Origin of the sequence: Paenibacillus sp. Soil766 (assembly GCF_001428105.1) — a bacterium.
GTDB lineage: Bacteria > Bacillota > Bacilli > Paenibacillales > NBRC-103111 > Paenibacillus_E.
The window spans coordinates 115343-173013 of the sequence record NZ_LMSJ01000003.1 but is presented as its reverse complement, the minus strand read 5'-3'; the positions used below and the strand labels follow the sequence as shown (position 1 = coordinate 173013).

47 protein-coding genes (2 of these 47 running past the window's edge) are annotated in these 57671 nt (G+C 45.7%); 36 read left to right on the top strand and 11 right to left on the bottom strand.

What is annotated here, in order from left to right; genetic code table 11:
- The 12 genes from ASG89_RS03600 to ASG89_RS03545 form a co-directional block, all read left to right on the top strand.
- On the top strand, nt 1–2514 hold the 3' portion of the coding sequence (locus ASG89_RS03600; protein ID WP_057308934.1) for a glycosyl hydrolase-related protein. Its footprint begins 63 nt before the window's first position; only the last 2514 of its 2577 coding nucleotides appear in the window; its start codon lies beyond the left edge, outside the window; its stop codon occupies nt 2512–2514.
- Nucleotides 2515–2702: 188 nt separating this feature from the next.
- Complete coding sequence (locus ASG89_RS03595; RefSeq protein WP_057308933.1) at nt 2703–4157, top strand: LamG domain-containing protein; 1455 nt, start codon at nt 2703–2705, stop codon at nt 4155–4157.
- 292 nt (nt 4158–4449) lie between these two features.
- On the top strand, nt 4450–6768 hold the full coding sequence (locus ASG89_RS03590; protein WP_057308932.1) for a glycosyl hydrolase family 95 catalytic domain-containing protein: 2319 nt from the start codon (nt 4450–4452) through the stop codon (nt 6766–6768).
- 126 nt (nt 6769–6894) lie between these two features.
- Nucleotides 6895–9198, top strand: coding sequence for a helix-turn-helix domain-containing protein (locus ASG89_RS03585; protein WP_057308931.1), 2304 nt, complete (start codon nt 6895–6897; stop codon nt 9196–9198).
- 735 nt (nt 9199–9933) lie between these two features.
- Complete coding sequence (locus ASG89_RS03580; RefSeq protein WP_082592708.1) at nt 9934–10839, top strand: ABC transporter permease; 906 nt, start codon at nt 9934–9936, stop codon at nt 10837–10839.
- A gap of 14 nt (nt 10840–10853) precedes the next feature.
- Entirely contained in the window at nt 10854–11750 is an 897-nt protein-coding gene (locus tag ASG89_RS03575) for a carbohydrate ABC transporter permease (protein WP_057308930.1), read from the top strand.
- 122 nt (nt 11751–11872) lie between these two features.
- Entirely contained in the window at nt 11873–13528 is a 1656-nt protein-coding gene (locus ASG89_RS03570) for an ABC transporter substrate-binding protein (protein WP_414813239.1), read from the top strand.
- A 74-nt stretch (nt 13529–13602) separates the two neighbouring features.
- Nucleotides 13603–14754: an SGNH/GDSL hydrolase family protein gene (locus ASG89_RS03565; RefSeq protein WP_057308929.1), complete on the top strand. Its 1152-nt coding sequence runs from the start codon at nt 13603–13605 to the stop codon at nt 14752–14754.
- 99 nt (nt 14755–14853) lie between these two features.
- A complete protein-coding gene (locus ASG89_RS03560) occupies nt 14854–15132 on the top strand; it encodes a hypothetical protein (protein WP_057308928.1) in 279 nt (92 codons plus the stop codon).
- Nucleotides 15133–15237: 105 nt separating this feature from the next.
- Complete coding sequence (locus ASG89_RS03555) at nt 15238–16497, top strand: MFS transporter (RefSeq protein ID WP_057308927.1); 1260 nt, start codon at nt 15238–15240, stop codon at nt 16495–16497.
- Nucleotides 16498–16622: 125 nt separating this feature from the next.
- Nucleotides 16623–16877, top strand: a complete 255-nt coding sequence (locus tag ASG89_RS03550; RefSeq protein ID WP_082592691.1) for a helix-turn-helix transcriptional regulator — start codon at nt 16623–16625, stop codon at nt 16875–16877.
- Nucleotides 16878–16909: 32 nt separating this feature from the next.
- Entirely contained in the window at nt 16910–17710 is an 801-nt protein-coding gene (locus ASG89_RS03545; protein WP_057308925.1) for a serine/threonine protein kinase, read from the top strand.
- 281 nt (nt 17711–17991) lie between these two features.
- On the opposite strand, the gene ASG89_RS03540 is transcribed toward ASG89_RS03545, so the two are convergent.
- On the bottom strand, nt 17992–18852 hold the full coding sequence (locus ASG89_RS03540; RefSeq protein WP_057308924.1) for an EcsC family protein: 861 nt from the start codon (nt 18850–18852) through the stop codon (nt 17992–17994).
- A gap of 169 nt (nt 18853–19021) precedes the next feature.
- Between ASG89_RS03540 and ASG89_RS03535 the strand changes: the two genes are divergently transcribed.
- From ASG89_RS03535 to ASG89_RS03525, 3 genes are all read left to right on the top strand, one after another.
- Entirely contained in the window at nt 19022–19831 is an 810-nt protein-coding gene (locus tag ASG89_RS03535) for a transporter substrate-binding domain-containing protein (RefSeq protein WP_057308923.1), read from the top strand.
- A 169-nt stretch (nt 19832–20000) separates the two neighbouring features.
- Nucleotides 20001–21272, top strand: a complete 1272-nt coding sequence (locus ASG89_RS03530) for an FAD-binding protein (protein ID WP_057308922.1) — start codon at nt 20001–20003, stop codon at nt 21270–21272.
- Nucleotides 21273–21274: 2 nt separating this feature from the next.
- The gene (locus ASG89_RS03525) at nt 21275–21931 is read left to right on the top strand and encodes an aspartate/glutamate racemase family protein (protein WP_057308921.1); all 657 of its coding nucleotides are present in this window, start codon (nt 21275–21277) and stop codon (nt 21929–21931) included.
- Nucleotides 21932–22072: 141 nt separating this feature from the next.
- Here the strand turns inward: ASG89_RS03525 and ASG89_RS03520 are convergent, their stop codons facing one another.
- The gene (locus ASG89_RS03520) at nt 22073–24418 is read right to left on the bottom strand and encodes a beta-propeller domain-containing protein (protein WP_057308920.1); all 2346 of its coding nucleotides are present in this window, start codon (nt 24416–24418) and stop codon (nt 22073–22075) included.
- A 171-nt stretch (nt 24419–24589) separates the two neighbouring features.
- Between ASG89_RS03520 and ASG89_RS03515 the strand changes: the two genes are divergently transcribed.
- Nucleotides 24590–25453 (top strand): metallophosphoesterase, encoded by an 864-nt coding sequence (locus tag ASG89_RS03515; RefSeq protein WP_057308985.1) that lies wholly within the window; start codon nt 24590–24592, stop codon nt 25451–25453.
- Between the two features lie 20 nt (nt 25454–25473).
- Here ASG89_RS03515 and ASG89_RS03510 read toward each other — a convergent pair whose 3' ends face one another.
- Entirely contained in the window at nt 25474–25698 is a 225-nt protein-coding gene (locus ASG89_RS03510; RefSeq protein ID WP_057308919.1) for a hypothetical protein, read from the bottom strand.
- A gap of 68 nt (nt 25699–25766) precedes the next feature.
- On the opposite strand from ASG89_RS03510, the gene ASG89_RS03505 reads away from it, so the two are divergent.
- From ASG89_RS03505 to ASG89_RS03475, 7 genes are all read left to right on the top strand, one after another.
- The gene (locus ASG89_RS03505; protein WP_057308918.1) at nt 25767–26624 is read left to right on the top strand and encodes an SDR family NAD(P)-dependent oxidoreductase; all 858 of its coding nucleotides are present in this window, start codon (nt 25767–25769) and stop codon (nt 26622–26624) included.
- Nucleotides 26611–28167, top strand: coding sequence for an AMP-binding protein (locus tag ASG89_RS03500; RefSeq protein WP_200963418.1), 1557 nt, complete (start codon nt 26611–26613; stop codon nt 28165–28167). The genes ASG89_RS03505 and ASG89_RS03500 overlap by 14 nt, the downstream gene beginning before the upstream one ends.
- A gap of 441 nt (nt 28168–28608) precedes the next feature.
- Nucleotides 28609–29187 (top strand): hypothetical protein, encoded by a 579-nt coding sequence (locus ASG89_RS03495; RefSeq protein WP_057308917.1) that lies wholly within the window; start codon nt 28609–28611, stop codon nt 29185–29187.
- 261 nt (nt 29188–29448) lie between these two features.
- Complete coding sequence (locus ASG89_RS03490) at nt 29449–29898, top strand: MFS transporter (RefSeq protein WP_057308916.1); 450 nt, start codon at nt 29449–29451, stop codon at nt 29896–29898.
- 96 nt (nt 29899–29994) lie between these two features.
- A complete protein-coding gene (locus tag ASG89_RS03485) occupies nt 29995–30267 on the top strand; it encodes a hypothetical protein (protein WP_057308915.1) in 273 nt (90 codons plus the stop codon).
- 280 nt (nt 30268–30547) lie between these two features.
- Nucleotides 30548–32632, top strand: a complete 2085-nt coding sequence (locus ASG89_RS03480; RefSeq protein WP_057308914.1) for a pectate lyase — start codon at nt 30548–30550, stop codon at nt 32630–32632.
- 162 nt (nt 32633–32794) lie between these two features.
- On the top strand, nt 32795–33361 hold the full coding sequence (locus tag ASG89_RS03475; protein WP_082592687.1) for a nucleotidyltransferase family protein: 567 nt from the start codon (nt 32795–32797) through the stop codon (nt 33359–33361).
- Between the two features lie 92 nt (nt 33362–33453).
- On the opposite strand, the gene ASG89_RS03470 is transcribed toward ASG89_RS03475, so the two are convergent.
- The gene (locus ASG89_RS03470) at nt 33454–34719 is read right to left on the bottom strand and encodes a hypothetical protein (protein WP_057308912.1); all 1266 of its coding nucleotides are present in this window, start codon (nt 34717–34719) and stop codon (nt 33454–33456) included.
- Between the two features lie 177 nt (nt 34720–34896).
- Complete coding sequence (locus tag ASG89_RS36965; RefSeq protein WP_162259669.1) at nt 34897–35994, bottom strand: discoidin domain-containing protein; 1098 nt, start codon at nt 35992–35994, stop codon at nt 34897–34899.
- Nucleotides 35995–36256: 262 nt separating this feature from the next.
- Between ASG89_RS36965 and ASG89_RS03460 the strand changes: the two genes are divergently transcribed.
- The 4 genes from ASG89_RS03460 to ASG89_RS03440 all read left to right on the top strand — a co-directional run bounded on the left by ASG89_RS03460 (nt 36257) and on the right by ASG89_RS03440 (nt 40004).
- Nucleotides 36257–37192, top strand: a complete 936-nt coding sequence (locus ASG89_RS03460; RefSeq protein ID WP_057308910.1) for a phosphotransferase family protein — start codon at nt 36257–36259, stop codon at nt 37190–37192.
- 88 nt (nt 37193–37280) lie between these two features.
- The gene (locus ASG89_RS03455) at nt 37281–38327 is read left to right on the top strand and encodes a hypothetical protein (RefSeq protein WP_057308909.1); all 1047 of its coding nucleotides are present in this window, start codon (nt 37281–37283) and stop codon (nt 38325–38327) included.
- A 29-nt stretch (nt 38328–38356) separates the two neighbouring features.
- On the top strand, nt 38357–38881 hold the full coding sequence (locus tag ASG89_RS03450) for a GNAT family N-acetyltransferase (protein WP_235549582.1): 525 nt from the start codon (nt 38357–38359) through the stop codon (nt 38879–38881).
- A 682-nt stretch (nt 38882–39563) separates the two neighbouring features.
- A complete protein-coding gene (locus ASG89_RS03440) occupies nt 39564–40004 on the top strand; it encodes a hypothetical protein (RefSeq protein ID WP_057308906.1) in 441 nt (146 codons plus the stop codon).
- Between the two features lie 151 nt (nt 40005–40155).
- Here the strand turns inward: ASG89_RS03440 and ASG89_RS03435 are convergent, their stop codons facing one another.
- Nucleotides 40156–40602 carry a DUF4395 domain-containing protein gene (locus ASG89_RS03435; RefSeq protein WP_235549581.1) on the bottom strand — a complete coding sequence of 149 codons (447 nt, stop codon included), beginning with the start codon at nt 40600–40602 and terminating at the stop codon, nt 40156–40158.
- 85 nt (nt 40603–40687) lie between these two features.
- Nucleotides 40688–41461: a helix-turn-helix domain-containing protein gene (locus ASG89_RS03430; RefSeq protein ID WP_057308983.1), complete on the bottom strand. Its 774-nt coding sequence runs from the start codon at nt 41459–41461 to the stop codon at nt 40688–40690.
- 158 nt (nt 41462–41619) lie between these two features.
- Between ASG89_RS03430 and ASG89_RS03425 the strand changes: the two genes are divergently transcribed.
- Both ASG89_RS03425 and ASG89_RS03420 read left to right on the top strand, forming a co-directional pair.
- The gene (locus tag ASG89_RS03425) at nt 41620–42429 is read left to right on the top strand and encodes a phytanoyl-CoA dioxygenase family protein (protein WP_057308904.1); all 810 of its coding nucleotides are present in this window, start codon (nt 41620–41622) and stop codon (nt 42427–42429) included.
- A 171-nt stretch (nt 42430–42600) separates the two neighbouring features.
- A complete protein-coding gene (locus ASG89_RS03420; protein WP_057308903.1) occupies nt 42601–43620 on the top strand; it encodes a LacI family DNA-binding transcriptional regulator in 1020 nt (339 codons plus the stop codon).
- 142 nt (nt 43621–43762) lie between these two features.
- Here the strand turns inward: ASG89_RS03420 and ASG89_RS37430 are convergent, their stop codons facing one another.
- Nucleotides 43763–44275, bottom strand: coding sequence for a hypothetical protein (locus ASG89_RS37430; RefSeq protein ID WP_235549580.1), 513 nt, complete (start codon nt 44273–44275; stop codon nt 43763–43765).
- A gap of 311 nt (nt 44276–44586) precedes the next feature.
- Here ASG89_RS37430 and ASG89_RS03415 point away from each other — a divergent pair, with 311 nt between their 5' ends.
- The 6 genes from ASG89_RS03415 to ASG89_RS03390 all read left to right on the top strand — a co-directional run bounded on the left by ASG89_RS03415 (nt 44587) and on the right by ASG89_RS03390 (nt 52665).
- Nucleotides 44587–46188: a hypothetical protein gene (locus ASG89_RS03415; protein WP_057308902.1), complete on the top strand. Its 1602-nt coding sequence runs from the start codon at nt 44587–44589 to the stop codon at nt 46186–46188.
- A gap of 89 nt (nt 46189–46277) precedes the next feature.
- A complete protein-coding gene (locus ASG89_RS03410; RefSeq protein ID WP_057308901.1) occupies nt 46278–47237 on the top strand; it encodes an ABC transporter permease in 960 nt (319 codons plus the stop codon).
- Nucleotides 47238–47273: 36 nt separating this feature from the next.
- Nucleotides 47274–48161 carry a carbohydrate ABC transporter permease gene (locus ASG89_RS03405; protein ID WP_057308900.1) on the top strand — a complete coding sequence of 296 codons (888 nt, stop codon included), beginning with the start codon at nt 47274–47276 and terminating at the stop codon, nt 48159–48161.
- Nucleotides 48162–48179: 18 nt separating this feature from the next.
- The gene (locus ASG89_RS03400; protein ID WP_057308899.1) at nt 48180–49187 is read left to right on the top strand and encodes a zinc-dependent alcohol dehydrogenase; all 1008 of its coding nucleotides are present in this window, start codon (nt 48180–48182) and stop codon (nt 49185–49187) included.
- 74 nt (nt 49188–49261) lie between these two features.
- Complete coding sequence (locus tag ASG89_RS03395) at nt 49262–50998, top strand: sensor histidine kinase (protein ID WP_057308898.1); 1737 nt, start codon at nt 49262–49264, stop codon at nt 50996–50998.
- A gap of 26 nt (nt 50999–51024) precedes the next feature.
- Nucleotides 51025–52665, top strand: a complete 1641-nt coding sequence (locus tag ASG89_RS03390) for a response regulator transcription factor (protein WP_057308897.1) — start codon at nt 51025–51027, stop codon at nt 52663–52665.
- Between the two features lie 763 nt (nt 52666–53428).
- Here the strand turns inward: ASG89_RS03390 and ASG89_RS03385 are convergent.
- Nucleotides 53429–54886, bottom strand: a complete 1458-nt coding sequence (locus ASG89_RS03385; RefSeq protein WP_057308896.1) for an esterase-like activity of phytase family protein — start codon at nt 54884–54886, stop codon at nt 53429–53431.
- 215 nt (nt 54887–55101) lie between these two features.
- Here ASG89_RS03385 and ASG89_RS03380 point away from each other — a divergent pair, with 215 nt between their 5' ends.
- Entirely contained in the window at nt 55102–55872 is a 771-nt protein-coding gene (locus ASG89_RS03380; RefSeq protein WP_057308895.1) for a TetR/AcrR family transcriptional regulator, read from the top strand.
- A gap of 528 nt (nt 55873–56400) precedes the next feature.
- On the opposite strand, the gene ASG89_RS03375 is transcribed toward ASG89_RS03380, so the two are convergent.
- Together ASG89_RS03375 and ASG89_RS03370 are read right to left on the bottom strand one after the other, a co-directional pair.
- Nucleotides 56401–57192, bottom strand: a complete 792-nt coding sequence (locus tag ASG89_RS03375; protein ID WP_057308982.1) for an ABC transporter permease — start codon at nt 57190–57192, stop codon at nt 56401–56403.
- A 50-nt stretch (nt 57193–57242) separates the two neighbouring features.
- Nucleotides 57243–57671, bottom strand: partial view of an ATP-binding cassette domain-containing protein gene (locus ASG89_RS03370; protein WP_057308894.1) — the 3' end only. Its footprint extends 462 nt past the window's final position; 429 of the gene's 891 nt are visible here — the last part of the coding sequence; the start codon falls outside the window, past its right edge; its stop codon occupies nt 57243–57245.

Sequence of the window (57671 nt, the reverse complement as noted above, 5' to 3'; positions counted from 1 at the left end):
TTGGCCAGCAATGTCGTCTCCCAATATAGAGAAGAGATGATGAATGACGTTCTAGCTGTCTGTGAAGACACGAAGAAAGATGGACCGGACCACCATTATGTATGGACACTGCCGGCATGGATGTTGAAAGAATGTTTGGATACACCGGATACAGGCAGAAAAGAAAGAATGGAAGCCTTGATTACGAACGGACAACTGCGCTGGCATGGACTTCCGTTTACGACACATACGGAGTTTTGCGGCACCGAAGAATATATTAGAGGACTCTACATTTCCGAAAAGCTCCGGGATCAATACGGACACACGGTCATTTCTGCCAAAATGACGGATGTTCCCGGTCATACCTGGATGCTGCCCACCTTATTGAAAAACGCAGGAATAGAATTCCTGCATCTGGGCGTAAATGCGTGTTCTTCACCGGTTGATTTGCCGCGGTTATTTCATTGGGAAGGTCCGGATGGAAGCAGGATCCTCACGTATTATTCCAAGGGGGCCTATGGAACGGACCTGACGCCGCCAGAGGACTGGCCATACCCTATTTGGATAGCGCTGCTGCAAACGCAGGACAACTATGGTCCACAGGATGGCTCTGTGGTGCAAGACTTGTTGGATGAGATTGCGAGAAAGTATCCGGATACTGATGTGAAAATTGGGACAATGGACGATTTTGCACGTGATTTTGTGGCCAGAGATTATCAAGATATCCCTGTAATTCGCAAGGATTTAGCGGATACATGGATACATGGGATTGGGACTTATCCAGAAGAAGTGTCCCGTGTACGGAGGATGCGCTCGAGTATTGCAACACGCGAAAGCTTATCAACGCTTGGGCAGCTGCAAGGGGGACGTGGTGATGATTACAAGAATGCCATTGCGAAGGCGTATGAACATACGCTGCTATTCGGCGAACACACGTGGGGAATCGATATTAAATCGAATTTATTGCCTGGCCGCAACAGCCAGCGCGCTTTTGGGAAGGCTGATTTGGAGAAGGACCGCGCCATGTTTCCAGACTCCTATCTCAAGACAGAAGCTTCTTGGGCCGAACAGACCAACTATGTAGATCAAGCTGAGAAAGCGCTAAGTGAGGTTCAACCTTTTACACAAATAGATTCGAACATCATTGGTGTGTATAACCCACTTACTTGGGAGCGGCAGCATGTGAAGATCACACTGAATCATTATAAGCAAGGTATACTTACAGATCGTGAAACGAAGGAATCCTACATCGTTAATGACACGGGAGAAGCCTATATTGGTGAATTGGCTCCGATGGGGTATCGAACCTTTGAGTATGCGGAAAGCACGGTCGACCTTCATTCAGTAGCAATCGCAGTGGGGGACGCAGAGAACGCGATGTTGGAAAACGATGCGATACGCATCGTGGTCAGCACGCAGACAGGGTGTATAACCAGCTTTTATGACAAGCAGAATCAGAAGGAATGGGCCATAAACGGCAGGTTCGCTCAATACGAATACGATGTTTACGGGAAAGAGGAGATTCTGGATTTTGTCAAAGCATACAGCTATGATCTCATGGATTGGTATGTGAACGATTTTGGCAAGCCGGGCTACCCGAGAATCGATCATAAGCGATATGGGCTGCATCTTACCGATGTTAAGATCTCGAATGGTGATGGCTGGGGCAACGTTGATATTGGCTTTACTACGCCAAATGAAAGTTACGAGGAGTTTGGGAATGGTGAAGAGATCCGCGTATCGATTCACTTGGAAGACAGTCAGCCGTATGCCGATATACAAGTGAGAGTTCATCGTAAAGCATCTACTGCGTATGCCGAGAGCGGGCATTTCACATTTGCCCTGAATGCGGATCATCCGAATTATCGGTTTCAGAAACTAGGCAGCGTTGTCAATCCGCTTGAAGATATTGAGCAAGGTGCGAACACACGTCTTCACTGTGCTAGTCAATGGGTTGATGTGCAGGATGAACAAGTGGGAGGACTGGCGATCATTCCCTTCGATACACCGTTATTTTCAATTGGTGAAAAGGGGGTCTACCAGTACTCGAAAGTGTACGTACCCGAAAAGCCAATCCTTCATTTCAACTTATTTAACAATCAATGGGGAACGAACTTTCCGCAATGGATTAGCGGCAATTTTCAATATGCATTCCGGATAATTCCTCATACCGGGGATTGGAAAGCAGGGCGTGTACAGCAGCTAGCCGCCGAAGCCTGTATGCCGCCTCAGGTGACAGCATGTTGGAAGCCTGAAGGACCTACTAGGTATCGATTCCTGAAAGAAGGCGTAGAGGGGATTCATGTGTTATCCTTCAAAAAAGCGGAGCAAGGAGATGCTTACATCCTACGATTCCAAAGTTTGCGTGATATGCGCTTGGCGGTGAGGCTTCCATTTACGGAGTCTATTGCAGATGTGAAGGAATGTGATCTTGTCGAACGTAACAAGGAAACACAAGTGGAGTTTGGTAGAGATCATCTTAGCGTGACCATGAATCCATTCGAAATTAAAACGATGAAGCTTTGGTTTGCTTGAAGAGGTTGAAGTGAGAGACAGCTGGCGTGCAGCTGTCTCTTTCTTGTTAATAAATGAAATCTAGCAGTTGTAGAAAAAATTCTATTCGCTGCCTGCTCCATTTGGTAAAATACTAGTGTCGACATTGTTGAGAACACAGTTATCATAATGAATAAGAGCACCTATCAGACCGGGAGGAAATTGGTCAAATGAAACAGACACGGACAAAACTTGCTAGACTGATACTGGGAGCAGTTCTGCTAGTTTCCAGCGGATACGCTTTGTTGGGTTATGAAGAACATGCTAGTGCTTCTACACCCGCTATTGTAATTTCACCTCAGGAAACGGTTATAACGAACTCTCCAACTGAAGTTGTCATGCAAGCACCAATAGGTTCAATGATTGAGATATTTGAGGGCCAAGAGATGCTTATGGCGAAAAGTGTAGCGGGATATTCGGTTATAAAGATTGCATTGCCACAACTTAGTTATGGTGTACATATGCTTACGGCAAAGGTGCAATTAGGCAATGAAGGGTATGATTTCGCGTTGCCTCCTATCGTTGTTCACCAAAGCGAAGTATTCACAATCGAGGATGTCTCGACAATTGCTTTTGCGTTACCTGAACATCAGGATTGGGATATGAATGGGGATAACGAGTTTGTTCCTAAAGACGAGATTGGCTATTTACTTTCTAAGATTGAGCCGATTGCAGCGGTAAATCCCATCTATGATTTGAGTGTCGTCCAAACGGCTACAACAGCCACTTACGCAACATTAACGTTCAGCCAGCCTGTTGGGGCAGAAAGCGTGAGTTTACTTAGGAAGAGTGGGAGTGACGATGCGTTTATTACGGTAGCATCACTCAGCGTTAATGAAGCTACTTATATTGTAAACGGACTTACACCTAGCACTTCTTATCAATTTAAATTGAAAGTAGTAGGTGGTATGAATGCGGGAGAGTCGAATATTGTGTCTGTTGCGACAGCAGCAGCACCCGTGATTCCACCTGTTCAACCAGTGGCAGAACCGTATCAGGCTTTACATTTTGATGGTAGTGGAGACTATGTAGAAATTCCGCATAATACTGCCTATAATTCATCCTCGTTCACGATTGAAGCGTGGGTGAAACCAGAAGCTTACATATGGAAAGCGGCATTTGTGTCCAAATATCAAGAGCAAAATCAAAGCTCCTTTACACTTCGTTTAAATGACGGCCTTTATGATAAGATTAATTTTCAGGTTAGTGATGGGAATGAGCTGGATTCTAGTGCTGTTCTTAATTTGAATACTTGGTATCATATTGCGGCTTTATACGAGGATACGACTAGAACGATAAAGCTATATATCAATGGGGTACTGAATAAAGTGCAACCAAACGTGGCTTACCAGAAAAATACGTCGCCAATTACCATTGGCGTAGATTTCTTAGATACCGCTAATTCAAATCATGCTGCTCGATACTTCAAAGGACAGATTGGAGAAGTTAGATTCTGGACAGTGGCCAGAACAGAAACTCAAATCCAAACAGATATGTACAACCATGCTGGAACACAAAATCATTCGGATCTTGCCGGATACTGGACATTCAACGTTGGTGCCAATGATGAGTCCGGTAATGGTCGACATGGAACAATTCGCGGTAATCCTGCAACGATTAAATAGACGAAGTAAAAGGCATTCACTCCTGGGGGTGAATGCCTTTTTAACTCGCAAAAAAGGTTGGAATTAAGGAAACAGCTTGTTTTAATGCAGCAGCGCTGTTTCACAATGTTCCTTTGCAATACGAAGGTGGATACGCGCAATGGTGAGGGAAAATTGGATGCCCAAATGAGAGATGTACCACTCAATTGAGGCAATTGTACGTGGGATACCGCAATTGTACCTATCCATGTCGGAGGAGCATCCTCTACAATGGGCATAAAGAAAGCGTAACCATTATGGGGGAATTGCACGTATGAATGAAATGAAGATATGGTTTAATCGTCCAGCTTCGAATTGGTCGCAAGGGTTGCCTATCGGAAATGGAAGATTGGGGGCCATGATCTACGGTGGTGTGGAACATGAAACCTGGAGCCTAACTGAACTGACCTATTGGTCAGGGAAGTCGGAAGCCATTCTAGGACATTCCAATACGAGAACAGATCTAGATCACATGCGGGAGCATTTTTTTGCCGGGGATTATAGGCGGGGAGATGAGCTGGCGAAGCAGTTACTGCAGCCTAAGAAAGGGAATTTCGGCACGAATATGTCGATGTGCGATGTACAACTCACGTTTGCTCATCAAGGCGATGAGTTGGTTCGTGAGCTGGATCTTCAGCGTGCTTGTACGCGGACAACCTACACCTCTGGCGGGCATAGACGAACAAGAGAGGTTTGGGCTTCGCATCCGGACGGAATCGTAGCCTCACGATTAACTTGCGATCAGCCTGGTGGGATTTCACTCACGCTTCGCATTCTCGGAAGAACAGATCGCTTCTCTGCAACATTAATCGATAACAATACGTTTGTTTTTGAGGGGCAAGCAACGGAAAGTATGCATAGTAACGGGGAATGCGGTGTATGCTGCCAAGGCGTGCTGAAAGTCATCGCGAGTGGCGGCAGCGTAACCGCAGATGCAGACGCTGGTCACATTCGGATAGATAACGCAGATGATGTGGTTATCTATGTGGCTGCGAACACGGATTATGGCAGCAATAATGACGAGTGGAAGTCGCAATCGTCACGTCAAATTGAGAACGCCATAGCCAAGGGGTATGAGCGGCTTCGAGCGAGTCACGTGGCGGATTATCGGCAACTGTACGATAGGGTTCATCTAGATCTAGGCGTAACTAGCCAATCTAGTTTACCGACGGATGAACGCATACAGCTATTCTTCAAGGGGCAGGATGATGATCCGCACTTGTTTACCTTATTTTATCAATATGGTCGCTATCTAACGATCGCCGGGTCAAGGGCAGATTCTCCGCTGCCGCTTAATCTCCAAGGAATATGGAACGATGGGGAAGCCAATCGGATGCAGTGGAGCTGCGATTATCATTTGGATATCAACACGCAAATGAATTATTTCCCGACGGAAGGGGGCAATTTGGCGGAATGCCACCTTCCCTTAATGCGATTCATTGCGCAATTAGCGGGGAGTGGAAGAGCGGCAGCGCAGCATTTTTATGGCTGTGAGGGATGGGTTGCTCACGTATTTACTAACGCATGGGGATTCGCGTCACCTGGCTGGGAAACATCGTGGGGGCTGAACGTAACGGGAGGCTTATGGATTGCCACGCATCTTCGCGAGCACTATGAATTCGGACTCGATCAGGCGTTTCTGACAGAGACGGCGTATCCTGTGCTGAAAGAAGCTGCGGCCTTTTTCCTCGACTATATGACGGTTCACCCGAAGTATGGTTGGCTGGTGACAGGCCCGTCGAATTCACCTGAGAATAGCTTCTATGTGGATGATCCGCAGAGAAACGAGTATCAATTGTCCATGGGAGCTACGCTGGACCAAGTGCTGGTTCGCGATTTGTTTATATTTTGCCTAGAAGCGTCAGAGCATTTGATGGTGGATGTCGAGCTGCAATGGAAGCTGAAACAAGCCATCGCTATGTTGCCGCCGTTGATGATTGGACGCAGAGGACAATTGCAGGAGTGGCTGGAAGACTATGAAGAGGCGCAGCCAGACCATCGCCATTTTGCTCATCTATTCAGTTTATACCCCGGCAATCAGGTGACGCCTGGAGGGACGCCAGAATTGAGCGCTGCGGCAAGAGTAACCTTGGTGAATCGCATGGAACGTGAGATGTTAGAGGACGTTGAGTTTACGGCAGCCGCGTATGCGGCGAATTTTGCCAGATTGCACGATGGCGAGAATGCTTACAAGCACCTCTCGCATTTAATCGGTCATTTGTGTTTTAACAATTTACTCACCTACTCCAAGGCAGGGATCGCCGGGGCCGAATCGAATATATTTGTGATCGACGGTAATTTCGGCGGTACGGCGGCTATTGCAGAGATGCTGCTGCAAAGCCACGTAGGAGGCATTCACCTGCTACCTGCACTTCCCGCCAAATGGCACACGGGGATAGTCACGGGCTTACGGGCAAAAGGGAACGCAGAGGTAGATGTGACTTGGGCGAACGGCCATTTGGTTGAGGCGGTCATAAGAGCTTTTTCGCCAAGTCGTTTGCTCCTTCGGTATCAAGACTGCAGGATTGAAATTGCTCTGGAGCTCGGCCGCACGTACCACATTGACAGCACATTGCGCGTGAAACTTATCTGAATATCGAGTAGACCAAGGCAGCTACAGTCAGTATAAAAGTAGTTGCCTTTCCTTTGTTTATCTGCAAAGCGACATGGTATAATAAAACACACTTTAGGTAGCGCTTACAAAAGGGGGATAAGGTTCATGCCGAAGTTCTCACGGTTATTCCGTAAATTTCTAATCTCCTATATCGTAATCTTGGTTATTCCGAGCATTGCCGGATATATGTCATACCGTACAGCGATTGCGGTGACGCAATCTGTTTCCATTGAGAATAACGTGACACAACTTCGGAAGAGTCAGGACATTTTGGAGCGGAGGATCGCTGAGGTCGAGGGTTTCACGAGGCAATTAGCTCTGAATCAAGAGCTGAGCGTTCTTATGAATGAGAAGGGAATGGATGAGAAGGTCAATTTGTATGGCATTTGGAAGGTCAATAATGATATTAAAGCATTTAGCCAGACGAATGATTTCTTACAGCAATTTTACATCTACTTAAATAATTATAATGTGCTCTTAACGCCGGCATCTTCCTATTTCCAACCTGAACGTTATTATCAATCCTTTCACTATAAGGATCTATCCGCAGATGAATGGAAGCGAACACTATTAGAGCAAACGCACAACAGGGAAATCATACCGCTGAAACCCTTTGTCACGAATGGTGTGCAAACCTCTGTGATTACGTATATACAATCGCTCCCGTTAGACAGCTTTAATGGAGCCGCACGCGCTACCGTCGTTGTTCTCATTGACGAGAAAGTCATCTCTAGCGTCTTATCGGATCTCAAGGATCAATACGGCGGTTGGTCTCACATCAGTGATGCCCAAGGGCATACGATAAGCCTGCTTGGTAGGAATGAATCGGACGCTGCCAAGTTAGCCGCAGACGCCAGCTTCAATCAATCGCAGGCGAGTCAATTCTATAACGACGATTTGGTCATTACCATTCGTTCCAAGACCACAGGTTGGGTATACCGAGCGGGAATTCCTAGACATGTCCTCATGGAAAATGCGAATAAAATCAAATATATTACGTGGTCTGTGACAAGCGCGGCTCTTGTGGTAGGGTTGTTGGTGGGATTGTGGCAAGCTTATCGCAATAGTACCCCTATGCATAGATTACTAAATGTGATGAAAGAGCAGTTTGGCAAAGATGCAGCTGTTGGACGCAATGAATATGACTTTCTGCAGGGCAATATCTCGAACATGATTTCTAACAATAAGCGTCTCGAAAATGAATTGAATCGGCAGCTTCCTTTAATTAGAGATGCTTTCTTAAAAAGGCTTATCGCAGGCGAATTCCGCTCGCTGGAAGAGATTTCCGCCGCCGCCGAGCAGGCCAATACAGGGTTACAAGCGGATACGGGTTACACAGGTATTTTGCAAATCAAAGGGTACTCTGGTATGGACAGCGTCGACATTCTCAACGAGTTAAGTGCGGCTCGGTTGATTATGAAGCAGACACTGCATGATCTTGGGTGGTTTGTCCATATGACGGATCTCGGTGCCGATCGGGTTGTGGTCATTTTTGAAGGAATTGCTACGTCTGCTGAAGACACGGAGACCGCGAATAAAGAGGTTGAGCGAATTCTGAATGAGCTTGCCGAATTTTTATTTACGGAATACAAAATTACGATTATCGCAGCGATGGGAAATCCATTTACCACCCTAATGGAGGTCAGCCACACATACGAGCAAGCTACTCAGGCGTTAGAGTATGCCCTGCACATGAATCGCAAAGGGGTCTTGTGGTTCTCCGATGCAAGATTGGAAAGTGACACCTACTATTATCCACTCGACATTGAACTGCGTCTGATCAGTACGATCAGAGCTGGAGATCTAGACGAGGCCAGACGGATTCTGCATGCGATCATGGCACAAAACATCGAAAACCGTGAACTGTCCATCGAGATGAAGCATCAGCTTGTCGGGGAGTTGAAAGGAACGTTTCTAAAATTGCTGTATCAGAAAACATTCCAGGAGTCTGACATTTTCGAAGCGGTAAAAAATCGCGTTGCAGACATCCAGGCCAACGAAGAAATCGATGTGATTCGGCAAGATATTGATGGCATTATGGCATCCTTATGCGGGCTAATTGCCAATAAAAAGAACGATCATCACAATAAAACCGTCGAGCAAGTGATGAAGTTTATCGCTGAGATGTACAGTGATCCTGATCTTAATTTGTACCGCGTGGCAGAAAAGGCGGAGCGTCCAGAGAAATATATCTCCAACCTGTTCAAAGAGGTAACGGGTAAGAATTTATCTGATCATTTGGAGCAGGTAAGAATGGATCAAGCGGCTAATTTGCTAAAAGGGGATACGTACACGGTAGACGAAATCGCTGCCCGTGTCGGATACAATAGTTCGCATTCTTTCCGCAGAGCGTTTAAGCGAGTGCTCGGTGTTTCGCCAAGTTCGTATCGGCAGTCTACGACGGAATGAAGATTAAGGAGCTAAGCGGTTTAATGCGCTTAGCTTTTTTTGGCTTTGGTTGGGTGCGGTGGGGGTGAGGGAGCGGAGCGATCGCTCTCTCTCTCTCGACTCTCAAAAGTGCAAAAATACAACCTTTTTTACTGATTTATGGTTAGTATTGGTAAATACGTGCAAATAGGCAACCTTTTTTAACATTTTCATGATAATCTCCTGAAATCACTCCAAATTGAAGCCTTTTTGCATCAATTTCCAATAACGGAGGGGGGAGCTCATTCGAAAAGTGCTCTTTTGCACTTTTGACAGGAGTAGGGGGCTTGAACGGGAGAGTTCTTAGAGAAATACTCCAGTGACCCGAGCCACACTAGCTACTCTAGGCACCCCAGCCACCCGAGCCACCCGAGCCACCCCAGCCAATTCAGCAACACCAGCGACCCGAGTAGAACACCCATGTGGAGTAAAGAGCGTTATCGCAGACTCTTACTTGGAAATAGATGTCTAATATCTGACTAATGCAGCCACATCGTGCGAACGGGGATGATCACTAGACAGATGTACCCTCCAATTACCGCCAATTGTACGTGGAATAACGCAATTGTACCTTTTAAAGACGGGCGATGAGCCCCTAGAATAAGGCTCAAGAAAGCGCAAACATTTACGAGACAGATGATCTTAGGGGGTTTTGTTTTGGATAAAGGACTAGTCACCAGTCAGAGATCGCTGATCAAAAGCAGTCGACTTGGCTTCATGGAAGCAGCGACGCGAAGCTTCAAGAAGCATTGGCAGCTGTATCTGCTCATCATTCCACCAGCCTTGTATTTCCTCATATTTAAGTATTACCCGATATTAAACGCGGTGCTTGCTTTTAAGGACTACAATGTCACGAAAGGCATTTGGGGGAGTCCCTGGGTAGGGTTTAAGAACTTTCAGATGTTTCTTGAAAATCCGCTGTTCTGGACATTAGTGAAGAATACGATTTTTATCAGTGGCTATCTGCTGATTGTTGGTTTTCCGATTCCTATTTTATTGGCGCTGGCGATTAATGAAGTACGCAATCAGCGCTTCAAGAAGCTTGTTCAGCTGGTTTCTTTTGCACCTTACTTCATATCTACCGTTGTGATGGTGTCCATTATTATGCTCTTTCTGGCGCCTCGTCTCGGCTTTGTGAACGTCGTGATGAACCATTTCGGCATGGATTCGATTAATTTCCTGGGAGAGCCCAGCATGTTTCGCTCGATCTACGTGTGGTCGGACATTTGGCAGACGGCTGGTTATTACTCGGTCATTTTCCTAGCTGCTCTAGCAGGCGTGGATCCTTCGCTCTATGAGGCGGCTAAAGTAGACGGTGCATCGCGATTTCAGAAAATTATACACGTCGATTTGCCTGGTATTTTGCCTACAATTATTGTCGTCCTTATCTTGAATGTGGGGAATGTCATGGCGATTGGCTTCGAAAAGGTTTATTTATTGCAAAATCCACTGAATACAGTGAATTCCGAGATTATCGCGACCTATGTGTACAAAGTGGGACTGCTGAACGCGAATTACAGCTTCGCCACGGCTGTCGGATTGTTCAATTCGGTAATCAATTTGATCTTGCTAATTGTTGTTAATGGCATGGCTAAGAAATTTTCGAATCATAGTATTTGGTAAAAAGGAGTGCAGCTATGTCTACGATCAAAGCAAAGGTGAAAGATTCGCTAGGGGATAAAATTTTCTTAATTGCTGTCTACGTACTTCTGAGCCTATTACTCGTTGTTGTTTTATATCCGCTTATTTACGTGATTAGCAGTTCGTTTAGTAGTCCTGCTGCTGTCACTTCCGGGAAAGTATGGCTGTGGCCCGTTGACTTATCGCTAAAAGGATACAACACCTTAATTCATAACCAGAAAGTTGTGATTGGTTATGCGAATTCACTTTTTTATACAGGTGTAGGAACCATCATTAGTGTCGTGCTTACGATTATGATTGCGTATCCGCTTTCTCGTAAAACGTTCTTCGGCAAAAATGTGCTCATGATGTTAATCACGTTTACAATGCTATTCAGCGGTGGTTTAATTCCGACTTACTTGGTTGTTAAGCAAATGGGACTGATTGATACGAGATGGGCGCTGCTCATCCCTAATGCGATTTGGGTGTGGCAGGTGATCATCACGAGATCTTTTTTTCAAACGGCAATTCCAGATGAATTGTTTGATGCGAGTGAAATTGATGGTTGCAGTGATTTCCGATTTCTAAGAAGTGTAGTCATACCGTTATCGAAACCGATTATCGCTGTACTTGTGCTCATTTATGCTGTCGGCCAATGGAACGCGTACTTCGATGCTTTGATTTATCTTAAATCGGCTAGTTTGTTCCCACTTCAGTTGATTTTACGCAGTATTATCATTCTCAATAACAGCTCGAATGCCACAGATGCCTTGAAGCAAGTAGAGAGACAGCAGTTAGCGGAAGCGCTGAAATATTCCCTCATTGTCGTCACAACATTGCCGGTGTTGATTATTTATCCGTTTGTCCAACGTTTCTTCGTGCAAGGCATGTTGGTGGGTTCTGTAAAAGGGTAGGACGCGGCCCTGCCATGTGAATGGTGGATGCCTTTTAAGGGGGTGATTCATTTTAAGGTAATGCTGGTAGTCGATCTAAGATCGGGGTTATACTAAATGCATGAAAAAAGGGAGCGATACATGTGAAAAAGGGTCTTGTAAGCGCACTAATGGTCATTATGATGTCTAGTTTATTTCTTGCCGCATGCTCGAAGGATGACACAGCATCCGTATCACCAGCAGCAACGGGAGGTACAACGAGTGGTCCTGTCGCAATCAGCATGTTTGCTCAGCAAGATACAGCGATCGACTTGAAGACGAATAAATTCACGAAATTTATGGAAGAAAAGTTTAATGCCAAGTTTAATTTTGAAATCATCCCGTTTGATGGTGCCAAAGAGAAGAGACAGATTTCACTGGCGAGCGGTGATTATCCGGATTCCTATATGTTGACGGCTTGGATCGACCAATTTTCACAAGCGGATATTTTGAAATACGGAAAGCAAGGCATTTTAGTTCCTTTAAATGATTTAATCGATCAGTATGCACCGAATATTAAGGCTGCTATGGCTAAGGACGCTACATTGAAGAGCTTTAGCACTGCGCCAGATGGCAAAATCTATGGACTAGGTTCCTACACGCAATGCTTCCACTGCTCGTATCCGAACAAAATGTGGATCAATACGAAATGGTTATCCAAAATGAATCTCGAGATGCCGAAAACGACGGAGGATTTCAAGAAAGTACTCCAAGCTTTCAAAAAGGGTGACCCCAACGGTAACGGCAAAGCCGATGAAGTTCCGCTAAGTGGATCGACAGAGGATTTTGGTGTGCATATTATTCCGTTTCTTATGAATGGCTTTATATATGATGATGACCGCAATTACCTGACGATGTCGAATGGCAAAGTCGATACAGCAGCGAATAAGACGCAATGGAAAGAAGGCCTCGCGTATATTAAATCGTTGTATGACGAAGGGTTAATTGATCCAGGGGCATTTACGCAAAATGCGGAAGCATTCAAGAAAATTGGTGAGAACGCCGGGACGCAAATTCTTGGTGTAGGTGCCGGCATGCATCCAGCTATTTTCGTGAACATTGATAAAGGAAACAAAAACTCAGCTGACTACAACCCAGTACCTCCACTTACGGGGCCACACGGTTCCCTTGCTACGCATGATGGCGGCGGATTGACGCCAGGCGCGAAATTCGTCATTACGAACAAGGCTACGAAAGAAGAGCAAATCACGTTAATCAAAATGGTTGATTACATGTTTACGTTTGAAGGTCAAACGAATGCTGCATCAGGCATGGAAGGGATCGACTGGAGAAAGCCGAAAGAAGGTGAGGTCGCTCTGGGCAAAGGTGTGAAACCACTGATGGCGTCCATTCCAGCTGTGGAAGGAGAAGCCCCTCATAATGCAGGTTGGAGCGGAATGGGACACTTCTACCAACCAAGCGAATACAGAGACAGTATTGTTCAAGGAACAGACGTGTATGATTCCGCGAACTACGAGCGCAGATTGTACAATGCAACGCTCTTGTACCAAGGTCATGAACCGAAGGAAATCTACCCTGTCTGGGCCGTATGGGTTGATCCAGCACAAACCGATGAAGCGAGTATTCTTCAAACGAATCTCAAAAATTATATCGATCAGAGCGCATTGCAATTCATTACGGGAAATAAAGATTTGACGAAGGATTGGGATGCTTATGTGAAAGGTCTGGATAATTTGAAAGTTGGACGTTACCTGGAAATTTTGCAAAAGGCATATGACAGTTCTGCCTATAAAAAATAGGAACAGTGAGAATCAGGTGCTTTATGTTCATACATAGAGCACTTGATTTTTTTGTAATAAAAGGAGAAGAGAATATGACGGGTACATGGTCCAATCATTGGGTTAATCTGCGTGGAGGGCTGCCTCGCATCAAGGCGAAATTACTTCGCAATGAACCGATCGTCGTCGCTTTTATTGGTGGTTCTATTACCGAAGGTGCGGGGGCGTCGGACGTGAATACCACCAGTTGGCGTGCCTTGACGGAAAGCTACTTAAAGGCACGTTTTTCATTAGAAAAAGTAACGTGTATCAATGCAGGCGTTGGTGGGACGACGTCTACGTTCGGTGCTCACCGGCTGCAGGCGCACGTTTTGTCTCAAGGTGAAATCGACTTGCTTTTCGTAGAGTTCAGTGTGAATGATGGTGAGGATCGTGAGGAATCGATCAGAGGCATGGAAGGGATCATACGCCAATGCCGGCGGCTATCACCTTGTACGGATATCTGTTTGATCTACACAGCAGCTGATAAAAATTTGACCGATCACACGCCACACAACATAGCTGTACATGAAGAAGTCGCTGCCTATTACGCGGTTCCTTCCGTTAACTTCGCAGCCAGGGTATACACCTTGATGCAGAACGACGAAGTACGGTGGGGAGATCTTGCTTCGGATCGGGTACATCCGAATGATGTGGGGCATGCCTTATATGCTGCATTTCTGCGGGAGTATCTGGACGAAGCGCTAGATTTGAAGGAGGCTACGATCGGAGGTAAAGATTTGGGGAGTGTCAACGGACAGGAGATCGTACAACTCCCTCCTCCAATTAATCAGAATAATTACGAAAATGCAGACATGTCAGAGGTGGACTTCGTGGATGGCTTGGGAGGTTTTGAATGGAGGGCATTGTCGTCAGAGCCTCTGATGAACTGGCGATATGACACAAGACATCTGTATACGGATACCCTTAATGCCTGGTTTTCCTTTACTTTGCACGGGCAGAGTGCTGGCATTTTGCTGCTGTGCGGGCCTGACTCGGGGATTTTCGAATTCGCCATAGACGACGAGCCGTTTCAGTCTGTTCATATGTTTGATGATTGGTGTTTAAAAGCATATCGTCCTATTATGGCTATGTTTCCTATTCATGTGGAGCGGCAAAGCAGACGAATTACAATTCGTCATACAGGGAAGAAAGATCAGGGTAGCACGGGCACGAGTCTTCGTATTTTAAAATTGTTAAGTAATTAGAGTAGACGAACTGATGGTAGTGGCTTATGAGCCCCTTCTAATCCGATTACTTAGTGGATGCCTAGAGCATGAGTTCTGAACAATAGAAGAAGGAAATAGATGATGTTTAAACGTGCGGAGGAAGTAGCTAGAGTAGTAGGAGTAGTGAGAGTAATAGAAGTAGAAGTAGAAGTAGAAGTAGAAGTAGAAGTAGAAGTAGAAGTAGAAGTAGTAAGAGTAGCGGGTGTGCTAATTGTAAGCAATAGTGGCAGGAATTCGGTTTGTGCTGCGAGCTGTGAAGTTGTTAGGCCGAGGCGCCGCAATTCTCCTCCTTTCTTCTTGGAGATCCTCCACTTTGTAGGCGATACAAGTGCTGCATGCGTCACTAGGGTAATGTAGGCGCCACTATTTTCCACATGGCTCATTCCTTCAGGAAAATAAATTGCTCCCGATGCCCACGCCATGTAAGATAGAGCACATAACAACAAGAAGAAAGGTGCATCTATGTGGACGTATACCGTAAATTTAGTTCGTGATTTATCGCCTAATGTAAAGCGGTTCATAGCGACAGAAAGCTTGTTTGGCATCGGAGTCGGGATCTCTAGTCTCATCCTTAACTTACATTTATTAGACCTCGGTTTCTCCAAAGGAGATATCGGTAAGATAACATCACTCGGGGCGCTCACAATTGGTTTGGCCAGCTTGCCTGCGGGGTTCATCGTGAAACTTGTTGGGCGCAAAACGATGCTCGTCATCGGTATGCTATTGGCCTTCCTGTCACTCACACTGTTCGGGATCGGAACCAGTATTGGCGCGGTAACCGTCGCGCAGCTTGTGTACTCGCTTGGGATTACAGCGATCGTGAACTCAGAAATTCAGTTGATTTTCCAATATTGCCGCACAAAAAAAGAAGAAACAAGTGCCTACTCGCTCTTGTTCGCGATATTTACACTATTTACCGGTCTAGGCACGTGGCTTGGTGGTTATCTACCCGAATGGATGCCCGGACATACAACGATGTATCAATATGCCTTTTTCATTGCTGGTGGATGCTTAGGGCTTTCGGGCATATTGCGGGGATTGCTGCTGCCGTCTAATCATACCAAGGCACAAATCAACGGCACCGGCGCAGATGAGAAGAATGGCAGCAAAGCAGGGAAGCCTTCGGAGCGACCGAAGAAAAGGCATGCGATGTATTTCCTGCTGCTGCTTTCCCTGCTGATGTTCAACTCGGGCTTTACGTTCGGGCTGCTCAGTCCGTTCTTGAATGTCATCCTGAAATTCCGATTTCAGATGGATGATGGGAATATCTCCGGCGTGCTGGCGTTGTCCGGATTTTTCTTCTTCATCGGCTCGATCGTCATGCCTTATGTCGTAGAAAGATGGGGAAGCCGTAGGACGTTCGTGTTCCTGTTTCTGTACAATATCGTTATCGTAGCGTTGATGGCGCTCGTCATGCCAACCACGGTATTCGCTATTCTGCTGCTGATTCGCGGGACGGGCTTCACGATGCTGAACAACTTAATGGACAGCGAATGCATGTCAGCTGTGGCGGAGGAAGACCGCAACCTGTTCGCAGGCATGCGGACCGTTTCCCGGAGCATCGGGAATACGATTGCCTCCTACTGGGCGGGCTACATATTGGCGGGCAATCATTATTCGATGCCATTCCTGCTTACCGCGGTGGCTTTGCTAGCCGGGTTTGCCATGTATGCTTGGTTCGTCCAGGGCAAGCTGGATCGGAGATTGCAGGGCCAAACTTGAGGCAAAAGCGATAGTGAAGAAGGACCGGTGGATATCCCGTCGGTCCTTCTTCACTATCGCCTAGCGCAATTCCAGTTGCAGCGTTGCACGTGATGCCTCCGCTCGAATGACGTTCTCCGCTAACGGTGAAGGAACTTGCCGATCATGTGGGTAAAACACCTCCCTATCTCATTACATGCTTTTCGCAGGCATTTGGCTGCCCACCGCTACAATTCATGCATAAGCTAAGGCTTGCTAAAGCAGAAGAACTGCTTCTGTCGACGGAACGAAGTATTGAAGAAATCTCGCTAGAACTCGGATACTGCGACTCCACGTATTTCTATAGTGTGTTTCGCAAGCATCATGGTACAGGGCCGCTGGCTTTTCGATTGCAAGTGTAGGAAAACGGAGAGAGAAGGAGGGCGTTAAACCTGTGATCCCCTATTTGAAACGAGTATATGAAGCATGGATCGACTATCCTAGGCGAAGAGGCGAGGTCATTCGAGGTCAATATCAGATTAAACGTTTCCTAGGGATGGGAAGTTATGGGCTGACTTACTTGTGTCTGGACAAGAACACGGGCCAGGAAGTCGCCGTGAAGCAAGCGAAGCCGAGTAAGGGGCAGCTGGGACATGACCTTTTGCACCGTGAGATGGCGATCATGCGCCAATTGGAACATCCTTCCATACCAAGTTGCTATGGGACTTTCGAAGAGTCCAAAAGATTGTATCTGGTAACTGAATTTATCAAAGGTCAGACGGTTGAAGATTTAATTTTTGAACGGGGAGCTCAATTTGCTGAAAAGGACGCTTTAATCCTCATACGCCGCCTGCTGGATATCGTTCTCTTTATACATGAGCATGGGATCGTGCATTTGGATATTCGCATCCCGAATGTCATCATAGACGAGGAACGTATGAGCTTAATCGATTTCGGTTTAGCCGCTCGTCTAGGAGAGTCGCCACGGTTAACGATAGATTCCGACGAAGAGCTGATTCGGAGGAGAATCGTAGACGTCACTTCAGATCTCTACGCCATCGGCCACTTCTTTTTGTTTATGTTGTATTCGACCTTTGAGTCGAGGGAAGAGCAGGAGGAGGCAAGCAGAGGGTGGGAAGAGGAATTGTCGATATCCACGCATACGAAACTTATCATCCGGAAATTATTGCAAATCGACCCGCCATATGCGAACACGCAAGCCTGTATCGAGGAATTGGACATCATATTAGTTTAAAAAGAAAAAGCCACTTTCGCGGCTTCGGATTAACTGGAGCTTCCTCTTCTATTTCTGTAATAACTTTGTCCTTGATAGCGGTGTCCGTGCCCTCCACGGTCACTTGAGGAATAACGTCGCGTAACATGTGCGCGATAATTAGAGCTGCTATGTCGATAATGACGGCCTCGCCTGGAATGGAGAAGAGATCCTAATAATTTACGCAGTAAATATTTGATCACCTTACATTCCTCCTTTCGCGGTTTACTCCTTATTACGGTAAGCGTGTGGGATGGTTTCAGCTAGCCATCCACTTGGGCGTTCAAACGTTCCAGAATGCGCCGCTTGCGATACAACATTTTCGCGGCTTCGCCCACATCCTTCAGCGTGCCGCGGTTGATCCAAGCGCCGAAGAGAATGCCCGCGATCGGGATGAGCTGGAACAGCTTCTTCCACCCCCAATTATCGCGGTATGTGGCGAACACCTCACGCCAGCCCTGAAGCTGCGAGATCATTTGCACTTTCTCCTTATCCGCTGCGGCGTAGTCAGCCAGCTCTTCGAGTATGGCTTTTTTGCCGACGATGTCGGAGGATGAGAATTGCAGCACTTTGATCGTGAAGATCCGCTCTTGCTTATCTTTGGGATCATAGCCATAGCAGATGGCGATCTCCTGAATCGTTTTCAGAGATAATCCGAGGATGGCGGGAATATCAATAGCGAGCGTAAGAATGCCGCCGATGCCCGTTGTTGCGCCTTGCAAGGTGGCGATTTTTGAACGACTTTGGATAATTTCATTAGCGGTCACATCCAATACCTGAAGAGGTAAAATGCCTGCCTTTTCTATCGTAAGCGCCTCAGTGAGCCCATCTGGCTCACCGCTCTCCCGCTCAAACACTTCCTCAATATGCCGCAAAGTTCCCTTTTCCGAAATCAAATACCGCCCGCCTGCTTGCAAATAGTTCCCGAGCTCGTCCAAGGCTTCACCTATTTTCTTATTCAGAAACTTTGGCGTTAATCGGTCCAGCACTTGGAAGGGAAGCCGTCCAAGCTTTTCCCAAAACCAAAGATCTTTCTGTTCCGCTTCCCAGGCTTCTATCTCTTTAAGGGCCGTCTGCAGCTCGTGTCTTGTTTCATGGATTCGTTCTTGTTCAGGGGTAGTCATGTGTAAAGCAGCTCCTTCCTTCTAAGGTAATACGTATAGGATCGGTTTTGGATGCAGGGGATATCCTCAAATCCGAACGCTAGGGCTCGGCTGGTTTCTTGTTTTGCATAACTACAACTACATTGACAAATAATACCTATGTTTACCCAATGAGGAGGGTGTTGAAGCAATGAAGGCAGGCGTTAGAAGTAAACGAGGAATTATCCTCTCGATCACCCTGTTGGCAGCGCTGATTGTTCCAGGCTGCACGCAGAATAAAACGGTTAAAGTCGGCATTGATCCTAATGATCGCCCTTTTACATTTGTGGATGGGGGAGAGAAGAAGGGCTTTGAGGTCGATTTATGGCAGGCGCTCGCTAAAAAATCGAAACTTACGTATGAACTGGTTCCAATTGAAATGGGTGAAATGAGCAAAGCCTTAAAGGATGGCAATATCGATGTGGCCATTGCGGGGAAGACTGTTTTGAATGCGAAGAGCAACGATCTTGAGTATTCAGATCCGTACTTGAAAACCAATCTGGTCATGCTTGCTGCTGCCGAGAACGCGACGATGAAGGGCAAAGAGGACTTAGCGCAAAAAATAGTGGCTACCGAAAACGGATCTACGGGTTTTTACTATGCGAGTGCAATTCCAGGGGTGAAAATCCATAGCTTCTCCAACATTACGGATGCTTACAATGAATTAGTCAGTCATACAGCAGACGCTGTTATTGTAGATGAACGCAATGCGCAGGATTACATCAAGAACGCCGGTCAAGGCAAGGTGAAAATTGTAGGAGATCCGTTCAACAAAGATAATCTTGCGATCGTTGCCAAAAAGAAAAATAAGCACCTTGGGAAGATCAGTGAAGCGCTCCAATCCGTATCCAAGGACGGCACTTATGAAGAATTGTATACGAAGTGGTTCGGTGGCAAACCTACCATGATGCCGAGCAAAATAAAAAAAGAAATGGAATATGACCAACAACACGAAGCGTAATGATAGGACAAGTTGAAGTGGGGACCCTAAACAGACACAACGCTAAATTCAAAGTTAGGATGACTTTTCCTAAAGGGAGAGGTCATCCTTTTACCCATGTAGATTAATGGATTTAGGCTTCGATAGTGCCATATGTTAAAATGGTTGAAGGAAAGGGTGTGCTACATCGATGATGAATAATCGCAACTGGGCTGGCAATTATACGTACAGCGCCTCCAACTATTATGTTCCCGCGAACGTTGAAGAAGTACAAGCATTAGTAGCAAGTAGTCAACAAATCAAAGTGCTTGGCACGCGCCATTCGTTTAATGGGATCGCCGATTGTACGGAAAACTTGATCTCGCTTGAGAAGCTGAACCGAGTGATTGAATTGGACCAAACGAACCATAGGGTAACGGTTGAAGCAGGCATTCGCTATGGTGAGTTAGGTGAATATCTTCATGCGAATGGGTATGCGCTGCACAATCTCGCATCTTTACCTCATATTACTGTTGCAGGCGCATGTGCAACCGCTACACATGGTTCTGGTGATCGCCATGGTAATTTGGCAACAGCCGTGCATGCCATGGAAGTGGTAACTGCAGATGGAAGTATCGCGCTGTTCTCTCGTGATCTTGAAGATGGTCGTCTTGCCGGTGCCGCAGTTGGACTAGGTGGATTAGGCGTAGTCACGAAAATCACCTTGAACGTAGTTCCATCCTTTGAAATGTATCAACATGTGTACGACAACTTGCCCTTGGCGCAGCTTGAAGCTCATTTCAATGACATTTTTTCTAGCGGCTATAGTGTTAGTCTTTTCACAAACTGGCAGGAATCCTCGTTTAATCAACTGTGGAAGAAGCAGGTAATCAAGGATTCATCCTCCACTACTGAGCAGGTGGTAGCTGAATTGTTCGGAGCTAAGCTCGCTGACGCACATCGCCATCCCGTGCCAGGTCACACCTCCGAGAATTGCAGTGAACAAATGGGAATACCAGGACCTTGGCATGAACGGATGCCGCACTTTCGGATGGATTTCACGCCTAGCGCGGGGGAAGAATTGCAGAGCGAATATTACGTGCCCCGTCAACATGCGTATGCGGCACTATGCGCGCTCGACGGTATCAAAGAGCTTATATCGCCACTGCTTTATGTATCTGAGGTACGTACAATTGCTGAAGATGATTTGTGGATGAGTCCCTGCTATAAGCAGGAGATGGTGGCTTTTCATTTTACATGGAAACCGAATTGGGAAGCTGTGAAGCAACTACTGCCTATCATGGAACAGCAACTCGAGCCTTTTGATGCTCGGCCCCACTGGGGCAAGCTGTTTACGATGTCTCCCGATCGAGTGCAGTCCATGTATGAGAAGCTGCCGGACTTTCAGCAATTGCTTCGCCAATGTGATCCAGATGGCAAGTTTCGTAATGCCTTCTTGAGAACGTACATTTTAGGAGACTAACGATGCAAAGAATCGGATGCTTTCATGCCCATTATTCCAATATCGAGCATATTGAAAATGCCCTGCGCAGTTTAGGGGTGGAGCTCATTCATTATGTAGATCCAGGTCTGGATCGGATCAAGAAGGATGCGGATTTCACGACCGAAATGGCTCAAAAGAAAGTGCTCGACACACTGAACTGGATAGCCAAAAGCCACGTAGATGCGATTTTAATAACCTGCACTTTTTTTACAGCAATTTATGATGAAAATGTTCATCGTTTTCCTATTCCGGTCATCAAAATTGATGATCCGCTGTTCGAAGAGATCTGTCAGCTAGATCAGCCCACAATCATTGCTTTCACGAATCCAAGTACTGTACAAGGTACAATGAACCAACTAGCCGCTTACGCCACTACGAAGGGGAAAGTGCTAGACGCAACACCCGCTTTGCTGGAGAATACGTTTGATCTCATCATGCAAGGTAAGAAGAATGAATACATCGAAGCTGTCACGCAGGGTTTGATCGAAGTGATCGAGGCGAATCCAACGAAGCGTGTAATTGCGGCCCAACTCTCGATGGTTCCAGCGGCACAGGCTGCTGAGAAGCAAACGAAGCGCAACGTTGGGAACCAACTCGATTCATTAGCCACGTATATGAAAGATGTTTTGACCTTGTAAATTGATTTGTAGAAATAGGAAGAGCCCCGATCCCTATAGGATTCGGGGCTTTTTGGCTTACTGAAGTAGAAGTCTAAGTCTGCTTTGCTGCGTCAGCAGAGTGAGTTGATCGGATGTGAGTTTATTAATTCTCCTACGTGATTACGGGATGGCTACCGTATTCTTTTCCTGTAGCGTAGTAAGGTCGTTCGCTTTAATGAACCCGTTCGAAACGGTGTATAGGATATCGCCGATATAGAGGACGCGCTGCACCTGTTTGTCACCAGCATAGTAATGCTGCCCCGCTTTACGCAGATCTTCCTGCGAGAGATGGGTGATGCCGCCGCGGAACTGGAAACCTTTTTCTAAATCAAGGTTATAAACGTACGCCCCCTGGAAAGCAAAGCTTCCGTATGCGCTAGCCGGATTCTTCGAATTGGCGGCCGGATCGATTTTCATCACGGTAACAGGGAAGGATAGCAAATTATTCTCTTTAGAAAAGAGCAACGCACGGTGATTGTTCAGCAACTCCGAATCTGTTCCACGATTCCCGATCAGCTCGGTAAATTTCTCCTTCGGATTATTCACATCGGATACATCGAACAATGCCACCTTCATGCCTTGATAATAGGCGATGGATTGTGAGCCTGCTACGTTTTTGTTCGCGACTTCAACGGTATCCTTGCCGAAGCCAATAATATGGTTTTCATCATAAGGATGCAGATAGTTGCTATAGCCTGGAATCTTTAATGCCCCTAACAATTTCGGCTGATCGGGCTGCTTTAAGTCTAGGACGAATAGCGGGTCCGTGTTTTTAAAAGTAACCATATATGCGCGGTCGCCCATGAAGCGGGTAGAATAAATGCGTTCGCCTGGCGCAATGTTTAAGATTTTGCCTTCCTCTTTCAGATTCGTGTCAAGGATATAGACGTGGTTTTTCGATGTGCCCTCATCTGTGCGCCAGACTTCACCTGTGGTTGTAGCAAGACGGAGGTGACCGTTATACTCATCCATCGAGAATTGATTAAGTAGATGACCAGGCACTTTGCCGGTATTTTTATAGATAGCTTTGCCTGTGTTCAGCCCGAATTGATAGAGAATCGTGTCCTGCTGTTGATCTTCATAGGTTGTGGCTGCCACGTATAAGTTCTCTTCTGACGCGTACACATTCTGCCCTGAGCCGAGGTACGAAGTGACATTCATCGTCTGCGTCAGATCGTCCAGGTTAAGACCACCGATGAGCACATAGCCCGGCTCAAGGGCTTTAGGCAAATAGTAGATTTGATCCAACGGAATCGAGGTGAAAGAATCACCTGCCGAGGAATCACGGTAAGCAGGGGCTAGTTCTTTTTTGGCATCATCCGTATTCGCCATTTCCCGGTAGTGATAGTAATTCACATATTTATTGGCGATAAAATAAAGCGATGTCCCGATTTTGCGGGAAGATATATAGTTTCCTTCTAGTTCAACTTCTTTAACTAACTTCAGGTTACTCCGGTCCGCGAGATCGTAAACCATGACCTTCGTCGTTGCCTGTGATCGGATAGGTGAAATCATTCTCTTATCTGCAATGCTAATACTACTACTACCACTGCTGGCAGCCTCATTGTAAGGCACGGGCTTCAGGTTCTGATAAGATTGTCCCAGCACAATGAGATGCGTATCGTCTACGTAGATTTCACTCGGTTGAAACTGTGTATTGGCGGTGTTGGCCGTTGTGGGGAAATCAAGAATACTCAGCACTTTCATCTGATCTGCTGGATACGCTTGTGTGACGATGATCCGCTGCTTATTTACGGTATAAATGTACGTTCCATCTGACTTGACGACATCCGATTCATCCACACCTTGCACTTGCACATTCGTTCCAGAGTACTCGGGTGACGGGGATTTGGCGGAGTCTTGGGCGGTGACACCAGCACTGCTGGAAGCCGTTGGCGCCGAGGATGTCGTGGTAGAATCAGAGATGGCTAATTTTGACTGAAGCGTTACTGAGTGTCGTTGGTTGCTTTCATTCTGCGTTAACAGGGTAACCAAGTGGTCATAGGTACCCACAACCGGCAAGCTGTCAGTTTGCTTGGTGATGTTAACGGAACTGGTTGCTGAATCCCAGCGAACAACATGATTGGCGCTTTCCATAAAGAAACGCAGCGGGACGTAGAGAGAGTCACTTACGATTTGTGTAGTACCATGCATCGTGGTCGCTTGCCCATTGATATTGGCAGAGTCGGAATTTAGGGGCAGCTTCAGCTCGTACCCATCGCGTGTAACAACGGCAGTTCGTTCAGCTTCATTCCAGGTTACTTCCATGCCTAAAGCGGTTACAAGATCGCGAACAGGGGCCATGAGAACGCCATCCATCATGCGAAGCTGATGCGAGAAAGCGATCGGTTGCCCCTCAAACTTGACGACCGTTTCCTGACCAGCATTCGTAGAGACAGGCGTAAAAGCGGATGTTAAGAGGATCGCGGTCGTTAGGAGGCCTGCGGCCATAACCTTTTTCTTCATCGAGCTCATCCTTTGCTTCGTTATTGTAGGTTTCCATTATTTATATCTGTATCCACTAAACGGAGCGAATTGAAGATTTGTTGCATACTTTTGGAAATATTTTTCTGGATTGGGTAAGGGTAGCAGGAGTTGAAATAGCAAGATAGCCCCCATTTGTTATATGATTGTTATATGGAAAATAAAGAGAAAATGAGTCGTCGTTCCTTTTTGAAAAAGGGTTTGCTGCTGGGCGGAAGTCTATTATCAGTCCCGCCGTTAAGTTATGGGTATGCCACGCTGGTGGAGCCCCGTTGGTTGCAAGTGGAGCGTATGTCATTGGCTTTTCCTACTCTGCCGGAGGCATTCAAGGGTTTGCGGGTAGTGCAATTCAGCGATTTGCATTTTGGATTTCATCTGGATATTAAGCAATTAACGGAGGTAGTCGATGTCATTCAGGCGGAAAAGCCAGATATCGTATGCTTTACCGGCGATCTAGTCGATTATGAGATTGGTGGGCAAGGACAAGACATACGGGATGTTCTGAAGAAGATTACAGCACCATACGGCTGTTATGCCGTGCTCGGTAATCACGATTATTATGGTGCTGTTGAAGAAGTGGCGGATGTGTTAGAGGGTGGAGGGTTTCGCTGCCTGCGTAATCGGGGACTACGGATTCAGAAAGACAGCCAATCCATATGGATTGCCGGCGTAGAGGATATGTGGGAAGGCGTTCCTAATCTGAAAGCGGCGATGCAGTCAGCGAAAAAAGAAGAGTGGGTTCTCCTATTATCCCATGCACCGGATTATGCCGATGTTGTTGCGGCTGCTGGAGCCGTCCATTTACAGCTGTCGGGGCATTCCCACGGTGGACAAGTAAGACTCCCAATCATTGGGCCACTGGCTTCCGTGCCTTATGGCGTCAAATATTCTTCAGGACTCTATCATGTAGGGGACAATAAGTCGCTCACTCTCTATACGAATCGAGGTATCGGTGTGTCGGTACAACCGATTCGGTTTATGTGTCGACCTGAGATTACGGTGTTGACGTTGGTTTAACGACCGAAACACCTGTCGTCTCATAGTTCTTCTTTTTTGCAAACGGTCCAGACAACGAAAAATAATGTTTTCGGATATAAGTAAACGACGAAGATACAAATGAGAGTGAAGAAAGTGTAAAGCAGGTATTTCCAGAAGTGGGGAAAGGTTCGTTTGGAAATAAAAAATAAGCTCCCCGCAAGTAGATAAAAAACAAATTCATAGCTTAACGACCACGCTACGATAGCCTCATTTGTATTCTTCATGTTTGTATCCCCTTACCGTCTATTCATCTCATTATAGTACCATAAAAGGTAAGGAAGGTAGTGAATTCATGCCAAGTGCTAACCTACACAGACTTCTCGCATATCTCTTATATCCACCGACGAAATTGAACAAACCGAAGCTAGAGCGCCAGCTAGCAGGTACGACGGTGTTAATAACTGGAGCTAGTTCCGGAATCGGAGAACAACTTGCTTATCTGCTTGCCGATATGCGGGTTCACCTGATCTTGGTAGCCAGACGAGAGGCTAAGCTTGCCACGATGAAACTTGATATCGAAACGAAAGCGGCAGCCCGCGTAAGTGTGTTCCCCGCTGATCTCCGAGACCCGAAAGACATGGAGGGTCTGCTGACCTTTCTCCATCAGCTGCCAGATGGGCTCGATATCGTCATCAGCAATGCGGGGCATTCGATCCATCGTTCTATTCGGGAGTCGCTGGACCGTTATCATGATTTCACCCGTACAATGGCGATTAATTATTTCGCGCCGGTTGGGCTGTTGCTCTCGACCATACCGCTGCTTGAAAAAAAGAAAGGTCATATCATTAACATTTCGACGGTCAATGTGATGTTAGTTCCGATGCCTCATTGGGCGGCCTATCAGGCATCGAAGTCAGCATTGGACACCTGGTTTCGGTCTGCCGCTTCTGAGTTGAACATGATGGGGATCGCCACGACATCGATCTATCTGCCGCTTGTAAGAACGCCCATGATTCTGCCAACTGCTGCTTATCGCAGATTACCGGCCATGTCCCCAGAGCATGTCGCCAAGATGATCGGTAATGCCATCTACACCAGAAGGCAGTCCTTCAAACCGTGGTGGCTAATTTTTGGACAGCTGGCTTCCGTATTTGTCAGAACCATGCCTAGAATATCAAGAAAAAAGGGTATCGGCCATGAGGATATGTAAACTGATCTATGTGTTATACCAAATTAGACTGCTCTCGCTGGTCGCGTTGTTGCGGTTAGCCTCCGCCATCTACGCATCGGGTACCAATCTGATGGCTCTGTTACAGTTTGCAGCTAGAACCTACGGTGATAAAATCGCTTTGGCAGATGAGCAGGAAACCCTAACTTACAGCCAATTGTATGAACAATCCAAACAGCTTTCGGCCCTACTGAAGATGAAATACCAGCTTGTTGCCGGTCAGAGAGTAGGCTTCTTGTGCAAGAACCATGCATCTCTGGTGAAAGCCATCTATGCGGTTTCTTTTACGGGGGCAGATATCTATCTACTGAATGCGGAAATGAGCAAGGATCAATTGCAGGCGATTCTGGAGAGTAAAGATTTTCAGCTGGTTGTTTATGATGAGGAACTAAGCGCTTTGCTTGAGCAAACGACGTACTTGAATGCCAAATTGTTGAGCTATCATCCGACTTATCCTGGAATCAATAACTTATCGGCTACGATGGTATCGAAAAAGCAAAAACAACGCCGAGCGTCCTCAGGGAAGCTCGTACTGCTGACAGGGGGAACCACTGGCAAGGCCAAAGAAGCGGCGCATCAACCATCGCTATTCAATTATTTGGATCCTTTTACGGCGTTTCTGACACGATTGCAGATCTTGAATAAGCATACAGCCTACATTGCGACACCTATTTATCACGGTTATGGGGTGGCCGTGCTGCTGCTTTTCTGCGCTTTGGGCAAAAAAGTAGTGATTCATCGGGGATTTGATGCAGAGAGCGCCTGTCGGTTAATTCGGGAGCATGGGGTTGATATCGTAACAGTCGTTCCTTTAATGGTGCATAAAATGTTAAAAACCAACGCAGACGATCTGAAATCGCTGTCTTGTATAGCTTCAGGCGGTGCCGAGCTTAATCCTAAACTGGTTCGAGAGACGCTAAGTCAATTGGGTGAAGTGTTGTACAATCTATACGGCACGTCGGAAGCGGGATTGAATATCCTTGCTGTTCCACAGGATTTGGCCTACTCCGCACACACGATTGGCAGGAAGATTAAGGGTGTCCATGTAAAAATCATGGATGATCAGAAAGAGGAAGCGCCGATCGGCAGCGTAGGTCAAATTTGTATTCGAAACAAATGGTCGATGAGGAATAAGGCTCGGACATGGATCGAAACCGGTGATTTGGGCTGTCGTGATGAGAAAGGCTATTACTTTTTGCGTGGCAGAGTGGACAGTATGATTGTTTCAGCGGGGGAGAATGTCTACCCATTCGAAGTGGAACAAATATTGCTCACTCACCCATTCATCGAGGATGCTGCTGTCATCGGGATTGCGGATGAGCTTTTCGGACAGCGGTTGAAAGCGTGGATCCAGTTGATACCTGGTACGAAAATGACGAAAGATGAACTCCTAGATTGGCTGCGCACCAGATTGGCACGATTTCAGTTGCCCAAAGAGATCAGCTTTGTTGAGCAATTGCCCTATACACCCTTAGGGAAATTGGATAAAAAGGCGTTGAATACAAATGACCACCACAGTCTTTGATTGTGGTAGTCATTTTTTTATTAGATGAATGGTCTGAACGGAGAACATGGTCTGGATTCCACAAGGAAAATGGCCAAGAGATCAAATAGAACTAATGGGAGGAGAAATGGCAGGAAAGAGATATGTGCTTTCTTTCCAGTGCGTGTTTGTTTCAAATAGACCTTGTGGCCGTCGACTTTCACAATGGTTCCACGGTAAGTGCCGTGTGTCGTATTTATCGTAACTTCTCGATTGAGGTACTTTTTACAAATCAAATAAGATTCTGATCGCGTCAAGGGAATACCCCCTTTCTAGCTTTATTAATCTAGTATATGTTCGTCCCATAGAACAAGTGTGTGTGTTGGAGAAGTATTCTTTATATCGTTTCGTTATCAAGCTTTTTGTTATTAAACAGGCAGGATTGTTAAATGAAATGTTGAAGATATAACAGGGGGTGAAGACTTGAATTCGAAATTCAATCATCAAACATATGTGGTTAGAAAACAAATCCTTTCTCTAGTAGGCGCTAAAATTGATATTTTCGACATGGATGAAAGGGCAATTCTGTTCTCGAAGATGAAAGCCTTCAAACTGAAGGAAGACATCCGAATATACGGGGATGAAACAATGCAAAAAGAGTTGATCAGCATTCAAGCGCGAAGCGTCATTGATTTCTCTTCAATCTTCGACGTAGTTGATGTAGAAACGGGTCACAAGGTAGGTTCTTTGCGACGTAAAGGCATGAAGTCGATCTTCAAGGATGAATGGGCCATTATGAGCCCCAGTGATGAGGAGATCGGATTGATTAAGGAAGATAACGCGCTGCTTGCTCTTTTGCGGAGGTTTCTGACGAATTTGATTCCTCAGCATTACAACGTGGAGATGAATGGGACCAAGGTCGCGGAGTTCAAACAAAATTTCAACCCATTCGTCCAAAAGCTAAATCTTGATTTCTCCGCTGACAACAATGACAAGCTGGATCGCCGCTTGGGTCTAGCTGCCGCGGTGCTGCTGGTCGCCGTCGAAGGCAATCAGGGATAGTAGCATTTTAGTCTTAGAACAACGTCACCAACACTATGTGGTGACGTTGTTCTGTAAGTAGTGGTATTGATGAGTGGCTTCTAGTTCGGGGGGATTATGATGCAAGCGAAAATCGATTTGAAATGACTGGCTGAATAAGCATCGCTCGACATTAACGCAACTCTTTGAGAAATAATTACTTTGATGAATTGTTTTCTCATCATTCACGCTACCCGCTCCTTCCATTATTAGGGATTAATATAGTAAATTGATAAAGGAGGTATGGAATGGAACTTCAGTGGAGAAAAAAACGTTCGCTATCATATTCAGCGGGTAAATTTTTTCAATACTAACGTCCTCGATGGTCAATTTTTCTATTATTTGGAATTTAACAGAAATGACGGGGTCGGCCGCGGTATTAATGATTGCTGGGCTTACTGCTTTTTACCACAAGCGATTTTAGGTCCATTTATAGGCGTCTGGCTTGATCGCTGGAACCGTAAAAAAACGATGATTCTTGCCGATAGTGCAATCGCATTTTTTAGCTTAATTTTAGGCATATATTTCTTTTTTGGTGAACCGAGTTTGGGAGTTGTATATGTGATTTTGATGATACGCTCTACAGCTTCTGCTTTTCATGCTCCAGCCTTCCAAGCGGCCATTCCACTCATAGCTCCTGAAGATCAATTAACGCGAGTGGCGGGTTGGCATCAAATGGTCGACCGATTGTAGATCGATATGGTGATTTTCTTATTCATTGCATTCAAGCGTATGCGTGTGGATCAAGTGCAGAGTGAAAAAGGTGCTTAAAGAATAGGAGTATGGGCGATGACAATGCAACAGGTTTCTGATTATTTGTTTATGGGTTCATTAATTCTTTTGGTAATAACCGTCCTCATATTTTTTGTGGGAAGCGGAGGCATGTCTAGTTATAACAATGTTTCCAACGCCACAGGCGCATTAACAGATATGCAAATGAATCATGATCACAAACAAATGTTGGATACGCAAAACAACCGGTTGATTAGACTTTTTAAATCCTATCTGTTTTGGATTCCTATAGCCGGAATTATTGTTTCTATTGTGTTATCTAAAATGTAGGGGCGAAATCATTTTTGCCGATCTAAAGCTGCCAACCGAGTTGGTAGTTTTTTTGCGTTCACTTCTAAGGATTCCAGTATTTTGAAGATTTGTAGGGAGTATCATATTTCGCGTCGATAATCATTAGCTCAGAAAAATGGAAAATATGAGCAAATGATTGTTTCGGAACCTCTTTCTCAACTGATAAGCTGAGTCTGAGTTTGGATGAAGTGAGGGGGGATGTGTAAACTTGTAAGCGGTTTCTGATGCGTTAGAACAATTATACGTGGGAGGAATTACATTGAAAAAAAATGTTACAAAGGTAACGAGTTACGTTTTATTGTTTGCTTTGGCGCTATCTATTATCGCAAGCGGAGTAGCCAGTAAGGCCGTACATGCTATCGGTGTTTCGATCACGGGCAGTGGAGGCTGGAATGAGACGGCCTTCGTAGAATGGTCACCTGTAAGCAATGCTCAGGGCTATAATGTATATGTGAAACCTGCAAGTGCAGCAGATTCTCAATATAAACAAATGGATACGCAATTAATCCGGCAATACCCTTCCAAATGGAGAGCTGATGCTGTAGGGCTTGCAGCTGGAAATTATGTAATGAAAGTTGAAGCCGTACTGTCCGATGGTTCAAAAGAAAGTAATGTTTCAAGTACGCTAACAGTAAAGGCACATGACAGATCTGGATTTGCTTTTGCAAATCAATCAACATTTGGCACAGGTTCAGGTGCCTATAATGAAGATGGTACACTTAGGAATGGTGCTCAAGTTATTTATGTAACGTCTGCGACTGCTCAAACAGTAACTCTTGATGTGATAACCAGTAGCTCAGGTGCTAAACAAACAGCTGTTGGTTTAGGTGCAATTCTGGCATTAAGACAAAAAGGTTACGATCAAACACCACTTGCAATCCGTTTTATTGGAAAAGTGACAGATTCTAACATGGGTTCATCCATTAATAGCAGTGGATTTCTTCAAGTAAAAGGTGCTTCAGCTTATACGCGAATGAATACGACAATTGAAGGTATCGGAAACGATGCTACTGTTTATGGATGGGGATTTCTACTTAGAAATGTCGGTAATGTAGAAGTAAGAAACCTTGGTATCCTGTTATTCCAAGACGATGCCGTTTCAATGGATACAGGTAATGTGAATATTTGGGTGCATAATAATGATATTACGTATGGAAAAGCAGGCGGAGATGCTGACCAAGCCAAAGGTGATGGTTCAACTGACCTTAAAGGCGCATCAACGTATACGACAATATCATACAATCATTACTGGGATTCCGGAAAAGCTGCTTTAATCGGTTTAAGTGAATCATCTGAATTCTTTGTGACATTCCACCATAACTGGTTTGACCATTCTGACTCACGTCATCCACGTATAAGAAAAGGAACTATTCATATTTATAATAATTTCTTTGATGGCGTCTCCAAATATGGATCTGGTATGACAACAGCAGGCTCGGCCTTTGTAGAATCAAACTATTACAGACATTCTAAAAATCCAATGTTGATTTCCTTACAAGGTACTGATATTGCCGGCGGGGCCGTAGGTACATTCTCTGGTGAGAATGGCGGTATGATTAAAGCCTACAATAATAGTGTCGTAGATCTTGTTGGAGGTCTTATTTATGCAAATTCCAATGCAGGATCAGCTCCGGCTAATGCAACATCATTTGATGCCTATTTAGCTTCGACAAGAAACGAAACAGTTCCAAGTTCATACAAAGCATTAGTAGGTGGAACATCTTATAATAACTTCGATACAACGATCGATACAGGAGTAAATGCAGCGGACATTGATAGTGTTAGCACTGTTGAACAAGTCGTTACGGCAGAGGCTGGACGCCTAGGTAATGGGGACTTTACATGGGCATTCAATGATTCAGTTGATGACACATCATCTGACCTCAATTCAGCATTAATGACTAAAATTCTAAATTACACAACGCAACTTGTCTCTGTTGGAGGTAATTCAACACCACCAACATCTACGCCAGCACCAACAACTTCACCAGCGCCAACAACTACACCAGGGACTTCCATTGTTCATAACTTTACTACAAATGGCAAAACAAGCAGTTTCTTCACAATTGTAGGGAACCTTTCAACTAGTAAGGGAACAGTGGTATATGATGGTTTGACCCTAACGCAATGTTTAAAAATGGAGAGCTCAACCAGTGTTGGGTTTACCACAACAACAGCTAAAACATTAACCTTAGTGTTTAATCCAGCAAACGGGCTAAAAGTTAAGATCGATGGAACAAGTTATGCAATGACGAATGGCATTGTCAGTGTATCACTTGCACCTGGCACACATACCATTGTAAAAGAGGATGTTACTAATCTGTATTACATGAAAGTAGAATAACTGCTTAAAAAAGACTGCCAACAGTAGCGCGAATTTCGCATAGTGTTGGCGGTTCTTTTTTTCATTCAACTAATGAGTAGAGAAATGGGATAACTTTACAATAAATGCTTTGCCTTTTATAATATAGGAATATATGTTCTTGTTGAGGGGGCTTTGGAGTTGATGAAAAGTAAAGAAGATATTATTGGCCTAGTGCATACGGATGAATGGATGATGGACGTCCTTAGGGCTGCTCGATCCTTAAGGCTCTCTGATTGGTGGGTTTGTGCAGGCTTTGTTCGTTCGAAGATTTGGGATACTCTTCATGAATATAACGAACGAACACCACTCTCGGATGTAGATGTCATCTATTATGATGCTGCAAATGTAAGTGAGGATCTCGAGAAACGATTGGAAGAACAGTTAAAACAAATTATTCCAAACGTACCTTGGTCCGTAAAAAACCAGGCAAGAATGCATGTGGTTAATGACAATCCCCCCTATTCGTCTTCTACAGATGCCATGTCCAAGTTCCCTGAGACAGCAACTGCGTTAGGATTGACGCTAGACGATCAGGATCATATACGGTTAGCTACCCCGTGTGGGATTGATGATGTACTCCAAATTATCATTAGGCCAACCCCTTATTTCTCAGAGAATAAGCATCTTGCTGCTATATATGAAAAACGAGTCGTACAAAAGAATTTTCAAGGTAAGTGGCATAAGGTGACCGTGATACACACAACTTAGTGCAAGAAAGCGAGTTTCAATTGCATTTATGATCATAAATCCAATTGAAAAAGATGACTTCCGATTATTCAGAGGTCATCTTATAATGGCGCTTATGAATTAGAGAGTAATCGTAGAGGCATAATTACGAATCCGCTTGCTTTGCGTAATTTAAGAAGTTTAATCAACTGATTTTGCTGAGAGACAGTACAAGTTATCTCTATAATAACTTCGCTTTTGCGGCTTGCAGAAAATTTAATTTTCTTTTTATTGATCACTAGTTCGATCATCAATCCCAAGAAGAAGCCGCCTGTTAAGCCAAGCAATCCCCAAATTATGGGTCCCCAGTATAATACGAATCCATAGATAGCTCCTATAACCGAAAAGAGGGTTGCACTTATCATAGCACCGTCCAGAATACTTCTGCCATCGACCCGATGAATAGAGTCAATGATATGTGTTTCAGATTCAAGGTTCTCTATAGGCAATGCAACGATATTCTGCGCTGGCACCCCTAACTTCTCAATTTCATGAATTGCAATCTCTACAAAAGGGGAATGTTCAAATGTGGCAATGATTTGTACGGTATTGATTTCCGTTGTGGGTTGTTGTGCCAAGTTTTCATCCCTCACTCTAAGGTATCGTATTTGCTCAATATCGAATAAAGTATTTGTTTCACATACGGCTGCATACGCCTGGTAAATTGCAAAACCGTACATAGAAGGGAGAAAAAGAAACCACTGCCAATCTACAATTGCGGAGGCACCGTCAAAATCTCCAAGAAACGAATAGAGCCAAGAACGAATAGCCACGGCCTTATAACAGACAAATATCCACCAGGCCAAAATAAATGTGCCAACAATTGTAGCTCCACCATATAATTGCCCCAAGCCAGGTGATAAAACCGACCAGACCATTCCTACCCAAGGGGTTTTCTTGTCAAGGACGAGAATGTCAAAAGAGCTAACATTTGAAGGTGTAACTGGTGCATCTTCAACTTCGGACAGAATGTGACTTTTAACATGCTCAACTGAACAACGGTAACTGTCCCAGATGCTATATACAAAAACCGCGACATAAAGCAGAGTCCAGTCCTGATAGAGTTGTGCCTTTGCTTCATCGAACCTGCCAAGAAAGGATAAGGCAATACCCATGTTTATATGCGCCTGATTGTTTACTATAAGTTCCCAAATAATAAGTACAAAACCATGCAAATATTTACCTAAAAACATATGCCCAAACCCTGGAAAGGTAACGGACCACATGGCTGTAATCCAAGGGGTGCGCGGATATACCGAATTAATCCCGAATGAGGAAATTTTTCCTTTTGAATATCGAGGTTTAATGGTAGCTGACTCGAACTTTTGATTATGCGGCATAGGATATCTTCTCCCGACAGCTTAATGTCTCATAAGATAACCAATTACTTCCTGCTTTATTCGGGCTGGGCTTGGGCAAAGGAGATATGCGCCAGGTGGATAGACGGATTCTAGAGACTGCTGCCCTATAGTAGAAATATCTACTTATTGGACAGCTTGTAATAACGCTAAACTCAACTAATATCCGTACATATCTACCTCTGTGATACTATTCCATCCATTGCCGGATGAGTTGCCATGCCCAACGATCCTAACATAGCGACCTATCGTGTCGGTGAAATCGTATTGCACTTGTGAGAGTGTCAGCGTACTCACTTTATTGCTCACGACCGTTGACCACACCGAGCCATCGGTGGATACTTGGATATCGAACGTCGTGGTACGCACGTCTCCTTGATGAAAAGCAATGGACAAGTAAGCAACCGTTTTGCTGGAGCCCAAATCGTACCTAATCCATTGTCCATCACCTTGTGAAGACCAACGCGTGCTCAAGCTGTTGTCAATGGTATTTGACGCAACATTCCCATCATTACCACTATCAGTTATTGCGGATACACCCAGTAGGGTAGGACTTGTGCCCCCGCCACCCGAACAGCTTATATAAGTGGTAATGCTGCCCACATACATATTGCCGGAAGGACTGCGAGTGTTTCCACATGCTTTAGCAGAACCGCCATCCACATTAACAACGTAAGGTGTACTCGTATCCATATTGGCTATATTGTTGTAGAAGTCATTGTTAAAGCCCCAGCCTGTCGAACGTTCATGAACCTGAAAAGCATCCACAATGACAGAATTTCCATTCCGATTCACGGTGTTATTCCGAATGATCGAATTGTTTCCTTTGACATCCATAAAACTGTCGGAGTAATTCGCGCCACTGATTCCTGTACCGTTAAACGTACTGTTTTCCACTATGGTCCCCGTCGTACCTTCCTTAATGTCCACAGATTCAGCCCTAACGTTCGGTCCGATGGTCACATTGCTAATTTTGTTATTGTTCGTTGCCGCATTGTACGTTCCCCATTTGCCTACATCAGATCCGACGTATACGCCCTCACCGTAATCAGGGGTAAGTGTGCCCGTATCATGAACATAGGAATTCTGAATTGTATTATTCGAGCTCCCATCACGATAGTGGACGCCTTCTTCGCCGATATTGTAAACTTCAATGCCATCAATCAAACCATTGTTGGCGTTATCTTGCATAATCCCTTTCTTCGCATTTGTTATTATCAAGTCTTTGATTTGAACATAGTCTCCTGGTAGCTGCATAGCTGTGCACTGGAACGATGAGTGCAAGAACGAACATCATAATGAGTACTGCGACTTGTAATTGTGCAGATCTAGTTGGGGGCTTCATGGAATTAGACATAAATGACCTCCTCGTTATGATAACGCTTACACGTTTCAATTCTTATCGTAGAACGTGTTCGGCATAAAAGGTAGTGGCTATCTTTATATCGGATTGTGTAATTTTTGGAAACCGAATAAAATGATCATATTGTGAAATCTTCTCATCCAAAGGAGCATTCCTATGAATCTATCTGATCTTCAGAAGCACCTACCATCCTTGAATAACGTGACCGAGATGACACGGATTACGAAAGGATTCTCCTTCGATAGTAAGTACTTTGTATATGAAAATAGCGAAGCACCTCTCTATGTCTTACGCACGGCCCCTCTGGAGCAAATGAAAAGGAAGGAATCAGAATTCGAAGTTGTCGCTAACGTATTTGATCGTGGGGTAAAAACTTCGAAACCCCTGCAATTCGGTTCGATCGAATCGCTCGATATTTGCTATATGCTGCTGTGTTATATAGAAGGCGAGGATGCCTTTGATGTATTACCTTCCTTATCGGATGATGAACAATACCAAGTTGGTCTAGAAGCTGGACGAGAGCTGCGTATTATGCATGACATACCTGCTCCTCACTCCGAAGACTGGTATGATAACAGATTCTCCAAACATATTCGTCAATATGAGAGCTATCGCAAATGCGGTGTTAAGCTGCCCGAAGAGGGCTCCATCATTTCTTTTATTAATCACAATGCAAAGTACATGCGCAATCGCCCCAATCGCTTTCAGCATGATGATTTTCACACGAGCAATCTGCTCATTCATAATCGCAGCTACGCGGGGGTCATAGATTTTAACCGATACGACTGGGGAGACCCTTACCATGATTTTTTGAAAATTGCTTATTTTAGCCGCGAAATTAGTATCCCTTTCTGTAGGGGGCAAATACTAGGTTACTTTGATGGCAATGTTCCGGAGGAGTTCTGGCGATTGTACGCGCTTTACACGGCTATGATTATTTTTCCGACAGTTACGTGGACGCTGCAGGTGATTCCTGAGCAACTCCAATCCATGTTGGGTAGGATTCGGGTTGTATTAGATGACCATCAAAACTTTGAGAAATGTATGCCTAATTGGTTTATTTCGGAAGCTAGTACGGCCAATCATATTTAACAACACATAGTTCCTGTCGACTGACATATACAAGCTTATCTTACATACAATGGAGATGTACAAGATACTGCTTGACTATGGGGGAGCTATGAAGTCAAAAACGCTCATGATTTTACAAATCGCCGCTACGTATATGGGGACTGTGGTGGGGGCAGGATTTGCCTCGGGGCAGTCCATTATGCATTTCTTCACGATCTACGGAGCGTATGGCGGAGTTGGTATAGGGATTGCAACGGCCTTTTTTATATGGATTGGGACGAAAATGATGATCCTCTCGCATCGACTTAAGGCGTCTTCTTATCAGGAGCTGAACGATTATTTATTTGGTGGTTTTTTTGGAAAAGTCGCGAATACCTTGACGTTTATCATCCTATTCGGCGTGACCGCTGTGATGATGTCGGGTACTGGTTCTATTTTCGAGGAGCAGCTGAGACTGCCATATCAATTTGGAATCATCATTAGCATGTTACTGTGCTACTTGGTTATGAGCAAAGATATGCACGGGATTCTAGCCATTAATTCTCTTGTGATGCCGCTGATGCTGTTCTTCATGGTGCTTGTGATCATCCGTGTTGTTGGGTTAGACGGGATTGGGGGAGCTGCGAATTGGCAAGAGCTGCAAGCAAGTACCCATTTGAAATGGATCATGAGTCCGTTTACGTATGTCGCCTTAAATTTCGCCTTTGCTCAAGCAGTTTTGGTGCCGTTAGGCAGTGAGGTGCAGGATGAGAGCATTTTGAAATGGGGCGGCCTGTGGGGAGGGATTGGGCTTGGTGTTATGCTGATGATCAGTCATTTGGCGATACATTCGCGGATGCCGGAAATTTTGAATTTTGAAATTCCGATGGCTGAGATTATACGTGGGTTTGGACGGTTCTTCCATGTTCTATTCATCCTGGTTATTTACGGGGAAATCGTAACAACGTTAATTGGAAATGTATTCGGAATTACCCGACATATTGGGCGCATACATCCACTGCCACGCAATTGGGTCGTTCTGGGTATTTTGCTGATCTGTTTAGGCATTAGTCAGGTTGGTTTTACTTCGCTTCTTACATATCTATACCCCCTCTTCGGGTACATGGGGATGATCCTTCTAATTTTTCTAGTAGGAAGACCTTTGCCTAGTAAATAATTAACATCATAAATGAAGGAGCTTTGGTTATGTTGGTTCAAAACATTGCTGATATGGGAATCCGTCGTTTAGGCCATATGGATGTTCCAGCTATTCGAGCACTGATGGTTGATGTTGTATCTCGTCTTGCATCACAAGAACTTTTTGCGAAGGACGATGAACAGTACCTGAACGCTCATATCGAGGAAAAAGGTGAAATCTACGGCGCTTTTCATAATGGGAAGCTTGTAGCTTACTCCGCTCTGGCGTTTCCGGGTTCGAGCGAAAGTAATCTGGGCAGGGAGTTTGGGGTGCCTGAGTCAGATTTAGCATACGTAGCGATTCTCGATGCAACGATCGTCCATGAAACCGTTCGTGGCCAGGGATTGCAACGCTACTTCCATGAATTGCGGGAAGGGCGAGCGCGGGAGAATGGCTGCCGATACCTCTATTCCACTGTTCATCCCGACAATGTGGTGAGCAAACACAATCTGGAAGCCGCAGGGTTCGTCCTTCAATTCACCCGGCCAATGTACAATGGTAAGCCAAGGCACTGTTATGCCAAATGGATCTAATCAAAGTATCAGGGAAAAGAAATAATTTTTCCATTGATGTATACTTGGGATCTATTTGGGTAATACTATTCTTTATTGCGTTAACAATGAAATTAGAAGTAAACCTGTTTACCGGATAATGTTCGAATTATAAATGTATCCATATTGGAATGAAAATTGTTGAAGTATTGCCTGCAATATGTTTAATTTCTCCTTTCGGATAAACGCATGAATGAAGAAGCTGTGGTCATAGATCCAGCTTTTTTTGTGCTTTTCACGGACTGAAAGGGAAGAGTCAGACAAAACCTCGGTGTATATGTTAAAATAAGGAAAGTAAATGGGAAGAAACTGACCTCGAACCATTTCGTCAACTTAATGCGGATTCGGATTATATGCGGGTTACGAAGCAGGAGGATTATGTTTTTAAAAATAAGTAAAGTAATTTTAGCGGTAGTTATTATTGGTCTCTCTCTTTATAGCACAGTGACTCAAAACTTTGAACTCATGCCGTATTTAATGTTGTGCCTTTCTGTATTCAGTTTAGTAGTAGGACTAATTGAGCTTCAAAAAGCTCGAAAGGGCTATATAGGATATATTTTTATGATAGCCTCAGTATGTATTATGTTTACCTCCATACAAGGCTTCTTGATCAGTTAACACCTACCCTTATTCTTCATGGTTGAAACAGTTTTGGAGGTGGGCAATGAGTTTGCGTAATATCCTACTATCATTTGTATTTCATGTACTTATCCTAGTGATGACAGGCATATTATTTCGAATGGGTAATCACCCGGTGTTACTGATTGTCGTGATGCTGTTAGTCGTAGTTGGCTATACAGTACTTGGGAACATCTTTCTTCAACCCCTGGGTTCAGTCGCTGGGAATCTTCTATCCGTCTCATTTGTAAGCTTAGTCGGTTTCATAATTGGGTTATATGCATGGATGTTCCCGAGTATGATGGGATGGAATTGGATGCTATTTTTAGGATATTACTTGTATATATTTGGATTGGTAGATGCGCTAAATTCGGATCCTGGACCACATACTACGTTTTGGTTTTTTGTAGTACCTTCCTTGTTTCTATGGATCGGCCTACAGTTAAAAGCATCAGGTCATCCAATTAGCGGTTCTCACAGATCGTGATGGCGTTGACCATCGTAGAGTAGGTGCCACGCCCAGAATTGAAAAATACAATAGAGCATCCTTTATTATCGAATTGAACCACTCGATCGGAAATGCGTGCAAATGTGCAACTATTTCTATCGGTACGTCCCAAGTTGGCAGCTTTGACCGCTTAAGCATTTCTTTTCCGCGCCCAATATTGCTTCCATTGAAAATAGATGAAGCATCCGAAGCAAAATCCGCTTAACGCCAGCACGACAGCAATTGTTAACATACTTAATGTGATGTACGCAAGCGTCGTGATATTTAAAAGCAAAGCCGTCATTGTAACGATGAGAAAAAGGATGGCTAACAAGTTGTTGAAACGCAGCAGCTCGCGGCTTTCCGTTCGTGTGCTAACCGGAAAAAGTGGAGAGAACAGCCGGACAAATAGATTGTATTTGACACCGTAAGTACGACTAATTAGCTGAACAATTAACGGAAGGATAAGAATCCAAAGCTGCTGACTAAGAACACTGGCCAGAATACTAAGCAGAATTCCTAGTTGATTACCCCGCACGTAATGCAAGGGCACCTCATCTACACATTCGTAATCACCACGCCAAAATTGGGTCTTCATCTTCATCCTCCATTCACAATGAATACTGATTAACATCATTATATACTAATTCATAGTATTCTGATAGGAATAAAAGAAAATAATGTTAACGTGGATTTTTCATAAACATACTCGGGGTCATGCCCTGCCATTTACGGAACTGATTCGTGAAATGGTTATAGTTTTGAAAACCAACGTCATAACAAACGTCCGACGCACTGCGTCCCGTATGGGCTAGCATCATAACTGCTTGTTGGATCCGCATGCGATTCAATGTATCGATAATGGAGTAGCCAGTGCTCTCTTTGAAAAGGTGAGATAATCTCGACGGGGAAAGACCGACGGTCTGGGCAAGATCCTCAAGCCGAATCTGTTCGCGCATCTGTTGAGATAGGAGATGAAGCACTTCTTCGATGCGGGGGTCCATTTTGCGTATGCTTTTTTGCGCCATGATCAGCAGGATTTCTCGCAAGGAGCTGCAACAGAGCTCGAACCAATATTCGCCGCGTTCCCGTGAATCTGCCAATATACGGGCAAATGCTGTATAAATCCGTTCCTGTAAGGAATCATTCTCTATAGTAAGGAAGACTTGATCTTCCTGCGGAAGCAAGTTAGTTTCCGTGATGATGGAAGGAAAATGTGCCCAAACGAATTGCCAGGTTTGGCTCTTCATCGTGCCATAATGATGAGGGGTGCCAGGCGCAAGTAAGATGATATCGCCTTTGTTGCAAATACGATCGATGCCGTGTTGTTTGACGAAGCCAGACCCTTCCAACGTGAACATGACTAGCCAATCATTGTGACCATGGGGGCGTTTAACGGCGTACGTATCAGGTTCAATGAAGTGACCGGCAAGCAGTGCATTAACATCCAGTATCATAAAGATAAGTTCCTTCCCTAAGGTGAATAAGATGGTATTAAGTATACCATGCAATAGCAGGATTGTAGGAATGTTTAGCAAGATTATTACTTCTATGTGACCGGTTATTTCGATATGCTAGAGACAAAGAAATAAAGGTTCAATTGGAGGGAATAAGGATGACACAATCACTTATTAAATTAACGAAGGAACAGAAACAGCATTTTGAGACTGAGGGTTACGTGATCGTGAAGGGGCTATTTTCAGGGGATGATTTGGCTAAAATTGATGAAACCTTCGAAGCGATCAGCGATCAGACGGTTCCGGGATATTTTGAACCAGATCTATCGACGGAGGTCGTCGATCCGCTGAAACGCTACCCGCGTGTCATGCACCCGCATCGGTTTAATGAGACTGCGAAAGCCTTCATGCTGCATCAGCCGGTATTAGAGGTCCTAGCAGATTTATATGAGGAAGAAGCACTTGCTGCGCAAAGTATGTTTTATTACAAACCGCCAGGCTCTCGGGGGCAGGCGCTTCATCAGGATAACTTTTATCTGCAGGTGGAGCCAGGCAATTGTATTGCGGCTTGGACAGCTATTGACGCGGCCGATGAGGAAAATGGTGGGTTGCTCGTTGTACCGAAAACGAATGCGCTCGAAATCTCATGCCCCGATATCGCAGATTCGAAGGAATCCTTTACGACTCACTATGTGAAGCCGCCGAAGGACGAGAAGGCGATGCCGGTCATCATGGATCGCGGTGATGTCCTCTTTTTCAATGGCAATCTGATTCATGGTTCTTATCGAAATAAGACCAAGGATCGCTTCCGCCGCGCATTCATTTGCCATTATGCCAATGCCTCTGCGACGCATATTAGCAATCATTACCGACCTTTGTATCGAGCAAATGGGGAAGCTGTTTCCTTGGAGATTAACCCAAGCGGCGGTCCTTGCGGCGATGAATTTGAGACCGTATATCCACATTAATTAGGATTAACGAATGACCGGAATCGTTTCTAAGGCATAGTTTATGGCCTGGGGACGATTCTTTTTTTGCAAAGGAGCGGGATTTCCATAGGATTTCGCTTGACAGCTTAAATGGTTCAATTTAATCTAAAGGTGCTAGTTAAACGTTTAACCGATGGAGTTGAAACATAAATGAGTAGACCTAAACAAGTCACAATTGTAGAAGTGGCAGCAGCAGCTGGTGTATCGATTGCCACAGTCTCCAATGTGCTGAATCGAGGTGGGATTCGTTCGTCTAAGGAGACGATTCGCAAAGTCGAATTGGCGGCAGAGCAATTAGGATATCGACGGAATACCATGGCAGCAGGATTGAGTCGTAACAAAACCTTTGAAATTGGCCTCATTGTTCCTGGGTTGACGAGCTATTATGGACGGTTAGCGGAGGTTCTACAGATGGAAGCCCATCATGCGGGCTATCATTTATCCGTATTTTCTTCAGGCGGATTCGATCCGACCATTGAACGAAGGAACTTAGAAGTGTTACTGCAGCGAAGAGTGGATGGACTCATCTGTCATGGTTTAGCGATGGGGAAGGATTCCACACGCGCCATCGTAAATAGCGGCACACCGCTAGTGCTCATTAATGGCTGGGGTTGGCCTGAGGGTATTGCCGTTGGTGCTGTAAATTTAGGCTTTGCCGAGGCTTGCAGACAATCAACGAAATTGCTCGTGGAGCGTGGCTGCGATGAGCTCATCTACGTGGGCAGCAAGCACTCGAATGTGATTGATGAACAGCGGCGGAATGGATTTCATCTAGGTTTACAACAACTGACCGTGGAGATTCCTCATCGCATCGTCGAAATGAAGGAACTGGACGTGGACGCATTTCTCCATGAGGTGATGGCGGGTCCAACGCAGCGAACGGGGATTATCGCCTTCGATGATCACGTGGCATTAAAGCTGCTTTCAGCTGCCAATAGGCAAAAGATCGACTTCCCAAACCGACTACAAATGATCAGTATTAATAACGACTATATGGCTATGCATAGTTACCCAGGCATCTCCAGTTGGGGCATTCCTTATGAGCTTCAGGCGCAAATGGCCATCCATAAACTGCTTCATAAGTTTGGACATGCCGTAGAAGCAAGCGAGGAGCGAGAATTTGAAGTCCCGCTTATTTTTATCGAACGAGAAACAACTCGGTTAGTTTGAGTAAAGAAATACGTCGCAGTCTCCTTTTGTGGGAGGTTGCGGCGTTTTTTTGCGTGAGCAAAGCAAGGGCATGGGGAGCATGCAAGTCGATTTATTCGACTTGCGTGTGCGAAGCAAGGGCATGGGGAGCATGCAAGTCGATTTATTCGACTTGCGTGTGCGAAGCAAGGGCATGGGAAGTGCGTAAGTCGATTTTTTCGACTTGTGTGAGCGAAGCAAGGGAATTTGAGGTGCGTAAGTCGATTTTTTCGACTTGCGTGAGCGAAGCAAGGGCATGGGAAGTGTGTAAGTCGATTTTTTCGACTTGCGTGAGCGAAGCAAGGGAATGTGAAGCATGCAAGTCGATTTTTTCGACTTGCGTGAGCAAAGCAAGGGCATGGGAAGCATGCAAGTCGATTTTTTCGACTTGCGTGAGCGAAGCAAGGGCATGGGAAGCATGCAAGTCGATTTTTTCGACTTGCGTGAGCGAAGCAAGGGCATGGGAAGTGCGTAAGTCGATTTTTTCGACTTGCGTGAGCGAAGCAAGGGCATGGGAATTGCGTAAGTCGATTTTTTCGACTTGCGTGAGCGAAGCAGGGGAATTTGAAGTGCGTAAGTCGATTTTTTCGACTTGTGTGAGCGAAGCAAGGGAATGTGGAGACGAGTTAGTCGACAACGTCCAATGAATTCCACACATTTAACTCATTTCTGCATTATCTCCACTATTTCTTGAAATCGTCTGCTAGTTTCGCCCATGTAACCGACCTATACTAAGAACAAGTAAACGTTACCAAATAGCTAAACTAGCAGCAAAGCATCAAATGTTTAGCGTTTCCGCAACACGTTTCCCGTTTCACGCATTACATGTTACGTTTTCGCAACACGTTTCCTTACAAGTTACGTTTTCCGTCTGACGCCTTACGAATCACGCTTTTCGCATCACGCTACACAGCTCACGAAAGTATAAATAGGAGGGGTGCTTTTACAATGAAAAAATTGACGCTACTAGGACTCGCCACCATGTTTGCGCTTACAGGATGCTCAGATAATAAAGCCACAGAAACATCAGGAACGGCAACAAGTTCCCCCAATGCTACGGGAACAGCCAAGCCAGCTAAGCTCGCATTGAACTGGTCTGTAGCCAGCGGATACTTAGCGAATGTGACCTTACCTTCTGGGGACAAAGATTTCGTGAAGAAGGCTATCGAAGAGAAATTCAACGTAGATTTGAAAATTGACTATATGGTACTCGGCAAAGAGTACCATGACAAGCTCAATGCCACGTTGGCTGGAGGAGCTGCTCCTGATCTTTTCATCGCGGGCGGTGCAGAGTCGCAGAAATACATTACAGATGGTATCACGGCTAATCTAACGCCATACTTCACGAAAGAAGCTGTACCGAACTACTTCAAATGGGTGTCCAAGGATGAAGTAGACTCGTTCCAGCTCAAACAAGGTGAATTCACGCGTGCTATTGATCCTTTTCAACGTAATACCTATATAGCTTGGTACATCCGTCAGGACTGGTTAGATAAGCTGGGACTTAAATCCCCCAAAAATTACGCCGAATTGACCAATGTCATGACGCAATTCACCAAAGGTGATCCAGATGGCAACGGGAAGCAAGATACGTATGGTTTCTCAACAGCAGGCGGTGGTGTAACCTTGCCTTTCGACTTCCCACAATGGTTAAACAACGGGTTCGTCGCGGATTTCCAAATTGCTGACAATAGCTACGTTGATAATCGCACTGACCTTAAGGTGCAAGGTGTTCTTGAACAAGTCGTGGAGTGGAACAATGCAGGGATTGTAGATCCGGATTGGTTCCTGAATAAAGCACCTGCGCAGTTAGATAAAGCTGCTCAAGGTAAAATAGGCATGTTCTTCAGCGGCGATAAAAACGTTGCCTTGGACAGCTTAGCGACTAGCGTACAAAACCGCTCGAAAGCGCTTGATCCTAAAGCGAATTGGCAGCCTATTTTCCCGCTGGATAAGCCGGTCCTTTGGAAATACAACGTACCTGAAGCTACGATCTTAATTAGCAAAACAACGGCTGACAAAACCCCTGACAAAGTGAAGCGCTCCTTGGAAATTCTCAATTGGCTAACAGGTGAAGAAGGATTCCTGCTCACGCATTATGGTCAAGAAGGCAAGCATTATACCAAATCCGGCAACAAGATTACGTTGAACGTGGCTAATTTTGAAGCAGATATCGCGAAAGCTGGCAACTGGTTGAACGTGTACGCTGCCTTTACACCAGATGAGCCGAATATACTTGGATTTGAGCTGATTGATTCTCGTATTTCTGAGCATGATCGTGCGATTTTGAAAACGGTTGAGAGCTATCCGAAGCATAACGCGCTGCCTCCTGTGAGCTTAGTTCCTCCTAACGGCATTAATATCGGAGATTTCCGCAAAGAAATGAGTAAATTTCACATTAAAGCGGTGCTTGAAGACAAGAGCGGCAAAAATTGGCCGCAATACCGCGAAGAGCTAATGACGAAATACAAAGGTAGAGAGATTTTCACCGAGTATACGAAGCAAATTAACGGGGCACTGAAGGATAAGAAACTGAACGATTTCAAATAAATGTGGCTAGGCATCGAGGGGAACCCTAGGAAAGTTCAGGGGTTTCCTTCTGCCTTCTATCTGGATCAGACAACTAGGAGGAGATGGCGATGGCGGAAACCATAGCTGCAAGACAAGAGAAACCTACCGTTTCACGCCCGATGAGGCAGGGTAAGCTACGCAGCATATATCTCAGCAGATGGTTTTACCTCATGATGATTCCTGGGTTGGTCTATTATGCGCTGTTTCATTACGCTCCGATGGCGGGGGCTCTAATTGCATTTCAAGACTATAACCTTATGAAGGGTATCTGGGGAAGTCCTTGGGTAGGGTTCGATAATTTTCGTGTCATTTTTGACAATCCTGAATTTGTCCGCATTATGAGAAACACCTTAATAATTAGTATTTACAAAATCGTTGGCAGTATGGTGCCGGATGTGATCCTTGCACTGATGTTGAATGAAGTCAGGGTCAGATGGTTTAAGCGAGCTGTTCAAACGATTACGTATGGGCCTTACTTTTTATCATGGGTCATTGTGTATGGTTTAGCTTTTTCCTTTCTCGCTCCAGGCTCTGGTTTAATCAGTACCTTCGTGCGCGATATGGGTTGGGGATCGATTGATTTATTAACGAATAAGGATTTCTTCAGGCCCTTGCTGGTTCTGACTGAAATTTGGAAAAATACTGGATTCGGAGCAATTATTTACTTAGCAGCTCTAGCATCAATTAACCAGGAACTTTATGAAGCTGCCGTCGTGGATGGTGCAGGCCGTTGGCGTCAGCTCTGGCATATTACGTTGCCGGGTATTCGTGATGTGTTCGTGCTCCTGCTGATTATTCGCATTGGCGGCATCTTGGATGCAGGCTTTGATCAGGTTTTCATCTTTTTAAATGCACGTGTCTACGATGTTGGAGATATTGTGGATACTTGGGTGTATCGCTATGGCTTTGAGCGCCTAGAGTTCGGTGTGGCTGCAGCCATGGGCGTGTTCAAATCAGTCATAGGGCTTGTGCTCGTGATAGGCGCAAATAGGCTTGCTAAGAAGCTCGGGGGCTCGGGGATATGGTAACAGCATACAGCAATTTTGGAAAAGGAGGGGATTCGCATGTCTTTTGTGAGTCATAAAACCAAAGGGGATCATGCAGTAGACGTGGCGATTTATGCAATCTTGGGCTTTTTCGCCTTGATCACGTTATTCCCGCTCTACTATGTTGCTATCGTCTCCGTTACACCTTATGTGGAAGTTATGAGAAATGGCGGCTTCGTGTTATGGCCCGAGCACATGACTTTTCAAGCATACAAAGAGATATTCAGCTCTCCACGTATCCCGCAAGCACTGAAAATTACGGTATTTATCACGGTAGTAGGGACGACGCTGAATCTGATTGTGACGACACTTCTGGCGTATCCGTTATCCAAAAAGTCAGTGCCAGGCCGCAATTTTATTCTGATGGCGCTTGTGTTTACGATGATTTTCAGCGGGGGGATTATCCCGCTTTATATTATGGTGCGCAGCCTTGGCTTATATAATTCGATCTGGGCACTTGTGATACCCGGTATGGTATCCACCTTTAATTTATTGATTGTCAAAACCTACTTTGAGAATCTGCCTACGGAAGTAGAGGAAGCTGCGAGAGTTGATGGCTGCGGTGAATTAGCTACGTTATTTCGGATCGTTCTACCGTTGTCTGCGCCTATTATGGCGACTATTGGTCTGTTCTACGGCGTAACCCATTGGAATGAATATTTCAAAGGAATCTTCTATTTATCTGACAAAGCACTCATGCCGATGCAGGTCGTGCTCAGAAGTATGATTCAAACACCGAATGTCTCTACGGAGCTGTCGATTAATTCACTCGTACTGGACGCCTTACCGCCAGAAACGATCAAGATGGCCGTCGTCGTTGTGGCGACATTGCCGCTGCTAATCATATATCCTTTCTTGCAAAAGTATTTTGTGAAAGGTGCATTGCTGGGCTCAATTAAGGGGTAATGGAGGATTGGAACATTTATGAAAGCAGTCATTGCACGGGAAGGCAGCGTGGATATCATTGACCTGGAGGAGCCGACGTTGGAAGCTAACTACGTGTTAGTGGAAACGGCGTTTTCTGCAATCAGCCCAGGTACCGAAATGTTGCTGAAGGATATGCGGTCTAACGAGCCCATTTCATTAGGCTATAGTGCCATGGGTCAGGTTAGGGAAGTTGGAACAGGTATTTCGCATGTGAAAAAAGGGGACCGCGTCGCCTGTTATGGTTCACCGTTTGTCCGTCATGCCGAGCTTCTCAAAGTCCCGAAGCATTTGGTGGTCCCCTTGCCGGAGCAAGTGGATGCCCATGAAGCAGCTCATGTAGGGCTCGGCGCTATTGCCATTCATGCGTTAAGACAGGCCGATCTGCGATTCGGCGAGTCCGTCCTCGTTGTTGGTTTAGGCATACTTGGCCAGATTGTGTGCCAAATTGCCGAAGCCTCGGCGAACATCGTGATCGGCATGGATCGTGTAGCCGAGCGTGCGGAGAAGCTAACCGCCTCCGGCTCTAGGTTTGTTTTTGATGGAGAGGAGGACATGGTACGTAACCTTCCGGACATTACCGGAGGAGCTGGTGTGGATGCTGTCATTCTGTGTGTCGGTGGCGGCAACAGTGGGATGATCGATAAGGCGTTGGGCTGGATTCGCGATAAGGGGAAGGTTGTCATCGTAGGTGATGTAAGCATGGCGTTCAATCGGGAGCTGATGTTTCAAAAGGAAGCGCAAATCCTTATTTCCCGTGCAGGTGGACCTGGGCGATATCTGGAAGATTACGAGAGGAAGGGCATCGATTATCCGATCGGACTTGTTCGTTGGACCGAGGGCCGCAATATGGCCGAATATATTCGGTTATTGGCGGAGGGGAAGCTGAGCATCGCGCCATTGATCTCGCACATTTTGCCATTGGCGCGTATCCGAGAAGCATATGACTTATACCTTGAAGCGCCACAGCAAGTGCTGGGCGTCGTTGTTCGTTATGGAGATTTTTAGCGCGAAAGCTAGTTAAATCTCTATTAATTTTCTATACTACTTATAGTGCATATTCAAAAATAGGGGGATCTGGCATGTTTCGTCGGCTAAGAAGGACTAACTTCATTTCCAGCGTCTCCACTAAGCTCTTCATTCTTACCTTCATGTCGGTTATCGTGCTGTTTCTGGTGATCGGCGTATTCAGCTACCAACGGCTGTTTGAGCCCATCAAGCAAAACAACGAAAAAGTGCTGCAAGGCTCTGTTGTTCAAGTCGAAAACTATATTAAAACCTTAATGAATAATATACAAACACAATTGATTTTCCTCTCCACGCCAGTTCTCTATAATATGGGGGAAAAGGATTTCGTCCAGCTCATGGAAAATGTGTTTTCCTACCATCAGGAGGAGATCGCCAGTATTTATGTGATCGAGGATGGCAAGGTACAGATTAGCTCTCCTTATGGGTATCGTGTATATATCCCGACAGATCGCATAGCCGAGATCACCAATCAAACGAGTAAAACGGGCTTCTGGTGGAGCCCTCCTCATACGATCAATGACCACTTCGTCCTCACCGTCGCTAAGCAAATCGACAACCGGCGAGTGGTGGCCATGGATGTCAACTTAAATGCGCTGACCGGTCCACAAATTATTCAAGATGATCCGGACATTCAGCGGCGCATCTATTTGTTTACAGGACAGGGCGATTACCTCTCCACGAACACGTACCTAGCGTACCCGAAGACGTATCTCAATCATTTGGAAATGAAAGAGGCGTTACAGGTACTAACTCAGCAAAGTGGTACTTCCTTTAACACCGTTCAAACCTCATTCGGCAACTATATGGTCCTTAGCTCCAATCAAAACCGCTGGGATTGGTTCGTCTTCTCCGTTATTGAGGAATCGCAAGCTTTTCCTTTACTGGAATCACTGAAACAGCAGTTGGTATTTGTGTTATTAGTGGCGATCATCCTTGCCTTCATCCTATCTGTATGGATTACGAATTATATTCGCAAACCTGTGATGGCTATCACGCGACAATTCAAAGCGGCGGCTCGCGGAGAGTTGGAAGCTCGCATCAAGCTCAAACGCAATGATGAGTTTACGCATATTGCCAATGGCTTTAACGGCATGATGGATGACATTCAGTCCTTGTTTGACGATTTGCGCGTAGCAGAAGAGAAGAAACGACATCACGAGCTCAAGGTGCTGCAATCGCAGATTCATCCCCATTTTTTGAATAATACACTCAATGCGATCTATTGTCTGGGGGAAACGGGACACACGCAGGAAATGTGCGAGATGATTCGCTCATTGATGGGTTTGCTGCAATACTCAACAGACAAGGTAGGAGACATTGTAACGGTCGAGGATGAATTAGCGCAATTGGACAATTACGTACAGATTATGAATCTAAGGTATGGGGACGTATTTGTCGTGGATATTGCAGTGCCAGAGATCTACAATTCGACGCCGATCCCGAAACTGACGTTGATTACGTTGGTGGAGAACAGTATTTTTTATGGACTCAGTAAAGAAGGGGTCAATCATATTATTGTTTGTGGCAAAGAGCATGAAGGAGACAGCGTATTGTTGGAAGTGTCTGATACAGGACCAGGGATTGCGCCGGATAAGCTGAAGCTATTGCTAGAGGAAACAGGCGCAGCCAATGCGAATAAAGGCTTGAACAATTTGGGCATGCGGAATGTCCAAGAGCGACTACGGATGACGTTCGGGTATCTGTATGGGCTGCATTTTGATAATGAACCGGATGAAGGGTTAACGGTGACGATTCATCTGCCTGCCGGAGAGCCGAGAGAGCAAGGATAGCGCCTTGGAGAGGGGACGAGACGATCATGCTGAAAATATTGATGGTAGATGACGAGAAATGGGTAAGGGAGCGCTTTGCGCAGCGTATTCCTTGGTCGGACGGGGGATTTAGTTTCATGGGCGCAGTTTCAAGCGCCAAAGAAGCAATCAGCATGATCGAGCGGGAAGTGCCCCATTTGCTGCTCACGGATATTACAATGCCGAATATGAACGGGTTGGAGCTGGCTGCCTATGTGCGGAAAAGGTGGCCGCGTGTCCGAATCGTTATTCTGACCGCTTACGGTGAGTTTGAATATGCGAGGCAGGCGATTGAGATTGGTGTTGATAATTACTTAATTAAGCTTGCGCAAACGCCTGAGCAAATTCTTGAAGCTTGCCGCAAGGTAGCTGAGGACCTGGAACAAGAGCTCGATATTGATCACAAGCTGGAGAAGCAGCTTAAGCTTGAACGGGAAAAAGAGTGGACGCGGAAACGCCAATGGACAGAGCGAATGCTGGAGGGTGATGGAAGTACGCAAGAGCTTCCAGTGCCAAGTGAATGGCTTGCGGGTGTGGAATCCGCGAGTTATGTGGTGGGTATTACGTTGGGATGGCGTGTGACAGGAAGTGCCCAGACAAGAAATAGGGATTCAAGTGCGATGATAGCCTTGGGACAAGGGGATGCATCACTTGAGGAACTTGTGCAGCTGCAAAGCCAGCTTGGGGAAGTACTTGAAGCCAAACTGGATGCTCAGGTGTTAGGTGATGGTAACGGGGTAGCTATTCTGCCCCTGCAGCATAGCCAATTGCTGCTGCTAATCGGATCCAAGCGAGAAGTGCCAAGCTTTCATTTGAACCAACTAGCCAGAATGGCGCAGGAGGCGGTAAGTAGCATTGCTCCTGTGAAAAGCCTCGTTCATATCGGATCTGTAGAAGAGCTTATGAAGCCAGGATGGACAGGGAAACAGTTAGCCGACCTTATGCGTAGAGGCAGGGATGGGCTGGCTGCGTATTTCTATTCCGAGGGTGAGAAACCCTCGATCGTGCTTCGTCGACTCGATGCGCAGCAGACGAGGGAGTGGACGGCGGCAGTCGTCAAGGCCTTGCAGCGTGAAAATGCGGAGGCTTTCCGGGAGGCAGTAAGTGTGATGATCACGCTAGGCGTGCCACCGATCCATCCGGGGGATCTGCTCCGTTTGACGAGACAAATGCTGCAACCTGAACTTGTGCGATTGCCAGACGCAGTCGTTGCTAGGTTGAGTGGCATGGATCGGTTGACGACGTGGAACACGTACTGTGAGTGGTGGTTGGCAACCATTGACACCATCTGTGAATGGTGGAATCAGCAATCGCAGCCTCCGGGAACTGTACGTAAAGAAATCCAATGGATGTGTCGCTACATTCGCGAGCATTATCAGGAGGATTTACAGTTGGCAGAGCTTGCCAAGCTCGTTCATATGCATCCCTCGTACGCGGGTCAGATGTTCAAACAGGAGATCGGCGAGAACTTTCTGGAATACGTGAACCGGGTTCGTATGGAGAAAGCAAGCGAGATGCTGGAGCGAACCACGATGAAAATATATGAAGTATCCGGCGCAGTTGGCATCTCCGACTATCGCTATTTCTGTAAATTGTTTAAGACCCATACAGGGGTAACCCCGACGCAGTACAAGAGTAAGATGGGGTGAGTACGCAAGTGAAGAACCCTCGCCTCGAGGGATCGCGTGGCGGGAACTGAGGGCGGGGAGCAGGCTAGGGGACCGAAATTCGAAACTCGGAATTGATCCTCGGCCCAGCCCCGACCCCGACCCAACCCAACCCAACCCAACCCAACCCAACCCAACCCAACCCAACCCCTGAACTCGAAAACTCATTCCTCGCAAATCTTCCGGCCGTGGGTTACCATTACGCCTCACGACAGCGGTCACCGTAACAACCCCCCCCCAACCCTATTCACACCTTCCACCAAGTCATACATGTATTTTATGTAGTTAATTTCGCCAGTTTAATGGAAATATGAGGTATAGATGTATTTTATGTAGTTAAATTTAGACGATAAAGTGAAACTGGTTGTTTTGGAGGAAATTAACTGTACATTTTCCATCTAAATCGAAATTGAGGCGAAATAGTTGAGAAATAGCTGTAGTTTATCCCGTTAATTGGTCTAGCGGGTCACGCCAAGAAGCTTCATCACTGGAATCCTTGATCCCAGAAGTAATATACGTGTTAAAGTGCACAGCAAGTTGCAGATGGTGGATAGTAAGCGGGGTGAATGTGGAGAAAAATGTGTTCCAAAGCGAATACGAGGGAAGTCAAAAGCTTTTGTCCTAAATGAAGTACAATATCGATTATCTCCTAGGGAATATATGGCGAAGCGTATACGGTAAGGAAAAGACGTAAAAAGGCCCGGTTGTCCATTACAGGACTTTCGGGCCTATTCGTAACGTAAACCTATTTAATTGTGTATGGCAGCTTAAATGTCCAGAGCAATGTGCCATTTTCTGGCGTCGTGCTGTCAATGCCGAAATCGTTATCGTTCGTGATGGCAAGCGTATCACCATTGATGAGCGAAACACCTTCAATTTTCTCATAAGGGAACTTGAATTGTACGGCATCCAATATGGTTCTCTTCGTTGTAGGCAGGACACCATTGGCTTTCAGATCAGCAACTGTCATTTGCTCAATTGTTTTACCTGCTGCTGCAGATGTGTCGTACTTGCCGATAATATTGGTAGCTGTGGATAGGTCAATGGCATAAATGCGTTTCAACTGCGCTTTATCGCCAGAGAATTTATCCCGCTCATCAATTAACAGCGTATTCTCGTTCACAACAACCATATCGGAGATGACGATATCGGCTTGAGTAAGATCTTTAAATTGCTTCGCATCCTCTAGGACGTATACGAACTCGGCAACAGGGTTAAGCGTCGCTAGGTCAAACTTAATAATTCGAACCTGACGTGAATTGTCCATGGTCTTATCTGGACTACGAAGCGCATTCTGCATCGCCATGAACATATATTTACCATCTGGTGTAATGCCAACAGCTTCAGCTCCACGGTTCTGACGAAGTTTGTTGTAAACTTCAGGCAGCGTCTCGCGGGACGGAACAAGCGAAGCGGAGGTCTGACTTGACCAACCTTTTGGAACAATACGCTCAATGATCGTTCCGTCGCGCTTCACATGGACAATGGATGGACCGTATTCATCGGAAATCCAGAAAGAATCGTCCTTCGGATTGTATGCCAAACCTTCGATATCCAGTCCATACGGGTCGTAAGCTAGTACCTTTTCACCTTTTGCATCATATGGCTCTTCATCGCGCCCTTTAATGTTGGGCAGTCCCGTGATCGTAGCTTTGCCTGACACAGGGTCAATACCTGACAGCTTCAGAGGGAACTTGTCTAAAATGTTGATTTCGCCTTTACTAACTTCAATTTTATAAATCGTCGGTGTGTAGTCTGGAAGTGGGAATGTACGCACTGTTTTACCGTTAATTGTAGGTTGTCCATTTGGCCCGCGATCAGCCGTCGTATAAAATACATTATCAGGATCACCTGGCAGGTGAGTTAACGAGGAGCCTACGCCCATTTTGATGCCTTCTGCAAGATTGGCTGCCTTTAGCTCGTATTTACCAGTCAAAACAGGCTTATCGGTCAAGGAGACACTGTTGCGAAACTCATCCCAATCCACATACTTATCCATGGCTTCTGACAGTGCTCGAACGGGCATGTACAAACTGCCGTCCAAATTGACAGCTGGTGCAGATGGCTTAATCACTTGTCCATTGCTCGAATACGTTACATTCTCGGAGGTTACTCCGTTCACTTGCTGAGCCGTTACTGTTCCCGAAACAGCCACAGGAAGAGCAAGCAGTAAAGATGTCAACACGATCCATTTACGTTTCATTTGTAGTAATTCTCCCCTCGCTATTGTCCACATTTTTCTTTACTTCTTACTTATACCAAAGTAGTGTAAGGGACATGTAAATTTAATATTACGAAATTGTAAATTTCAGATCGACATCTTAGGTTGTCTCCACTAATCTATCCAGAAGCAATTGTGATATACTGTATACGGTGTATACATTTTAGGAATGCAAGGATAATGGAGGATTGAACAACATGGAGATCGGCGACGAGATCGATGATGAAATTATAAAGAGCTTACCCTCAGGTGTAGCTCTAAGCTGGGGAATCGTTAAGCCGTCCCGCAGAGGCCCGAAGGGTGAGCTTAGCATCAAAAAAATCGTTGACGCAGCGATTGCCATTGCTGACAGCGATGGACTTGCGGCTGTGTCGATGAGCAGGGTAGCCCAATCCTTGGGGTACACGACGATGTCACTATATCGTTACATTACAAGTAAGGAAGATTTGCTCGTGCTGATGCAGGATGCGGTGTGTAACATTCCAATTCCACCAGAGGTTTCAGGTAAGCCATGGCGCGAGGAAATGAGGGAGTACGTCTGGGTTTGTGTAGATGTGTTCCGGAAGCATCCTTGGTATAGCGATATTCCGATAAAAAGCGTTCCGCTCACACCAAACAATCTCTTCGTGATCGATTGGATGCTGCGAATTATGAGGGATTTTCCGTTGAATGATTTTGAGAAAATGTCGTTCCTACTGCTTCTAAGCAGCTATTCTAGAGCATGCGGTCTGATTGTAAGGGACATGGACAAAGCCATCCGCGATGGCGCGAGTCCGGAAGCGTTCAGCGGCATGCCCTACGGAGCCGCACTGAAGCAGCTGGTCAAACCGGATCGTTTCCCCAATCTGCATCCGATCTTGATGGCCGGAGCTTATACAGATGAGGTAGAGAATCCGATCGGTAACGATCTGGATTTCGGACTTGAGCGGATTTTGGATGGGATTGAGGGGTATTTGAAGGGGAAATGAGCGGGGGGGGGGAGTAACAATGGGGACGAAGGGGTGACGAGCCCCTCCTCGATGCCTATGCTCATGTGTGCCTTGAACAAAACAAACAGCGTCCCGGTATTGCCGAGGCGCTGTTTGTCATTTGGTTATCCGTATGAATAGCGCTATGCCATAACGTTATTTGGGCATATTTCGAATCTTTTCAGGGTAAAGGATGATGGTATAACGTTATTATGCCAGAATGCAGTGCAGACAGGGGCGGAGGGGGCTAAAATGCTCTCGTATGGCTCTGAAAAATACAAATCGAGTAAACCTCCCAATATAAAATGCGTGCGAAAATGCAACTATTTTGTCCAGTGTAGCTCATATTGGCCTCTCAAAAGGTCTAAAGGTTGCACTTTCGCACTAATTTGTCTAGTTTGAGGCGTTTTCCCCGAAAATAATAAGTGTACTTTAGCATTTTTGCCCGCACTCGCACAGCACTACAGCACCGCCATGCTAACCAATTTTCCAGGGGATGAATCTGTGCAGCAAGGGCAGGAGTTGGTTTTACTGCCCGCCATTTCTACGGAATGCGAGGATACACCAGCCGATGGCAATGATCAGCAGTGCGGCGCACCAACCGATGGCCCACCAGCCGTTGTTCAATACCGGCGTGCCGGTTAGCAGTCCGCGAATCGTCTCGATAACGGGTGTAATTGGCTGATGGTTAGCGAACCCTTGCATCCAAGATGGCATGGTATTCGTTGGGACGAATGCGCTGGACAGATAAGGGAGGAACAGCAGGGCAAAGCCGTAGCCGCTAGCAGCGGAAGGGCTGCCGGTGACGAGGCCAATCGCGGCGAACAGCCAGGTAAATGTCAGAATGAATAAGATGATGACGCCAATGGCGCCAAGCCATTCGATGAATGAAGCGTTAGGACGAAAACCGACAAGCAAGGCAACGCCGATGACCATACAAGTAGCAAGCAAGTTTCGAGCAAGGCTTGCGGCGACATGCCCGGTAATAACGCTGATGCTGTTGATCGGCATCGTCCGGAAACGGTTGATAATGCCATTGGTCATGTCGGTTGCCACATCAACAGCCGTGCTGGATGAGCCAAAGCCTGCGCACAATAGGATGATGCCTGGCACGACATAGTTCACATAATTGCCGCTCGGATCAAGGGCACCACCGAATATATAGGTAAATAGGAGCATTAGCATAATGGGTAGCATAATAGCCATCATCAGCGACTCGATGTTTCGCAAGCTGTGACGAATGCTGCGTCCGATGAAGACGGTGTTGGTTGTTGCGAAAGAAGCAGGCTTTGGCATAGCTTGGAGATTGCTCTTATTCATAAGTTGGGTATTGTTCAACGGCTGTAGGTTCTTCAGCGATTGGAAATCATTCATACGAGGGAAGCCTCCTTGTGATTAGTTGTCGTCAACGCCAGAAAGACGTCGTCCATGCTTGGCTTGCGAATGAAGACGCGTGTTCCTGGCGGGCACGAACTCGCAATCTCATTCAATGTTTGGCTAACATCCTGAACAGTGCCGCTCGTCGGAATAGATAGAATGACTTCGTCCAACGCATTCCGGAGTTCAATGACATCGCTGCCAACGCGGGCTTTCAAGGACTCCGCGGAGCCGGATGCAACGATGCGTCCTTGATTCAGCACAGCAATTTCATCTGCAAGCTGATCCGCTTCTTCCAGATATTGCGTCGTCAACAGGATCGTCATGCCTTGCTGCTTCAACTGCAGAATCGTCTCCCACAGGGAGCGGCGGCTGACCGTATCTAAGCCCGTCGTCGGTTCGTCGAGGAAGATGACCGGACG

What these genes read in the sequence shown, in the direction of transcription:
- ASG89_RS03390 (WP_057308897.1), top strand. Translation starts at nt 51,025, where the DNA reads ATGCTGAAAATATTGATGGTAGATGACGAGAAATGGGTAAGGGAGCGC.
- ASG89_RS03535 (WP_057308923.1), top strand. Translation starts at nt 19,022, where the DNA reads ATGAAGGCAGGCGTTAGAAGTAAACGAGGAATTATCCTCTCGATCACC.
- ASG89_RS03410 (WP_057308901.1), top strand. Translation starts at nt 46,278, where the DNA reads ATGGCGGAAACCATAGCTGCAAGACAAGAGAAACCTACCGTTTCACGC.
- ASG89_RS03580 (WP_082592708.1), top strand. Translation starts at nt 9,934, where the DNA reads ATGGAAGCAGCGACGCGAAGCTTCAAGAAGCATTGGCAGCTGTATCTG.
- ASG89_RS03575 (WP_057308930.1), top strand. Translation starts at nt 10,854, where the DNA reads ATGTCTACGATCAAAGCAAAGGTGAAAGATTCGCTAGGGGATAAAATT.
- ASG89_RS03500 (WP_200963418.1), top strand. Translation starts at nt 26,611, where the DNA reads ATGAGGATATGTAAACTGATCTATGTGTTATACCAAATTAGACTGCTC.
- ASG89_RS03385 (WP_057308896.1), bottom strand. Translation starts at nt 54,886, where the DNA reads ATGAAACGTAAATGGATCGTGTTGACATCTTTACTGCTTGCTCTTCCT.
- ASG89_RS03590 (WP_057308932.1), top strand. Translation starts at nt 4,450, where the DNA reads ATGAATGAAATGAAGATATGGTTTAATCGTCCAGCTTCGAATTGGTCG.
- ASG89_RS03585 (WP_057308931.1), top strand. Translation starts at nt 6,895, where the DNA reads ATGCCGAAGTTCTCACGGTTATTCCGTAAATTTCTAATCTCCTATATC.
- ASG89_RS03395 (WP_057308898.1), top strand. Translation starts at nt 49,262, where the DNA reads ATGTTTCGTCGGCTAAGAAGGACTAACTTCATTTCCAGCGTCTCCACT.
- ASG89_RS03530 (WP_057308922.1), top strand. Translation starts at nt 20,001, where the DNA reads ATGATGAATAATCGCAACTGGGCTGGCAATTATACGTACAGCGCCTCC.
- ASG89_RS03560 (WP_057308928.1), top strand. Translation starts at nt 14,854, where the DNA reads ATGATGTTTAAACGTGCGGAGGAAGTAGCTAGAGTAGTAGGAGTAGTG.
- ASG89_RS03510 (WP_057308919.1), bottom strand. Translation starts at nt 25,698, where the DNA reads ATGAAGAATACAAATGAGGCTATCGTAGCGTGGTCGTTAAGCTATGAA.
- ASG89_RS03380 (WP_057308895.1), top strand. Translation starts at nt 55,102, where the DNA reads ATGGAGATCGGCGACGAGATCGATGATGAAATTATAAAGAGCTTACCC.
- ASG89_RS03435 (WP_235549581.1), bottom strand. Translation starts at nt 40,602, where the DNA reads ATGAAGACCCAATTTTGGCGTGGTGATTACGAATGTGTAGATGAGGTG.
- ASG89_RS03375 (WP_057308982.1), bottom strand. Translation starts at nt 57,192, where the DNA reads ATGAATAAGAGCAATCTCCAAGCTATGCCAAAGCCTGCTTCTTTCGCA.
- ASG89_RS03515 (WP_057308985.1), top strand. Translation starts at nt 24,590, where the DNA reads ATGGAAAATAAAGAGAAAATGAGTCGTCGTTCCTTTTTGAAAAAGGGT.
- ASG89_RS03565 (WP_057308929.1), top strand. Translation starts at nt 13,603, where the DNA reads ATGACGGGTACATGGTCCAATCATTGGGTTAATCTGCGTGGAGGGCTG.
- ASG89_RS03475 (WP_082592687.1), top strand. Translation starts at nt 32,795, where the DNA reads ATGAAAAGTAAAGAAGATATTATTGGCCTAGTGCATACGGATGAATGG.
- ASG89_RS03490 (WP_057308916.1), top strand. Translation starts at nt 29,449, where the DNA reads ATGGAATGGAACTTCAGTGGAGAAAAAAACGTTCGCTATCATATTCAG.
- ASG89_RS03485 (WP_057308915.1), top strand. Translation starts at nt 29,995, where the DNA reads ATGACAATGCAACAGGTTTCTGATTATTTGTTTATGGGTTCATTAATT.
- ASG89_RS03555 (WP_057308927.1), top strand. Translation starts at nt 15,238, where the DNA reads ATGTGGACGTATACCGTAAATTTAGTTCGTGATTTATCGCCTAATGTA.
- ASG89_RS03420 (WP_057308903.1), top strand. Translation starts at nt 42,601, where the DNA reads ATGAGTAGACCTAAACAAGTCACAATTGTAGAAGTGGCAGCAGCAGCT.
- ASG89_RS03430 (WP_057308983.1), bottom strand. Translation starts at nt 41,461, where the DNA reads ATGATACTGGATGTTAATGCACTGCTTGCCGGTCACTTCATTGAACCT.
- ASG89_RS03440 (WP_057308906.1), top strand. Translation starts at nt 39,564, where the DNA reads ATGAGTTTGCGTAATATCCTACTATCATTTGTATTTCATGTACTTATC.
- ASG89_RS03470 (WP_057308912.1), bottom strand. Translation starts at nt 34,719, where the DNA reads ATGCCGCATAATCAAAAGTTCGAGTCAGCTACCATTAAACCTCGATAT.
- ASG89_RS03540 (WP_057308924.1), bottom strand. Translation starts at nt 18,852, where the DNA reads ATGACTACCCCTGAACAAGAACGAATCCATGAAACAAGACACGAGCTG.
- ASG89_RS03425 (WP_057308904.1), top strand. Translation starts at nt 41,620, where the DNA reads ATGACACAATCACTTATTAAATTAACGAAGGAACAGAAACAGCATTTT.
- ASG89_RS03455 (WP_057308909.1), top strand. Translation starts at nt 37,281, where the DNA reads ATGAAGTCAAAAACGCTCATGATTTTACAAATCGCCGCTACGTATATG.
- ASG89_RS03525 (WP_057308921.1), top strand. Translation starts at nt 21,275, where the DNA reads ATGCAAAGAATCGGATGCTTTCATGCCCATTATTCCAATATCGAGCAT.
- ASG89_RS03450 (WP_235549582.1), top strand. Translation starts at nt 38,357, where the DNA reads ATGTTGGTTCAAAACATTGCTGATATGGGAATCCGTCGTTTAGGCCAT.
- ASG89_RS03520 (WP_057308920.1), bottom strand. Translation starts at nt 24,418, where the DNA reads ATGAAGAAAAAGGTTATGGCCGCAGGCCTCCTAACGACCGCGATCCTC.
- ASG89_RS03415 (WP_057308902.1), top strand. Translation starts at nt 44,587, where the DNA reads ATGAAAAAATTGACGCTACTAGGACTCGCCACCATGTTTGCGCTTACA.
- ASG89_RS36965 (WP_162259669.1), bottom strand. Translation starts at nt 35,994, where the DNA reads ATGCAGCTACCAGGAGACTATGTTCAAATCAAAGACTTGATAATAACA.
- ASG89_RS03505 (WP_057308918.1), top strand. Translation starts at nt 25,767, where the DNA reads ATGCCAAGTGCTAACCTACACAGACTTCTCGCATATCTCTTATATCCA.
- ASG89_RS03400 (WP_057308899.1), top strand. Translation starts at nt 48,180, where the DNA reads ATGAAAGCAGTCATTGCACGGGAAGGCAGCGTGGATATCATTGACCTG.
- ASG89_RS03595 (WP_057308933.1), top strand. Translation starts at nt 2,703, where the DNA reads ATGAAACAGACACGGACAAAACTTGCTAGACTGATACTGGGAGCAGTT.
- ASG89_RS03460 (WP_057308910.1), top strand. Translation starts at nt 36,257, where the DNA reads ATGAATCTATCTGATCTTCAGAAGCACCTACCATCCTTGAATAACGTG.
- ASG89_RS03405 (WP_057308900.1), top strand. Translation starts at nt 47,274, where the DNA reads ATGTCTTTTGTGAGTCATAAAACCAAAGGGGATCATGCAGTAGACGTG.